The sequence below is a fragment of the Clostridium sp. AM27-28 genome, assembly GCF_003480955.1.
Classification (GTDB): domain Bacteria; phylum Bacillota; class Clostridia; order Lachnospirales; family Lachnospiraceae; genus Otoolea; species Otoolea fessa.
This window is the reverse complement of record NZ_QUJT01000006.1, coordinates 117,922-175,592: the sequence shown is the minus strand read 5'-3', so window position 1 is coordinate 175,592 and position 57,671 is coordinate 117,922. Positions and strand designations below refer to the sequence as shown.

Sequence of the window (57,671 nt, the reverse complement as noted above, 5' to 3'; positions counted from 1 at the left end):
GCTTTTAAAACTTGAATTAAAATCTGAGCATTTCGCTCATCAGTGCAACTAGACATACTATTCCTCCACATTTTACTGATTCAGTTAAATCATCTAATGGGAGATAAATCATGGCTAATCTATTAAATCGACCCCTTGATTATCCTTTTTACAGTTCCAATCACAGTCCTGACCAATTTGATTTTAGACGTCCCTTTAGATGCTTTATAAAGTTTTTCGATGCCTCATAGTCAGTCACTTCCGCATCCTTTAGTGAAAAGCCTTCCTCCTGCAAAATCTCATCTACCGCTTCTGAGATAGAAATATCCGGATCATCGTAAATCCCGCCATCCAGTTCCAAATAGTTTTTATCAAAAAATGTATAATCGTATCCTACCATAGATTCTGCTACTCAAGAACTTATTCAGGGTATTCTAAGATTGCAAAACAACAGAATTATTATTAAAAAAACCCAAATAGATGAGTTTCTTAACAGAACTGATATTGATCCGGCCTTTAAAGTCAATCTACAAAATCATTTAAATATTGCAAAAGACCACTACTCAATTGATAAATCAGCATTAACTACTGATTTAGACTTTTCTGTTTATGCAGAATCCATCGCTAAATTATGTAATGTATCCGAATTAGAACGGACATACCACATTCGTCATAATGATGATCGAATGTTATCAAGCATTCTGAAAAATCCACATTCTTAGCTTATAAAAAAGGAGCCAGGAACATTCACTTCTCTTTGTAAATGTTTCTGACTCCTATTAGTCCTTCGCTTAATACCAATTTATTAAACGGTCACAATATTCTTTTTTACTTCGTATACAGTTAAAGTTCCGTCCTTCTTGCGTCTCACTTCTGCATTATTCCCCCGGTCTGTGATTGTACTGATTACATCCAGTAAGTATAATGCTCTCTCTGTCTGTCCCACTAAATCTGTTCTCTTTTGTTCGCCAATCTTTTTCAAATCTGCTCTCATCTCCAGTCCTCCAAGCAATATAATATCACTCAAACGGATAAGGGAAAGAAAACCGCTGATGAGTTTCTGATAAGCCATCCCGAAACAGTACTTGACTGTTGCTTACCATATAGATTCTATCCAAAGGATCAGTGCTGACCTCCTTTTTCCTTCTGACATTTATGATTATACTATCAGAACATACGTTCGTCAATCCCTGATTTTATTTTTCATAAAAAAATTGATTATCATGCTTCCGATCATACACCCAAGTCCATTATGAATCATATCATCCCATTCGAATAATCCACGCATAAATACCAACTGACTGGTTTCTATTACTGCCGATACCAGAACTCCAAACAATAATGCTCGACACCATTTCACTTTATGATTTGCAATTATTGGTAACAATGCTCCGGCAGGAAGCAGCAATATACAGTTCAATAAATTTTCTTTTAGCAATTCCCAGTCTTTGTATTTAAAAATTGCCTTCCATGACCAGAACGGTACCAATTCATACTGGCGAACAGTACTTGTCCTAGTAAATACCGTAGATCCAAACACAATTCCAAGAAATATTACCATCATCACAACAGCCATTGCCTGCATTGTATTAATCTTTTTTCTACATACACATCCTGCTACCACAATAACTGTCAAAAGCAGCAATACGCTGAATGCCAATATCTCATATTTTGACCACTTTTTATTATACGTTGTCCATATCTGGTAAATATCCATTCTATTCCCTTTCAGTTTTGATCAGATCAAACCGTAAAAATATCGGGTACAGATAACTCGCTCCAAAAACCTTTAATTTCTTCGGTCCGTTTACATTTCTCTTCATCTCCATCGTTTCTTTCAGAGCAATATTTACACTGCTTCTGGTTATTGATTTCTTTTTCCGGTCAATCAGGATTTCATTTCCATTGACCGTATAATGAAATCTTAATCCCTTTACAGTCGTAAAAGAATAGCCTGAAAACAATTTTAACGTCTCCCATAAATGATTTTCCAGTAATTCATATGATTTACCGATGCAGCAATGCAGTTTTTCAACAGCCTGTTTTCTTTTCCGGTACAATCTACACCTCTCTGCATACAGGCTTAATTCATCCGCATTGTATATCATTTTTGTATACGGCAAATAGGAATGAACCGAAGATCTGCTCAAACCAGTCTCCTGCATAATCTCTGAAATATTTTTTCCATTTTCTCTTAATGAAATAACCTGCTCACTAAGCTCAGTATGATACACACCCGCCGTAATTAATATTTTACGTGTCTTCATTAAGGTAATGCTGAACTGCTCTGATATTTGCCGTAATGAATTTGCTGATCCATCGCCTGCTCCAGACATATATGCTTCAGCAATACAGTTCGTAAACTGTTCCATTATCTTTTCCGAATTATATTCTGGTTTCCTTTTTGGTCTTCCCATTTCTGTTCACTTTGCTCCGTCGATACTTTTTATAATTATTCTTCTCTCGTTCATATTCATCCCAGGCATCTACCGCCTCTATGCCAGCCATCCATAATATCAAAGTGTCAGCTCGAAAAGCCAGCCCTAATTGCTTTATTATAATTGCTTCTGGTAACAGAGATAGTATAAAAATCATCAATAGCATCATTGCTTTAAAAAATTTTATAAAATCTCTACGCATACGTTTCCTCAAAAAAGAATATATCAGAACATAAAATATGATTACTCCTGCTTTAATCCAGACCTTCATTCGTTCTCCTTTTTCGTGTCAATCCAATCATTCGATAACCAAACGAGGGGTACAGAGTAATCTCCCCTCGCCCTCGTTTCTCCCCATGAGAAAGGGAGATAGACTATTATATTACCGTTACTACAAAATATGTAAAAAACCAGTACCAATTTTTGATTTCTTATATATTTTCTGTCATGATTCATTAGTAATATCAATTTCAATCGAATTTCCCCAACGATCCCTTGCCTTTATCAACAATGTGCCACTAATAAATGAAAATTCCTGAAATTTATTAGAATATTCTAAATAATAGTCTCTCTCAAATTGTGCATCCCCTTCTATATATACATGTGCATCATTTGTACTTATCTCTGGAATTATATTTAATATTCTATTATATTGGTTCTTTCCACAGGAAGAAATTAATACACGTGCTCTATGCATATATTTGTTTTCTTCTCTGTAATACATATAATCGCAAATTGCTTCCTGTGAATCTGCCTGATCTGCAAGGCTCTTGAATCTTGCCATATTCCTTATTCCTCCCATTAATCTTCCAATGCAGCACACTCTAGGCATTTACCATTAAAATCATTGTAAACTGATAGTGGTTTCCCGCATTCCGAGCATGTCGTATATGCTTCCGGATCTGGTTCCGGTTCGTATTGATAATCTTTATACACTACTTCTGAAAGATCACCTTCTTCTATTTCCGCACTTGCATAATCGTCATCTTCTTCATAGTCAATCAATAAATCAGCCTCTCGGCATACAAGCACACTAATTTCACCTTTCACCTCATGATAAAATGGTTCAGATAATATTACAGCTTTTGTATCTTCATCTCTGCCCCAATAATCATGAGAATACCCTGACAAGCATACCGAATAATTTAACCTGTAATATATTGTGTTTCCATCCCTTGATTCAATTTCATATCCTAAAAACTCACAATCTTCTAAATCCCAAGATTCAATTCCTTCAGTTCCTACATATGTTACCGTGTCATTCACGTACTGAGTACCTGAGAAAATAAGAGCATCTAAAATATCATCAAAGACTTTTTCCTGAATATGCGATATGTAACTCTTATCCGTAAGATTCATTGCCAGCCCAATCGCATCAGCTTTTTCTATATTATAACTATTTGCAACTGCTGTGTAAAAATCTGATGATATAAATGGTATCAATTTTAGCGATTCCAGCTGAGTTCCCTGATTCTGATTTGCCCTAATTTTTATTTCCTTTTCAAACTCTGTAATCAACTCGCCTCGAAACAGATACTGTCCCTTCTCATCAATCGTCCACCAGTCTTCTTTCACGTCATCCGTTACAAGGACAATATTTTTTCTACTTTTTCTTGCATACTGAATGACTTCTTTCCACCAGATTAAATCACTATATTTTCTAATCCCGTCTTTTTTCTTTGCGTCCTTATATCCTGGAGGATTTTCTTTTTTATAACGTTTTTCGCCATCATCACATATACCATAGATTTCAGAGAGTTCCAGTGGAGCCATAATCTGTTGATTATTTTGTAATTCATCTAAAAAATCTTCAGGTAAATCAGAATTCCATGTATCATTTATCAGAGTAAGAACACTATGCTCATCAAAATAATCATCCAATAAAGAGGTTGCCTTATCATAACAAGCTCCAACAGAATTAAGTAATTCGTCAATTTCTGGAAAATTTCTTTTTTCCAATACAGCAATCGCATTCAAGACTTTCTTTTTATGATTCTCTATCATGGTTAGATTATCACTTATAGAATTTTTTATAGAAAGCTGTCTGTCTTTATACAGCTTTCTATTATGCCTTGAAAATTCTAATGCTACAACATATGGTATTCGAATAAAACTCTTTATTTTTTCTAAACATTTCAATGCAAAATCAGCATAGTCCGGAGAAAGTCGATATAATCCAAGCAATACATTCGTATCAACAACAATCAAATAGTCCTGTTCTATTAATTCATTTATCTTAACAAGTGGATTACTTTTCATATACCAACTCAACCTCCATCCAATTCATTTGCATTTTTTAGTCTCGACCATATAAGTCTCTTGTATAAACTTTATCTTTCACATCATCCAAACAACTGTCATATCTATTTGCAATAATTGCCTGACTCTGTTCCTTAAATTTCTCCAAATCATTTACAACCTTGCTACCAAAGAAAGTACTTCCATCTTCCAGTGTTGGTTCATAAATGATAACAGAAGCTCCTTTCGCTTTGATTCGTTTCATAACTCCCTGTATTGAGGACTGACGGAAATTATCTGAATTAGATTTCATAGTAAGACGATATACGCCAATCACAACTTCTTTCTCCAGAGTAGCATCATAAGTATTCTCATCCTCATATGCATAATACCCAGCTTTCTGAAGAACTCGATCTGCAATAAAGTCTTTTCTGGTTCTGTTAGATTCAACGATTGCAGACATCATGTTCTGCGGAACATCTTCATAGTTTGCCAAAAGCTGCTTTGTATCCTTCGGCAAGCAATATCCACCATAGCCAAATGACGGATTATTATAATGGGAACCAATTCTGGGATCAAGGCACACACCATTAATGATCTGCTGTGTATTAAGTCCTTTCATCTCTGCATAAGTATCCAGCTCATTAAAGTAAGAAACTCTGAGTGCCAGATATGTATTAGCAAATAATTTTACTGCCTCTGCTTCTGTGAATCCCATAATCAGAGTATCAATATTCTCTTTAATAGCCCCTTCCTGCAGTAATCCAACAAATGTATTCGCTGCCTTTACGAGTCTGGCATTTTCAATATCTGTTCCTACAATAATTCTTGATGGATACAGATTGTCATACAACGCCTTTGACTCACGTAAAAATTCCGGGCTAAAGATAATATTATCACAGTGGAATTTTTCTCTGATACTTGCGGTATAACCTACTGGAATTGTTGATTTAATAACCATAATTGCGTCCGGATTATATTCAATAACCAGCTTAATGACCGCTTCAACTGCTGATGTATCAAAGAAATTTTTCTTGCTGTCATAGTTCGTTGGCGCTGCAATCACAACAAAATCTGCATCCTTATATGCTAATTCGGCATCTAATGTGGCTGTAAGATTCAGTTCTTTTTCCTTTAAGTATTTCTCAATATACTCATCCTGAATTGGACTGATTCTTTTATTAATTTTCTCAACTTTCTCTGGAATAATATCTACTGCCATTACCTCATGATTTTGAGATAAAAGTGTGGCAATAGATAATCCCACATATCCTGTTCCTGCTACTGCTATTTTCATACTTTTCCTTCTTTCTATTTGTTTTCTGATTTTCTATATTTCTTCATTAAAACATATCCCTCAAATAAATCTAGGTCTTCCTTTGTAGTTATCTTAATGTTGGTCTGATCTCCATATGCCTGATAAATAGTGTCTCCCAATGCATACATAAGTGAAGTAGTATGTGGCTCAATCGTCTGCAATAATGATTGTTGTTCCGCTCTATTATAAATATCTAGCAAATAATCATACTTAAAACCATACGGGCATGCAATTTGTATGTATTTATCTCTATCTACCCATGTTTTGCTTTCACCATTTTCATCATTGCTGCCTAAGAGTTGGTAGCATGGAGTTGCTGTGACAGCAGAACCTTTTTCTTTCATTTTTTTTATTACATCTGTCACGATTTTTTCACTTGTAAACGGTGCTGCACCATATTGAATTAATACATAATCATCTTTTTGGATTTCATTTTTTAAATTATTCAAACCATTTATACATGACTCTTGAAATGTTTCTCCACCTTCTGTAATCCACTTTACTTTTTTATAGTTATATTTTTTTATAATGTCATTTATCAGATATTCTTTCCATTCCTTATGACATACAATTTCGATTGCATCTACATCAGAATGATTTTCAAAAATCTCTATCGTATAGGCTAATACAGGTTTTCCTAATACTTCTACAAATTGCTTTGGTCGTCCAGCTCCAACCCGTGAGCCTACACCACCTGCCAAAATAATTGCTGTAACCATACTAATTTATTGTTTCCTTTCCATCAAAACTTCTATTTTTCATAACTCTCCAGTGCTCTGTCAATAAACCGTACCACATTTCTATAACTAGGTAGGAAGAAAAATGAATCATCGTCTCCCACACTTCCCTTATATAATCCCCAACAAAACCAGTAGAAACCTGAAATTGGAATAAACGCATAATAAAAACGTCTCTCATCTTTCGTAAGTTTATGTCCTAAATAATATTCCAAATATCTTTCTATCTGTTCTTCTGTCCAATCATAACGACACAAAATACAACCTATATCATTTGCTGCATAATTCAGACCTGCATACTCCCAGTCAATTAAATAAATCTTCTCATCTTTATCATATAAATAATTTGGTGCATATGTGTCATTGTGACACAATACCAAATTATATCCTAGCCGTTCTGCATCAGACTTAATATAATCATATAAACGATCTATTTTTCCAATAATCTCCGTAAATTCCTTTTCAAGATGACCTTTTGTTGCAGATGCTATCTTCATGAGTTTTTTACCCTCTTTAACATTATCAAATACCTTGACACTATTATCAGGTGCTACCTCATGTAGCTTACGCAAATAAACCATAGCTATTTTTAACTGCTCATCTGACTTTTCAAAGTCGCAATTACGTGCGTTTTCCACAAAATGAGATATTTTCCAACCAGATATATCCATTTTTATAAACGATTTATCAATCCCTATATTCTTTGCTGCTGTCTGTGCAAAATATTCAGTTTGGCGATTAATTAAATTACCCGCAGTCCCACCGGGATGGCGATATACATATTTTTCTTTTCCAACAGAGAATGAAAACGAAACATTCGTAAGTCCTGCATTTATTACATCAATATCTTTTATCTCATTAGGCTCACATTTCAAAGTATCACAAATATTAGCAATAATTTCCGAATCAACATTGAGAAGAAATTCTGAATCAAATGCTCTCAGATCATCAATATTTTCAAATTCCAAAATTGCATTTTCCGAATACTCTTTCATAAAAAATGTCAGATCTTTTATATGTTTCTGATAGAATTCTTCCCAAAACATGGATGCAATTCCAAAATCATTAATTTCATCTTCCATATACTCTCTGAATTTTTCCGAAAAGTTCTGATTCATGTATGCTTGTCCTACCATTGCATATGAATCACATCCTCCAACAGACATGTCCGTTATAACCTTTGCATCAGATACACTTGCAGAAAATTCGCAAAATTTTCCTTTCTGAAATACGCAGGCACGATAAGATAGATTTTCCTGATTAGGATCAAGAAATGGATTCCTTACAAAATAGTGATCCGCACAACAAATAAACGTATTTTTTAAATGCTCTCTTGCAACGTATAATGTATATAAATTTCCTTTTTTTCCAAACTCATTATTTACAATTAATTTAACTCCATACTTTTGTTCCAGATAAAAGAACTTTTCTTTCATATATCCTACGACAATATAAATTTCATCTATTCCAGCTTCGATTAATTGTTCAATTTGTCGTTCAATAAGGATTTGACCTTTAACACAAAATAGACCTTTGGGTTTTTCATAAGTAAATGGTGCAAATCGCGATGATTTTCCAGCTGCCAATATTATTGCATTTTTTTTCATCCTACTCAGCTCCTCGTCTTTTTATTTATTTTTTTGACTTCAACTTTGATAACATCTGTGTCAATTGATAATAACCATGTGTCTGCACCTGATATTTTAATGTAGGTATAAATTCTTCTTTAAAAGTTCCTGTTTTCCAAATTTTGTTTTTTTCTTTTCTAAAATACCTACGTACCTCTTCAAGTTCTTCCCAATATGGATAGAAATATAATTCTCTTAAAGGTGTTTTTACATGACGATCTACATCATAAATTGTATCGCTAATAAGATTACAATTTTCTTCCGGGTCAGTTCTTAAATCATATAATTCCTCTTTTTTTGAATGCTTATTATATATATATTTGTAATCTTTTGTTATAATAGCAAGTTTTCTATTTGGCTGTGCATAGAATGTACTATCACTATATACAACGTCTCTCTCAGGAATTTTACGTTCAAAAATAATCGTAGATATATCAATATTGGATACTAAATTATCTATTATTCTTTTTTCATCTATTCTTGGCGCAATCAACGGTATATTAACTGCCGTCTCGTATACGTCATGACCGTAACTAATTTTTCCTTTCATACCATTCATATTTCCATGATCTGCTGCAATAAAAATATTAGTATCTTTAAATTTATTTCTTGCAATCCCTACTATATGATCAAATGCATCTATGTCAGTTCCATAACCAGTTCTGCCATTGATTACATGTGGTATATGCATCCAAAGAAATATTGGTTTTTCTGCCTCTTTTTTTATTTTTTTTATTTCATTTTCGATTGTTTTGTAAACATATTCCGTCTTACTGTCATCTCGTTTTAATGAATCTCCATGTAGATAGTGAGCACCTACTCCTTGACGTATTTCTTTTAAATTATGAATTTTCGTATTTTCACCATAACAATAATAACGTTCTTCCATCTTAAATACAGAATGCCATGCTTCATCCCATATAATATGACACTCATATCCTTTAGCTTCAGCCTTTGTCCACAAAGTTTCTCCTTGATAATGTATTCCAGATAATACATAGCGACTCAGTTCACTTTCATGTGCATATAATCCAGTAAACATACACATATTAGACATAACTGTCGAGGGAGCTCCTGTATAATACTTTCTAAACACAGAGCCATTTTCTACAAGTTTATCAATATTCGGAGTATGTCCACTCCAATATTGATTTCCGTAACAAGGTAAATAATCTTTACAAAAAGCATCTTTTGTAATAAAAATAATACTCTCTCTTTCTTGCATAATTAATCCTTCTTTTTATTTTTTTCTATTTTCTTATTGAATAAAGCTTTGAATATAATTATTATAATATCCTTATCGAACACAAAAAGGACCAAAATACATATTAAAATATTAATTAAATCAAACGCTATTTTTTTTTGATAACTACATATTGCCATTATAGATAGCATCACAATACCCAGGATCATTTTTTTTATTTCAAATCGTATTTTTTGAAATTTTTGAACATCATACATTCTATAGATGACTAATACTAAATAGCTTATCATAGTTGATATTGATCCCGCCCAAATTCCAATTTTTTTTACAAACAAAATATCAATTAATAAATTTATTACAGCTGCAATTGTCGTAGTTATTCCTACACTTTTAGTTTTCATATGTGCTATATAAATCCCGCCAATTGTAGCTGCAAAGCTTGAAAAAAGCATGCCTATATATAATACAGGTAATTGATAATAAGCAGATTCATAATCTCCTCGAATAAGAATTTTCCATACAATCGGCGTAGTCATTATCAATCCAGACATTAACCCAACAAATATGTTATATACATTTGTACACATAACAGAATAGTATCTGTCTTTATCATCATCTTTTGAAGCAATTGAAGCATTTTCTTGCCATGCAAGTGTAAAAGTTCCTTGTAATGAATCGAAAATCGTAGGCAATTTAGTTGCTACAGCATATATTGCATTAGCTTCTACTCCTAACGCTGCAGTTATAACCACTTTATCAGATACCCTCAATACCCAATTTGATAAATTATTGGGAACCATTGGCCATGAATACTTTAATAGCTCTTTTAAAGTGTTTATATCGAAATATTTAATGTTATAAAACTTAATTATCTCTCCCTTGATTAATAGAAAAATAAAACTAGCAAAGGCAGAAATTGACATAGATAACATAACACCCAGCAATCCAAAATTCTTTGTCCCAAGTACTCCAAGCAATATAATAATCATACTGATATCCAAAATGGCTTTTATTATAGTGCTAAAAGAATAATATAGATTTTTCCCCATGCCTCGCATTACTTGTTGAGCCGCAATCATCAATATATCCGATACAAAGTAGAAACATACTAATATACCTATATGGCCCAATTTTTTTCCTGACAAGACATAATAAAGTAAGCATGTAATTACGGAAGTTACCACCACAAATGTAAAAATACTACTAATTATTTTTTTACATTTTAAATTATCATCTTTTTGATCTATCAAAAATCTAAATGCAGCTGAACTAATTTGCAACGTTGTTGCCGGAAGTAATAAAGCTACCAGCGTAATTACTAAATCATAACTTCCATACTCTGCTTTAGTTAATTTTGCTGTTAATATTGGAGTGATAAATACAGTAATAAATTTAGGAACAAACGTTCCTAGCGATAGTATTGCTGTATTTTTTATTAAATTTTTTTCTCTACTCATCTAATTATTCGCCTTCTTTTTTCCTTTTCCTAGTGCAACTAAAACAAATACTGTAATCCAAAATTTTCCTTCTCTTATATAAGTTCCTGACATAAAAAATCTGGATAAACAAGAGAAAATAATAAAAATACACACATCTCGTTTTAATCCTTTACACGTCAATCCTCTTATAATCAACCAGAGTAAATACGCTAATATACATCCACCAATAATCCAGCCCCAAGACATCAAAATTTCGAGTACAATATTATGTGGATAAACAGCTCCCGCACAATACGGTCTATCTCCAAAAAATCCAGTTACATCCATCCCCATCGTATTAAGTCGTTCAAAACAACTTTGCCATATAACTTGTCTAGTATCAGTATTAAATAATTTTCCTTTTAGAAAACTACGAACCAAATAAGAATTTTCGAAATACGGCAGTTTAGATACCAAATATAAAATATCATCTAAATAGAAAACACCAATCATGCCACCAATAACAAGCACACCGCATATAAGCAATTTTTTTTGTATTGATATATCTTTTCTCAATAATTCTAATACTCCAACAAATAGCACTGCATATAATATACCGGATCTAGCCCCAAATGCCGCCATTTCAATTATTCCCGCCACAAACATAATCATCGGTATGAATGATGACGTTTTTTCTTCTTCAATATTTTTTCCTTTCGCTTGATAGTAATATGCTGCACATACAGCCGGTAACAACGAATACGAATAATCCATATATCCTAAATATTTATCATAAGGTAAAAACAACAGCATCATGCCACCAGATATAATTGCCCATTTTGCATATTTGTATAAGTACGAAAAAAAGCTATCCCAATTCACAACATTTTTGAAGCTAAACAACCCATATGGAATAAAAAAAATATATACAATTATCATTCCTTGCGAAAGCATTTCGCTTCTTGTACTCGAAAAAAATACATAATTCAATAAAAAAACAAGATAAAATCCTATCAAATAGAAAAAATCAATTTTTCTTATTCCACATTTTAAAATCAAAGATATAAGAACATATATATATATACAAGCAGTAACCACAGATGTCATTCCAATCCCTATTGTATTAAGTAATACATTAAGTACATCTATATAAGCGGGCATTATTATTACAAAAGCTAAAAATTTTATACGTGTATTTTCCTTATTGTATATAGTCTGATATTCCATCTTAATTACTCCTTAAAATTTCTTTATCAAAAATAATCCTCCTCTTTTTTCCACAAATACTTTTAAATGAATTATAAATAATACTTGTATATATTTCTTTTTTCTTAATTTATTTAGGAGTATATTTTGATACTTTCCTAGACACCTAGGAACTTCTATTGATAAAATTTGGCTATATTCCACCACATTTTTTATATATTCAACTCTTTCATAATGTTTCATTTTGAATCTATGAGATAATGACAATTCTATAGCTTTTATAGTATTTGAAATGTATCCTTGATTTAACTTATCAAAGACAATTTTATTATCTGTATTCCAAGTAAATACAGTCTTTTCCTGTATTTTTCTTAATCCAACAACTGATTCTATATAATTGATCGGATATTTATCCCATTCTTTTCTCAAGTCATTCACATAATGAATATATACATTTTCTTCTATGAAATGAACATTATTTACATGGCATAAATACATGAATATGAATGCGGTGTCTTGGTGTCGCCGTAACTCAGGAAATTCTATCTGATTTTCTCGAATAATTTTTAAATCATATAATTTATTCCACGGAGCCCCATTTATTCCAAATTCTTCATTTTCGCCAATATATTTATTGTAATTGCTCCTCATTTGGATACCTGATACTTCTCTATCCTTATAGCTCCTTTCTGTAACCTTTTTTCCATTTCCATCCAGCGATGTAAAACCAGCAACAACAAAATCGTTTATTCCATTGCTCATAGCTTGCACCATTGCTGAAACTGCATTTTCTTCATATAAGTCATCAGCATCCGGAAAACATATATATCTTCCCTTAGCATTTTTTATTCCATAATTTCTGGCCGGACCAGCCCCATGATTCTCAGTATGAAAGACACGTACCCTCTTATCTACTTCTTCAAATTTTTTACACACTTGTAGACTATTATCTGTTGATCCATCATCAACAAGAAGAATCTCTATATTTTTGTAACTTTGCTTTATCAATGATTCAACGCATATTTTAATACTTGTTCCCATATTATATACAGGAACAACTATGCTAACCAATTCTTCCATTATATTAATTTCCTCACTAAATTTTCTAATTTACTTTTCAACATAATGCGCTGGAACTCCAACAATCGTTCTATTTACTTCAAGAAAGTCTTTATTAACAACTGCATTGGCTCCAATCTGAGTTCCATCTGCGACTTGGATTTTTCCAAAAATTTTTGCGCCAGGTCCTATATAAACATTATTTCCTATTTTAGGTGATCCAGTTCCAATATTTGTACACACATGCAATCTGCAATTCTCCCCTATTTTCGCTTCATGATTTACTACTATTGTACCAATATGTGATATGCTCAAGCCCTTTTCAAAGCAATTTAGCCCAATTGAAAATCCACACAATAAACCTAATATATTCCACAATGCTTTATAATATTTACCTGCTATTTTATGAAATGCCCCCCCCGATACGTTGTTATAATATTCACTTTTTCGTAAATAAATTTCATATCGCCATACAATATCTCTTAGTTTAGGTTTCTTATATCTATATCCTAAATGAATTCGATCTGCCTCTAGATACTCCCTTAAATCTGCTTTAGATTGAATCATAATATTTTCTCCTAACATCTACAACTTTCTAAACTTATCTTTTACAAATCTGAATAATTTTCACAATAGTTTTCTGTAAAGCTAATCTACATGCCTTCGGGCTACTCAATACCGCTTTACAATATCCTAATCCCTGACGTTTTTCGCCATTCTTCAGACATACATAGCCCAATTCGTACTTATGCATTGCATAAATACATTTTCTTTCTTTTTCGCTTAACGAAGCCATTACAGGCTTTATAGATCTAAAAAAAGCTTTTTTATATTGTATTAACTTATGAGCATCTGGTCTGTTTTGCGTGTCTGAAACATCCACACAATGCAAATATTGATTTACTTCTTTTAATTTATATTTTGATGTAAAGTCTACTAAAAGTTGCAAATCTTGATGTCTCAACAAGTTTTCATCGAAATATCTAGTTGTATCAAAATAGTCATGTCTTATAAGCAATGTGCCGGTTGCAACATCTGACATAAGATTTAATATATCTTTATAAATATATCCGTCTCTATATTTCTTTGTTTTTCCTATAACATTTCCATTCTGATCATACAATGTAAACTTACATGACACCGCTCCCCAACTATCATCAAGAGACTTTAGTTCTTTTACCTGTTCTTCCAGTTTATTCAGTTCCCACCAGTCATCATCATCCAAAAAAGCAATATACTGTCCTCTTGCCTGGCGAATACCTACATTTCTTGCAACTGCGCCATTAATATGTTTATCCTGAAGAATCAGATGGAATCTTTCATCATTCGAATATTTCTCTACTCTTTTTTTCAACAATTCCGTATATTCATCAAATGGCTCATTATCATTTACTAGTAACAATTCTAAATTTTTATATGTCTGATTCAATACACTGTCTATTGCTCTGAGTAATTTTTCTGAGCGCTTGTAAGTCGGCATAATAACACTGACAAGACCTTCTACATACTTCATGATACTTTTTTCCTCGCAAATGTTCTAAATACCCAACCTCTTAGCTTGTTAGGCATCAATTTTTGAATAATCAACCTCTTAGTTACATTTTTTATATATGTCGAATGATTAATCATCTTATTCTTCAGCATATAATCCTGAAGTCCTTTTTCACTCTCAAAATACTTTGAACCTCCTCGTCGTTGATACATTTCTTCACCGACCCGAACATTCACAAGCACGCTTCCTGTATTTGCGAATACTGCTCCATTTAACCACATTCTTATCCATAGATAATAATCTTCATTCCAAAACCAATCTTGGTATCCGCCAGCACTTTCCACTGCTTTCTTTTTATACATGACTGAAACATGATTCATAGCACAACGTGTTTTCATATATTCTCTTATAGATTCGTTAGATAATGGAACAGATCTTTTCCCAACAATATTATTTTCTTCTCCGATAAATTCTGTTATATCTCCTCCCACAATATCTATCTCAGGATTTATTTCAAAATATTTTAATTGTTCTTCAAATCGTGTAGAAACAGACACATCATCGCTGTCCATTCGAGCAATTAGTTCATGAGTTGCATTTTCAACTGCGATTTTTAACGCATTTCCCAAGCCACCATTTTGTTCTAATCGTATAACATTAAATACTTCATACTTTTTTTCATATTTATTAATAACATTATTTATCTCGTTACTTACCGGGCCATCCACAACTAATACAATTTCATTTGGTTTAATCGTTTGCTCGTCAGTAATACTACTAAGTGCTCTATCAAAAAAATCGGGATTATCACTTTTATATACTGACATAGCCACGGAAAAAGGTACATGATGATTTCTATCTACTTTAACATCTTCTTTAACATCACTTTCCTGATTTAAAATTTTCTTTGCTTTCATTTGTTTATTATTGTAATCTTCTTGACTCACCTTTCCATTATTCAATAAATAGTCACCAAAGTCTTCTGCTGTTGCCATATCTCCATCTGTAATTCCCTCCTGCTTAATAAAAGCAGTTTTTACAGTTTTTAAGATAATACGTAAATCTTCTAACAATGACACATTTTCTATGTACTTCAAATCCCAGTCCAATTTATCTTCCCACTTAATTGCATTTCTTCCATTCACCTGCGCCAATCCACTCAACCCTGGTTTTGCAGTGTGACGCATACGTTGTTCCTTTGTCATAAACGTAAGATCTCTGACCAGTTGTGGACGCGGACCACAAACCGAAAGTGTCCCATTTAAAATATTAAAAGTCTCTGGAAGTTCATCAAGACTTGTACTTCTAAGCCACTTGCCAAATGAGGTTAACCGCACCTCATCTGGCAAAAGCTCTCCATTTTCGTCTCTTTCGTCTGTCATAGTACGAAATTTATACATTTTAAAAATAGTTTCTTTGCCATCTTCTCCAATCAGACCTGGACGGTCCTGAGTAAACAATACCGGACTTCCAAGTTTGAATCTGACAAGAATTGCAACACCTATATATAATGGACTAAAACATATAATCGCTGCTGATGCACAAACAATATCTATTGCTCTTTTAACGTATTTCTCATAAAATCCCATTTCACGTGTCGGAATTGCTTCTATGCTTTCAGCTTTATAAGAGGTTTTTTCCGCTTTTTTCTTCATAATCCAAGTCACTACCGCTGTTCCAGCAACAATAGATGATGCTATAATTCCAACTACTTTTTTCTTTGACACTATAATCTCTCCCACAATATATTTCTACTCAAAACAAGCTCTAATCACTTCAATAATTCTATCCTGCTGCTCCGCAGTCATTTTATTATCACTTGGCAGACATAATCCTCTTGCAAAAATATCCATTCCTACATCAGCTGCACCACCAGCAATATACGCATTTGATCTTGCACGTCCATTACCATCTCTGACAACAAATGGATTTAAACGATAAATTGGCTGCATATGCATTGGTTTCCAAATCGGTCTGCCCTCTGCATTAATAGATGCAATTGCCTCCAGAATTTCAGTCGGACACGTTTTTCCGGCTTCTTTGACATAGCAGACATCCTGCTCTCCACGAACCTGTTTGCACATTGCATCTTCATCAACAATCAAGCAGGAAAGCCAGTAGTTTGGTTCTGAATTTTCCAGATCCATTGGGTTCATGGATACTGGCAAATCCTTTAATCCCTCTTTGTATCTTTCGTAGATTGCTTTTTTCTGTGCAATATGTTCATCCAGATAAGGAAACTGTCCACGAACAACACCAGCAACCACATTACTCATCCGATAGTTGTATCCCAGTTCTTCATGCTGATACCATGCAGCATTTTCTCTCGCCTGAGTTGACCACTTACGAACCTTATTTGCTGCTTCTTCATCATCTGTCAGGAAGCATCCACCAGCACTACCAGTAATAATCTTGTTTCCATTAAAGGAAATCGTATTATACTTTCCAAATGTGCCAGTCTGTACTCCCTTATATGTAGCTCCCATAGATTCTGCAGCATCTTCTACCAGAATTGCATTATGTTTCTTGATAACGGCATTTAATTCGTCTACTTTTCCTGGTGTTCCATAAAGGTGAGCAACTACTACTACCTTCGTATCCGGATAAATTTCAAATGCTTTTTCAAGTGCCACCGGGTCCATATTCCATGTGTCATATTCCGTGTCAATGAATACCGGTTCACCGCCCTCGTAAACAACAGGATTTACAGTGGCATCAAAAGTCATATCTGAACAAAAAACTTTCTTTCCTTCCAATGCACCATGTCCAACTTTTGGCATACCATATGCTTCAATACCAGCTAATTTCATAGCAAGATGCAATGATGCTGTTCCGGCAGATAATGCAACTGCATGTTTGCATCCAATATATTCACATGCCATTCTTTCAACTTCGTTGATATTTTTTCCAACTGTGGACATCCAGTTTGTTTCATACGCTTCTTTCACATATTCAATTTCCGGACCATGCATAGTCGGACTGCTCAACCAAACCTTTGATTCAAATTTTTCAAAATTATTGTTCTCTTTAAACATATGTAATTACCTCTTTTATATCGCTCCATGTTGTGGTTATTCTTTATGCAATCTCTTCGTTTACCTCTTCTGGTGTCTTAAATGTTGGTACAACACTTCGGAGAGCTTCTTTTGCAATCAAATCATCACCTGTATCACAGGCATCTCTAAGAACTTTGATTTTTTTATAAATCTCTTCTTTATTTAAAGCTGTATCTCTTTCAATAAAAATCATACTATTATCCGTTTTATCCAGTTCCTCTGTCTTAACCAAAAGCTCCTCATACAGCTTCTCGCCCGGTCTTAATCCCGTTTCAATAATTTCAATTCCCTGTACACCAGACAGACGAATCATATTCTCTGCCAGATCCATAATCTTTACTGGCTGTCCCATGTCAAGAACAAACAGCTCTCCATTATTGGCAATCGCACCACTCTGAAGAACAAGCTGTGATGCTTCTGGAATTGTCATAAAATATCTGATGATTCGTTTATCTGTAACTGTAACCGGTCCCCCATTAGCAATCTGGCGTTTAAATAATGGAATAACCGATCCGGCACTGCCAAGTACATTTCCAAAACGAGTCGCACTGTATCTTACTTTTCCATGAGTACTTGCGCTTTGAACGATCATCTCGCACATTCTCTTAGTTGCACCCATTACGTTTGTCGGATTAACCGCTTTATCCGTGGATACCATCATAAAGCGTTCCGCACCATACTCCTCACAAAGCTCCACCAGATTCTGTGTGCCAAATACATTGTTGTAAATGGCTTCTACACAGTTATGCTCCATCAATGGGACATGCTTGTGAGCGGCTGCATTGATAATGATCTGTGGATGATATTTTTCAAATACTCTTTCAAGAGCTTTTCTATGAGTGATGGAACAAATTTCAATCTGCAAATCCAGCTTATTTCCATATGCGATCTTCAATTCCTGCTGAACATCATATGCACCATTTTCATAAATATCTAAGATAATGATCTTCTTCGGATTCATCTTGGCCAACTGTCTGCACAGTTCTGACCCAATAGAACCGCCACCACCTGTGATCAGTACGACTTTATCTTTGTAATATGCATTGGTACGCTCATCCGAAACAACTAAAGGTTTTCTAAATAAAAGCTCCTCAATATCAAATTCTCGAAGATGACGTTTTCCTCCTGCCGCATACATAGTCGGATAATCATATACTTTTAATTTGTATCCCGCATTCTTGTAATACTCATAAAGAGTTTTCTTCTTTGCTGCATCCATTGATGGGATTGCAAAAATGATTTCCTGTACTTCAAATTCGCCTAACTTCTTAAAAGTTGCTTCCGTTTCAGACCAAACCGGAATGCCATGTATATCTCGTCCAACTTTTTCCTTATTAATATCAATAAAACATCTTGGTACATACGCTGCTTCTGAATTGTTCAAAAGTTCTTCTGCCAAACTCACACCAACTCGTCCAGCACCAATAATTGCAACTTTGATCTTCTGCACTTCTTTTTCATTTCCAGCTTCAATACCAGAAAATACATGCAATAATATAGAAAGAATTTTTCCTCTTGTTGTCTCCTGGTTTCCACATTTGTATGCATAGCGATACATCATGCGAAGCGCCAATGCTCCTAATAAATTCAAGCTAACCAATGAAAGTAATCTTGCAAATGTAATTTTTTGAACTGGAAGTAGGAGTTCCAGACATAGATACGCCACAAAAGCGATAGAGTCAGTAAACAGCAAGCGGATATAACACTGAATCCCACCATATCTCCATACTTGCCCGTAAATTTTACCTATTAGACGTGCTGTGAAAATACACAAAACAGAAAGACCTACTTGTTGAAAGATCCCAACAGTTGATAATTTATCCATTCCTCCATATAACACCAGGAGTATAACTGCTACTAATGCATATACAATCAAATCATACCCGACAAGCGTCCAGCGTATGTTTGGCGTGTTATTTTGTTTTGCCTGTTTCATATCCATCTTTGTTTCATTTGTACTATTCATCGTGTACCCCCCCCCACGAAAATCAGGGCGGTTTCATCCTTCCTATAATTATTGAACCTTATCATTCCTTTGTTAATGACGTAAACAGAACACTTCCTTGTTCTGTGCTTGTGTTCATTGCAACCATACTTGTTGATTTCACAATTGTTCCTGATTTTAATGTGCAACTATCTCCAATAAAACAATATGGTTCTACCACCACATTGGCACCAATGACCGTTGCCTGCCCAATAGTACTTCCACAGCCGACAACAGCCCTTGGCTCAACAATACAGCCAGGCATTAAATTAGCTGATGGGGAAATAGTAGAATCCATATGAAATAAAACTGGAATATTGTAAAGTGCCTCCAACTTTTTATTCCACTCAAGTCTTTCTGTTCCATCGTCACATGCAGCTATTGCACAGTTATATTCCGGATAAAAACTTTCCACATCCTCCAGTTTTCCAATAGCTCCTTCTCTGTCATTATCTACAAAGGAGATTTCCTCAAAGCAACCCATTGACTCTGCTATCTCTTTTACATAATCTCCATATCTTTTAGAGGCTACAATTAATAATTTTCTTCCCATTTTCAACACGCACCTCATAATTATTTGTTTTTATTAGGTAAGTTCTTTAACACGACGACTAGCCTGTGAATGTTCTTTTTAAAGAGCATCCGCAGGCTAGGTCAAACCTCCTTATCATAATTTTTCAGCTTACAGTGTGGGTCAAAATAAGCATCCAAGAAACCATTCTTTTATATTTGTTCCCCCGCTCAATCGACACAACACAAAGAAAAATTATCATAACAAAATTCGACTAAGCCAGCGAAACCCCTGTAAAATCAATGTTTTTCTTGGTTGTTCCTATTATACCGCTATCTCCTTTCAGCACATTGAAAAACTGCGGAAATTCATCTAAACTGGTACGGCGGATGAAATCGCCGATTCCGGTCTTGTGGCTTCCATCCGGCAGGATCTTGTTTCCGATAACACGCGGATCGAAATCAAGTTTGAACATCTTTCCATCACCAAGTCGGTTATCTTTCATCAGCTCTGCTTTTCGTGCCTCGGCATCCATGTACATGCTTCTGAATTTATACATCTTGAACCGTTTTCCGTTTTTACCAACACGCTCCTGGGCGAAGAAGATCGGTCCCGGGGACGCCAGGTAGATTGCTGTGCCGACAAACGGAAGCAATAGTACTGTAATTATGCAGCCGACCAGACCGCCCATGATATCCATTGCGCGCTTTAAGAAAAGCTGAAAGGAGGACGCATAGTTGATGCTGGTTGTCAGCACCGTGTACGGTCCTATCTTTTCGACAAACTGTTTTTTCCCCGGCTCACTCATTACCTTTGCCAGACCCAGATGCACCGTCACGCCGGTTTCCATCAGCTGACTTAAAAGCTTTCCCGGATACGGCACCTCGTCTGAGGTGACCACCAGGACTTCATCGATCCAGTCCTGACAGACATAGTGCGGAATACCCGCTTCCTCTGCCACGACCGGAACTCCATCTATTTTCTCTCCGACGGAATATTTTCCACCTCCGATGAGAGAAATACCTGCAACTATATATTGTGCATAGTTATTTTCTTTAATTGTTTTGACGACGCGCTCGACGACATCTTCACTCGCTGCAATCAGAAGGGCGCTTTTTCCCTCGTCGCTCGTCTTTTTCTTCTGTAGGTGCCATTTCCAGAGCTCCCGGACTGCATATGCCACAACGCTGTAGCATACCGGCATCAGAAGCAATACCAGCCTCGAATAGTTCTGCCCTTCCTGTAAAAGGAACAGATATAAAAGTGCAATTCCTTCTATAAAGACTGCCTGCTTTACCGTCATGGTAAATTCCCGGAAATGTCCTCTCCGTATCACGCCTTTCATCGTTTCCCGGCATATGAGCAGCATCAGATCTGCCAGTCCCAGAAACATAGCCACATTCCGATATAAGATCGGTGTGTATATATCCCATCCATACCCACTGCACGCATATGCAAGCATCAGTGCTACCTGCAGGCAGAGTATATCCAGGATGATGAAATCAACGTGTTTCATCCAGCCGCCCGAATTTCTTTTGTACATACTTCTTCCCCCTTGTCAATTTTTGCCCTATTCTCCGGATGAAACCTATATTCCAGATAAATCCCTTATCCGTTTCCGGCAAAATCGACGATATTTTGTTTTCGGGTATATTCCGCCAGTTCGTTTTCGTTCTGATAATCTAACGAATTTGGCTTTTTTATTTGACATTGACGGATCATGACCATCTATCTATATTGGTCTTGTAATGGTCTGGCCCACTCAAAGTTAGAAATTTAGAAATTATTTTTATTGTTTAGGGAAGCAGCAGGCTTTCCCAAACAGGTTCCTGCCGCTTTCCGCCTATCTACAGATTAGTTCTTATGAACCAGTGTAAATATGGCATTGCCCGGCATCGTAACGTTGATTGTGTTGGTCGCATAATCAACACTGTTTACAGCTGCCAGTTCCCATGCATGGGTTGTCTCATTGTAGAAATACAGCTGGATGTTCTGAGCATTGCCCAGGGCTGCAACTGAAATATTGACAATCACTGCTTCTTTCGTTACAGCGCCGTTTGCATCAGTTGCCTGCAGCTGCTGTGCCGGCATCAGCGGAGAGTATCCAACCAGAGCCGGATCACCGGTTACACGGTACAGTGGGGTACCTGCATTGATCTCAAACACTTTCTCAGCAACTGCCCAGCTGTTGCCGTCTTTGATCTGCTGATCGGATGCAAATCCAACTGCATTGTTGCTTCCAGAAGTTCCCTGGGAAACAGTGATTCCGTTGGAACCATTCTGTCCGTTGTTCTTGATACCTGTGGTGGTCTTGTTTGTGATGGTTCCTGCATTCACATTCAGACCTGCAGACTTGGAAGACGCGCTTGAGCTATGTCCTCCTCCGTGACTAACCGTCGCGTTTGTGTTCGGGCTTCCGGCAGCCATGGCCAGAGTGCCCGGCACTGCCATGATAGCGGCTGCTACCAGAAGTGCTGCGTACTTCTTTTTCATTGTACTTCCCTTTCCTTTCCGGCTTTTTAAGCCTGCGCCTTTTAAGCTTTTTCTTTATAAAAAAGATTGATAACAATCTCTTTTAACTCATCCATATCCGGATAAAATTCTTCGAATTTACCCTGATAAATTTCTCCCGACAGCTCGATAAAATCGCCGTCCTCCATGGTTTTCGGGCTGTTTAACATTGCAAGTCCCATGTCCATGTACTGGTCTTTTGCCATATTGGTGATCGCCTTTTCCTGGATGCCATCTACCAGGCGCGTAATCGTTGTTTTATCCGCTGTCTGGCTTTCTTTGGCTCTCTGAATAAAGGATTTCAGATATCCTTTCTGACGGTGCAGGCGCACTGTAGCAGAACCATCTTCGTTGATATCTCGGAACCGGACGTATTTCTCCGTCAGGTCACCGAGCAGAGTGACGGTTTCTCCCATCTTGAAATCGTCAGGATATTTCTCTGCGACCATCTCATCTTCAACCGTGATGGGTACGCCGCCGACCGCGTCGTTAAAATAGGGGATGGAGTCCATATTGACGGCAAAGTATCCGTCTATCTGAAGTCCAAATAGCAGCTTAGAAAGCGCTCCCACTGTCAGCTCACAGCTTTTTTCGCGTCCGTCCCCGAACGCATAGGCAAGTGTCAGCTGCTTCGTCTCGGTTCCGATTGGGTTTCCAAAATAATCAAAAACCTCGATCTCTGTCATCGTATTTCTCGGAATTAACACAATCTGTGCCACATCCTTGGCAGCGTCCTGCGCCACTAAAAAGAGTGCATCGGCGTCTCCGCCTTTTCCGGCGACGTTCTGGGCTTCCATCTCCCCCTTGGTATCAACACCTATGCAGAGAATCGCCCGCATCGCCGTGTTGCGGCGGTATTTTTTGCCATTCCAGGTCAAAATTCCATTTGCAAGGTCTTCTTCCTCCTGACTTTTTGCCTGATCACGGGCTTCAATCGCACGAATTGCCGCTTCTCTTTCTTGATATTTCTGATAAACATGAATGCCGCCCGCTACACAGGCGATTCCTGCCACCGCCCAGGCGATCCACCGGATCATTTTCTGCTTTCTCATTTGACTGGCTCGTTTTCATAATATTTTGTATATTTCGAATATTTACCATAGTATCTGTGATAGTAGCCGCTGCCTGCCATGTCCACACGGTTCAGCACCGCGCCGAGAATCCGGCAGCCGGTCCGCTCCAGCTGGCTTTTGGCTTTCTGCACCAGACGGTAGCTAAGCGCACCGCTCTCGACTACCAGGATCGCTCCGTCGCAGCGCTGTGCTATGATCGCACCGTCAATGACACTTCCGAGCGGCGGCGTATCGATGATGATCGTGTCGTACTCATTTCTCGCCCACGCGATCAGCTTACTAAATGCATCCTCGCTCAGAAGCTCTGCCGGGTTCGGTGCCATCGGACCGGAGAAAATGATATCCAGGTTCGGCAGGTTCGTGTGATACAGAACCTCCCCTAAAAGCCGCTGCCCGGTCAGGTACTGTGTCAGTCCGTAAATCTGCTGTCCGACCCCGAAACGGGATACCAGCACGGATTTACGGATATCCGCATCGATAAATAACACGCGTCCCTCGGTCTGTGCCATCGAGATCGCAAGCTGGGAGGAGGTCTCACTCTTTCCTTCATCCGGCATTGTACTGGTCAGCATGATGACCTTGAGCCCATTTCCGGAAAACTGGATGTTGGTACGGAGTGTCTTCATTGCTTCCTCATACTGATAATCTCTTTTCTCATCCTGTATGATCTGGATGAATCCGTTCTGAATTGCCATGGTCTCCTACCTTTCCTTCTTATCTTTTCCGGCAAATGGATTGATGATATCCCAGATACCAGAGGTACGTTTTACCTTCTTCTCGCCCCGTCCGTGGATCTTGCTCTCTGGAATCGTTGCCAGTACCGGCAGTTCCAGATATTTCTCCACATCATCTTCCGAACGGATGGTATCATTCAGGGTAACCGTCAGTGTAATGTATCCGCACACGATCACTGCGGCAATCAGTGCGCCGATTAGCGCGTTTTTCGTATTGCTCGGGCTGGTTTTCTGGTTTGCCACCTCACCGCTCTCGATGAGTTTCGGCGGCGTCATTTCCATGATCTCGCCGACATAGTCGGATGCCACCTTTGCGGTCATATCGACAATTTTTTTTGCCATCTCCGCATCCGGATCCAGTGCAGAAATGTTTAAAATACGAGTATCCGACGGGTTCTCCACCTTAATTTTTCTGACCAGTTTTTTATAATCCATATCAAGATGAAGCTTATCAACCACCTCTTCCATAACGGAACGACCGGTGATGATCGTCTTGTAATCCTGTGTCAGCTGCGTGCCGATCTGCAGATCGGCTAACGAGGTCAGCGTTGTCTCTTTCGTCAGTACATAAATCTTCGCCGTTGAGCTGTACTGCGGTGTGAGCAGAAAATAGCTGTATGCTCCGCCGATTCCGGCTCCGAGCACCGCCACTGCAATGATGACCCAGAGTTTCCGGAGTAATGCATAAAAGATTTCACCCAGATCAATTACTTCCTCGTCTTCCCATTCTTGTCCTTGATTTTTTCTCTTTTCCATACCTTCCTTTTCCCTTTTCGTATTGTTTTTATCTGTCAGACATTGTTACAATGTTACGGTTCACGCATACGTGCCCGGTAACGGAATCTGTCAATGTTCTGTAACCGCGTGATTTCGAAAAACATTTGCATTTTTTCGCAAACATCTATTCTTTTACAATTTCTCATCCAGTATGATCTTTTCCGGATTTTCGATCGACAGCTGTCTGGCAAGCTCACTGCCTCCCTTTTTCCGGATCCATGCGATGGCTTTCGCACTGTTGGGAACCCGGTGGCGGTTGCCATGCATGTCGGTTCCCAGGAAACTGATGTAACCGGCTAGAAGTGTCCGGCGGCACCACCTCCGGTCCAGGCGCTCCCTTATTTTCCAGAAATGGCTCAGTTTCGTGAGGCTTCCGTAGTTCATCTGGAGATACGCGCCTTCCTTCATTAGCTCTTCCAGGCGTCCTTTTTCCCGCAGACACTGGTACCGCTCGATATGTGCCAGCACAGGCAGATAGCCCGCCATCGTCAGCTCCCGGACAGCGCGCTCAATCTGGCTCCAGGAGGATGTCGGCAGAAACTCGGTCAGCACGTACCGGCTGCCCGCCAGTGTCAGAAGCTTTCCTTCCCGGAGCATCTCGACCATGCCTTCGAAGTATTGGATTTCCTGCCCCCGGTAGAGTTCAAGATCGGGCATCGCCTTCTGGACACGAGCCGCCAACTTCTCCATAAGCTCTTGTATCTGCTGCGGTTTTGTCCGCCAGTGATACGCTACATAGTGTGGGGTGGCTATCACCTTCCGGACGCCCTGCTTATAAGATCTCCGAAGCATCCGGTAACTGAGTGCCATTTTCTCTGCCCCATCATCTATCCCCGGGAGCACGTGCGTATGGATATCCACCACACCCAGCTCTATCTTGTCCGGTCTTCTCTGCGTTTTGCGCGCCATTGCACTTCTCTCCTTAGTCAGTCATTTTTCTATCTGAATACACGCGAAATAGACAGCTTACACCATCGTTTTTTGCTGTCCACCTACTTCGTCCTGTTCTGATATTGCTCTAAAAATGTGTCATAATACTTTTTCTCTGCTTCCAATCTGGCTTTTACTGCATCCTCATAGTCCACAAATGTCCCAAGGTTATAAACTTTTCCCTGGAACCCGATGCTGGCACGCCATTTTTCATTTTCTCTCCGGTATACACCTCGGTGTCCACTGGTGTTGTTCACTGCCTCTTTCCGGCTCGCGATCCGCTCCAGACAGGTATTTTCTGCAAAATGGATGGATTTGCGCATATTTACTTTTCTCTGTGCCTGCCTAAGGCAGCCACAGCTTCTGGTTTTTCCCAAGCGCAGGTTTTCTTTCTGACAGACACAAAGCTTGCCACAGTCACATTGGCAGAACCACAGGTCTCCCTGGGCTGCCAGTTTGCCTCCCTCTGCAGAAGCCCCGCCTTCTTTTACCACCTCTAAAAGAGGAGAATATTTCTCCCACGGACCAAGAACCTGTAGGCGTCCATAGCGCTTGCCTGTCAGATCCAGCCAGCCGTGTACCTGTTTTCTTTTTCGATAGCAGCCGCAACTTTTGGTGTGTCCTGTCTTCAGATGCGTCCCGGCTACAGAACATATAGTTCCGCAGTCGCATTGACAAAGCCAGTAGGAATGTATGCTTTTCCTCGTATCATCTCTTTTTAAAACCAGAAGATGATCGAACTTCATCCCAACGAGGTTTTCACGTCCCATATACTCCCCCTGTAGCACATAATATGTATTATGTGGTGCGCGGTCTCCTCCTGTTTTTATAATCAACATAATGCTACCATCTAAAGACAAAAAAATCAATCCCTTAGAAGCATATCAGCATAATTTTATAAACTTATGAGTTGCAGGGATTTTGAAAAATTCAGTAAAATCCAGCATTTTTGAAAAAGAAATACCTCTGCTTATTTCTGTATTCCCCTTATGTGCCACATAATACATATTATGTCGTCCTGTTTTTCTGACAATATAAAACAAAATCCCAGAAAAACGGAGGCTTCTATCATGCCTTGTATTTTTGTGCAATAATGATTCATTACACATTTATAGCACATTTATATTTTACACAGTTGATTTTGTGTGGTTTTCTTTGTTTTTATCTTGTTCAACCTTCTGACTGCTACAGGATCAAAAAAGGATGCATTTCCTGTGACCAGATCCTTCAACCATGTTTTTCCATATTCGGTCGGAATATCCACATAAACGGGCATTCCATCCGTATTATAAATACATGTTTTTGCTTTTTGAAATGTCTTTGTTCCAGTTAAGATTTCTGCCGTTCTTATTTTTATCCCCAATACTTTCTATTTTAACTTTATCATATATGCATCTATTCCAAAACCACTTCGACGCAAACGGTCAAACTTCGACCTAATTGATATCTGGGGATCAAAAAAATGCCGCCTTACGCGACATTTTTCTGAATCTGAATCTTATATTTGATTTATAATCACACCTCCAGCTTCCGCTTCTTTGCCAGCTTCTTCATCTCCTCCGCATTCTGCCGCACGGTCTCGGTGATCTCTGCGCCGCCCAGAAGTCTCGCAAGCTCGTCCACCATCGCCTCGCGGTCTAAGGCGCGGATGGAGGTTGCCGTCCGTCCATCGGACGCGGATTTGCGGATCTCGAAGTGCTGGTCCGCCATCGCCGCGATCTGCGGCAGGTGCGTGATGCAGATGACCTGACGGCATTTGGAGAGGATCCGCAGCTTCTCCGATACCATCTGTGCAGTCCGCCCGCTGATACCGGTGTCAATCTCATCAAAAATCAACGTTGGAACCTGATCGGTCTCCGCCAGCACCGTCTTGATTGCCAGCATGATACGCGACAGCTCACCGCCGGACGCCACCATACCGAGCGGCCGAACCGGTTCGCCCGGATTCGTGGAAATCAGGAATTCCGGCTCGTCGATACCGCCCGCCGTGAAATGATCCAGCCGCCTAAACTCCATCTCAAACTGCACATCAAGGAAATTCAGTTCCCGAAGCCCGTCTGCGATCTTCTCCACCAGCTCCCCGGCAAACTGCTTACGCGCTGCTGACAATGCCTCGGAATGTTCTTTCAGTACTGCTTCCGCCTGTTCCAGTTCTTTTTCCGCCTGTTCCCGAAGTTCATCGTAATTCTCCAGTTCCTGCAGTCGCGCTTTCTTTTCTTCCAACGCCTGAAGTACCTCCGGGATCGTCTTCCCATACTTGGTTTCCAGGCTCCGGATCAGGTCAAGCCGCTCCTGTGTCTCCCGAAATGCCGCTTCGTCAAAGGTCATATCGTCCATATATCCGGCGATCTCCCTGGAAAGATCCGAAAGAAGGGAATCTACATCGCACAGCTCGTCACGGATCCCCTTCAATCCCTCGTCAAATGCCATCGCACCATCGATCTCACGGAACGCCCGCGACACCGCATCGCCGGACACCGCGCCATATGCCTGTGAAAGACTCTCAGCGATCCGTCTGGCATTGGAAAACCGCTTAAAATCGGCTGCCACCTTTTCCTCTTCGCCATCCTTTAACGCGGCATTTTCAATCTCTTCGATCTCAAACCGGCAGAAATCCATCTCCCGCAGTCTCGTCTCCTGATCGGATGCAAATGCGGCACATTTCTGTTTTAACTGCATATACAAGCGATAGGCAGCTTCCGTATTCTGTTTGAATGGGAGAAGTTTCTCCCCGCCATACGCATCGAGGATTTCCAGATGTTTTGACGCATTCACCAGCGACTGGTGTTCATGCTGTCCGTGCAGATCGATCAGAAGACCCGTGATCTCCCGCAGCCTTGCAGCCGTTACCGTCTCGTCGTTGATGCGACTGATGCTCCGGGTCGGTGTGATTTTCTTAGAAATGATTAAAATTCCCTCTTCATCAGGGTAAACATCGTGTTCCTTCAGCTGCTCGCGCTTTCTCTCATCATCGATGGAAAAAACCAGTTCAATGTAGGCGCTGTCGCAGCCCCGGCGGATCATCTCTTTCGGTGCTTTTCCGCCCAGCGCGATCTGGACCGAACCGATGATGATCGATTTTCCGGCTCCCGTCTCACCGGTCAGAATGTTGAGTCCGTCCCCGAACTCCACCTCCGCCGAATCGATCAGAGCCAGATTTTTCACTCGTAAATGATAAAGCATCCGCTTTCCGTTCCTCCTTATCAGCGGTTCCCGCAAAAAATGCGTGAACCCACCTTCCCTCATCCCGCAATCAGCTTGCGGATCTTGTCCATCAGCACGATCGTATCGTCCACCGTACGGACTGCACACATGACCGTATCGTCCCCGGCGATGCAGCCGACAATCTCTGAAAAATGGATGGCGTCGAGCGCTGCCGCGACTGCCATCGCCATGCCTGACACCGTCTTGATGACAAGGATGTTCTGCGCCATATCCATGGAAACGAAGCTATCGTGCAGAATACGGGTATATTTATCATTGAACGCCGTCTGAGGATGGAAAACCGCATATTTCTGTCCGCCGTTTTCTGTCTGGATCTTAGACAGCTTTAACTCCCGGATATCCCTGGAAACCGTTGCCTGCGTGACATTGTATCCCTCTTTATTCAGATATTCCGCCAGCTCTTCCTGCGTTTCAATCTCATATTTTCCAATCAATTCCACAATCTTGCTGTGACGTTCCATTTTCATGGCTCTGACTCCTTTTATATCTGTTTCATTTTGTTCCGTATATTTTCCAAAAATGGCACCTGTTTGAGCTGTATCAATGTCGTCTCGATCTCTGATTTTGCTATCTCGATTGTATCACCCGGCTCAATATCAACCACCGTATCGCCGTCAAAGCTCAGCGAAACCTTCGTCCGCCCGGTCGTCTGAATCCGCAGACTCAAATGGCTATCCGGCGGCAGAACGATGCTGCGCGAATTGAGTGAATGCGGGCAGAGAGGCGTCAATACCAGCAGTTCCGCCTCCGGCGCCACGATCGGACCGCCCGCTGACAGGTTGTATGCCGTCGAACCGGTCGGGGTCGCAACCACCATGCCGTCCGCCGAATATTCGTTAAACAGCTGTCCATTGACAGCCAGCTCAAACCGGAACGCATCAATTCCCATACGGTTCAGGACAATATCATTCAGGGCGATATCCTCCATAACAACCTTCCCGCCAGAAATCACGCACCCCTTGATCATCATCCGACTTTCCAGACGGTAGTGATCTTCCATCAGATCCCGCATGGCAGGCAGAATGTCCTCCTCATGCCCAATCTGCGTCAGATACCCCAGATGCCCCATATTGATGCCAAACAGTGGAATCTTCCGTCCCGCCAGATCACGCGCCGCCTGAATCAACGTTCCATCACCGCCCAGACAGATCACACAGTCTGTGTCCTCCGGCACGGTCCGACGATCCGTATAGCGATACGCCGGTATCACCCCAACATCCCGTCGAAGCCCGTCGTGACGGTCCAGGCGAATGCAGCGGCAGCCCTGCTCTGCAAAAAAGCTGCAAATCAGATCGGCGGCCTCCTCTACGCGCGGCTTTTCGCGGTTTACAATCAGATAGAAATTTCTCATGTTTTGTCTAACTCCATGTGAGCTTCCTCAACAACCTGTTCCGGTGAAACCGGACACTCTTTTTCCGCTTTTGCAAGTGCTTCCTCACCAGTCACAGTTTCCTCCGATGCCTGCTCCGGTTTATGCAGATACAGGAGATACTCGATATTTCCCTCCGGTCCCTTGATCGGGGAAAATTCCAGATTCCGGATCTCAAAACCGATCTCTGCCGCATATGCCATCACCATCTGAATGACCTCCAGATGCGTGCTCTTCTCGCGGACAACGCCCTTCTTTCCGACTTTCTCACGTCCCGCCTCGAACTGCGGCTTGATCAATGCAACCACCTCGCCGCCCGGGCTTAAAATCTCCTTGACCGGACCTAAAACCTTCGTCAGGGAAATAAAGGAAACGTCGATCGAAGAGAAATCTACCGGCTCGCCGATATCCTCCGGTGTCACATAACGGATGTTTGTCTTCTCCATGCAGACCACACGCGGATCATTGCGAAGTTTCCACGCCAGCTGTCCATGTCCTACATCGACCGAAAACACCTTGACCGCGCCATTCTGCAGCATACAGTCGGTAAATCCGCCTGTGGACGCGCCGACATCCATACAGACCTTTTGATCCAGCGTCACTCCGAAATGCGTCATCGCCTTCTCCAGTTTCAGACCTCCGCGGCTCACATATTTTAAGGTAGATCCACGTACCTCGATCTTCGCATTTTCATCGAAGGTCGTACCCGCCTTGTCTTCTTTCTGATCTTCTACATATACAATCCCGGACATGATGATCGCTTTCGCCTTCTCACGGGATTCTGCCAGACCTCTCTTGACGAGAAGTACATCTAACCGTTCTTTCATTCTATGTTCTTCCTTCCGCTGCTGCCACTCTTTTGTTTCCCATCATGCTTCCGCGTCAGTCTGCAGCACACCTTCACGTTTCAGCTGCGCCAGAATCGAATCACTGTCAATTCCCAGCTCATTCCGGAGCACCGACACATTTCCGTGTTCGACGTAGGCATCCGGCAGCGCTATATTAACTACCTTGATCTGCGGATAATGCTTCTGTACATAATCCGTCACCCGCTCGCCGTAACCGCCGCGCAGGACATTTTCCTCCAGTGTCACGATCGTATGATGCGTTCCAGCCAGATGGTCGATCACGTCGGTATCCATCGGTTTCACAAACCGCCCGTTGACCAGCGTACACGGCTGCCCGGCACTCTTTAATTTCTCCCGGATATGCTCTGCCGTGCTGACCATGCTTCCGACTGCCAGAAGCGCCGTCCCTCTCTCCTCATACAACATCTCGCTGACGCCATACTCGACCGGTGCCAGAAATTCTTTCAAGCCCCGGTACGCCTCGCCCCTCGGATAACGGATCGCAATCGGTCCATCGTAGGAGATGGCAAACTGCAGCATCTTTTCCAGTTCCCAGCGGTTCTTCGGCGCCATCACACTCATATTCGGCACAGAGGAGAGAAATGTCAGATCAAAAATACCCTGATGCGTCTCCCCATCGCTTCCGACCAGTCCCGCGCGATCCACGCAGAACACAACCGGAAGATTCTGGATACAGACATCGTGAATGACCTGATCATATGCCCTCTGTAAAAAGGACGAATACACCGCCACCACCGGTTTCAGACCGGCTGCCGCCATACCTGCCGCCGAGGTAACCGCGTGTTCCTCCGCGATTCCCACATCGAAAAAGCGGTCCGGATATTCTTTCGAGAACCGTTTGAGCCCCGTTCCATCCGGCATCGCCGCTGTCACCGCCACGATCTTCGGATTTTCCGCTGCCAGACGGCAGATTTCTCTGGAAAATACATCTGTATAGCCCGGATGTTCCTTTTTCCGGAGCGGTTTTCCCGTTTCAATATCAAATGGTTCAACTCCGTGAAATGCCGACGGATTCTTCTCCGCCGGACGGTATCCCTTGCCCTTTTTCGTAATCACATGGATCAGTACCGCGCGGTTGATCTTTTTCGCCTCGCTGAAAATACGGATCAACCCCTTAATATCATGTCCATCCACCGGTCCCAAATACGTGATTCCCATATTTTCAAACCACATGCCCGGAATCAGAAGCTGCTTGATGCTGTTCTTTGTCCGGAGCAGCGTGCCGACCAGATCCGAACCGATCATCGGGATACGCGATAACGTGCCCGCCACATTCTTCTTCAACAGATTGTAGCCCTCATCTGCACGAAGATTATTCAGATACCGCGACATACCGCCGACATTTTCCGAAATGGACATATTATTATCATTTAAAACAATAATAAAATTCGTCTTGAGCCGTCCCGCATTGTTGAGCGCCTCATACGCCATACCGCCGGTCAGCGCGCCGTCCCCGATGACGGAAACGATCGAATAATCCTCGCCCAGCAGATCGCGCCCCTGTGCCATACCAAGCCCCGCCGAAATCGAAGTCGAGCTGTGTCCCGTGTCGAACGCATCAAACGGGCTTTCCTTCCGCTTCGGGAAACCGCTCAAGCCCCCATACTGGCGCAGCCCATCAAAATTATCCTTCCGCCCGCTTAAAATCTTGTGCGTATAGGACTGGTGCCCTACATCCCAAATAATCTTATCCTTCGGAAGATTCAGCGCGCAGAACATTGCAATCGTCAGTTCCACCACGCCTAAATTGGACGCCAAATGACCGCCTGTCCGGCTTGTCGTCTCGATCAGAAACTCGCGGATTTCCGCCGCCAGCTCCTTGCGTTCTTCCTCGCTCAACCGTTTTACATCCTCCGGTCCTTTTATCGTATCTAATACCATTCTTTCATCCCCCAAACCGTTTTCCACATCCGCTGTCGTCCCCGGTCTTCGATTGGATTTTTTATTTTTCACGGCTGACCAGCATCTCGATCAGCTCTTCGAGGAATTCATTCTTTCCAGGCAGGGAATAGAGAATATCAACCGCCGTCTCCGAAAGCTGTTTGACATCATGCTTCGATTTCTCGATTCCCTCCAATGTCACATAAGTGGTTTTATTGTTTTTCTCATCGCTCAGAACCGGTTTTCCAAGCACCTCCTGGCTGCTGGTAACGTCGAGAATATCATCCTGGATCTGGAACGCCAGACCGATCGCCGCCGCCATACGCTCTACTGTCCCGCACTCAGCTTCGCTCGCGCCCGCCATCACGGCTCCGATCACCATCGAAGCCTCCAAAAGTGCTCCCGTCTTTAAACGGTAGATAAAATCCAGCTTATCCTTCGGAATCGGCTGATTCGTCAGTTCCACATCCACCGTCTGACCGCCGATCATGCCGTAAATACCCGTTTTTTCGGATAAAATCTGGATACAACGTCCCACCTTTGCCGCATCCGGCGTCATCGCAAATGTCTTTGCCGCCGTCTCGATCGCGTAGATCAGAAGGGCATCTCCCGCCAGAACTGCCATATCATACCCATATGCAACCCAGGTCGTCTTTTTTCCACGGCGGTACTCGTCATTGTCCATACATGGAAGATCGTCATGAATCAGGGAAGATGTATGAATCATCTCGATCGCCGCCATCAGCGGCTCAATCTCTTTTCCCTGACCGCCAAACAGACGGTATACCTCACGCATCAGAATCGGACGAAGGCGTTTGCCGCCTGCCTTCACGCTGTAATTCATCGCTTCAAAGATCGTTTTCTGATGCCCTTCCTCTGCCGGAAGATAAGAATATACAATCTCTTCCGCTTCCTTGACTGCCTGTGCCAGCCGTTCCTTTGCATTTTCCATCTCTGTCACGCCTCCGTCTCCTCGCCGTTTACGACCATAATCTGTTTTTCAACCTTATCTATCTTTTCACTGCAAGCGCGGACCAGACGCATTCCCGCCTCATACGACGCAAACGATTCTTCCAGCGTGCTGCGGCTGTCCTCCAGCGTCCGCATAATGCCATCCAGACGGTCAAACATTTCCTCGATCGAAAGTTCTTCCTTATTTTCTGCCATCGATCCTGCCTCCTGTTTTATTTAATAGGTTCCTTTCCTGAAATAAAACGTGTTCTCAAATCTTTCTGTTATGATTCACACGCAACACAATGAACCACTTTTTTACCCAGGCAGGTTTTCCTGATAAACCTCCCGGATCTCCGCCTCCACGCGTCCATCTGGCAGACGGACGGTCAGCGTATCCCCAGCTTGCAATCCTGTCACTGTCTCCACACGTTTTCCATCTGCATCCGTCACGAACCCATATCCGCCGCTTATCTTTTTTAACGGGGAGAGACCATCCATCCGGCTGCACACCAGTTCCAGACGATGGCGCAGATCGGACACCTTTTTCTCCATCTGGCGCGCCATCTTAACTCTCGCATCTTCCAGATACTGCCGTCTCTCATTTAACTGGCTCTGCGGACTGTGAAGCTGCAGGCGCAGACGAAACTGCTCCAGGCGATAGGCATACTGCTCCGCCTTCTGCTCCATCCGCTTCGTCATCTGCTGTGCCGCCGCAATGCACTGCTGCTCAAACAGGTGGTAATCAAAAACCGCCAGTTCTGCCGCCGCCGAAGGAGTCGGGGCACGCAGATCCGCCACATAGTCCGCGATCGTAACGTCTGTCTCATGCCCGACCGCCGAGATTACCGGCGTCCGGCACGCAAAAATCGCCCGCGCCACACTCTCCTCATTGAACGCCCACAGATCCTCAATCGAACCGCCTCCGCGCCCGACGATCAGCACATCCAGATGCAGCGCATCCAGGGTCTGGATCGCCCGCACGATACTCGGCGCTGCCCCTGCTCCCTGCACCAGTGTCGGGCAGAGGACAAGCTGCACGTAAGGGTTCCGCCGTCCCGAGATATTGATAATATCCCGGATTGCTGCGCCGGTGCTAGCCGTCACGATACCGACCGTTTTTGCATACTTTGGGATCGGCGTTTTATATTCCGGGGAAAACATCCCCATTTCTTCTAATTCATTTCTCAGTTTTTCAAAGCGCCGGAATAAATCGCCCGTGCCGTCCAGCGTGATCTCGCTGGCATAGAGCTGGTATCTTCCATCCCGCTCATACACTTCGATACTGCCCTTGACGACCACCTGCTGTCCTTCTTCCAGACGGAACGTAAGTCCCTTCCGCCTACTGGCAAACATAACTGCCTGCATCGCTCCCAGACCGTCTTTCAAGGTAAAATAAATATGACCGGACGTATGATATTTGCAGTTAGAAACCTCGCCCTTGACCGAAATCCGGTTCAGGGCAAAGTCCTGTGCGAACATATTTTTAATGTATGCATTAACCTGCGAAACCGAATATACGCCAGCCATCGCTTATACCAGCTTCGCTAAAATGCCGTTGATAAATGCCGGTGAATCATCGCCGCCGAACTTCTTCGCCAGCTCGACCGCCTCATTGATCGCTACCTTCTCCGGTACATCGTCATCGTGCTTGATCTCGTATAATGCCAGGCGCAGGATCGTCAGTTCCACCTTGCCCATACGGCGGGTAGTCCATCCCTGTGCAACCCCATCGATTGCCTTGTCAAGCTCCGGAAGCACATCCAGAATCTTCTCAACCTTGCTCTTTACGTATCCGCCGTCAAAGGTGTCTAACATCGGATTATGGATGATATCGCCGATTCCGCTCGGAACATCGTCCTCCTCTTTCGGCTCTGTAAAATATACATCCACCTGCTCCTGCATCTCATCCGTCGGGTAAAAATCCGCACAGAAAAGCAGCTTAAAGCAATGTTCTCTCAGTTCTCTTCTGGTCATACTAATCCTCCTGTTACCTGTTTCTATCCGTCTGATACGCCCGATTTGCTGCCTCGGTATCGCAAATATCCCTTTCGTAATCCGCTGCAATCGTTTTCTGAATATCCACAGTCTTTCCTGCATAATTGTTATATTTCTACTATTCTAATGTATCATTATACCGTATCCCCGGTTTTTTCACAAGAGTTTGAGAAAAAGAATCCGCCAAAGTTACTGTTCACGGGTAGGCACTTTTGGAACCGAAAGTGCCGTAAGAAAACGTGGTGACAACAGGAATTTGCCGTATTTAAATGCGAAGCCACGGCAAATTCCGTTACTGGGCACGTATGCGTGAACAGTAACCCGCCAAAAAAGCGGCATCCCTGCTGAAGCAGAAACGCCGCTTTTATATCGTTTACAATCTTATCGATTGCTTATGCTATCCAATTTTTATTCATCCACGCTGTAGTTCGGAGCCTCTTTTGTGATGTGGATATCATGCGGATGGCTCTCTTTTAAGGATGCTGCGGAAATCTTGATGAAACGTCCGGTCTCCTGAAGAGTCGGAATATCCGATGCGCCGCAGTAACCCATACCAGCACGCAGACCGCCGAGCATCTGGAATACGGTATCTTCTACCATTCCCTTGTATGCAACACGTCCTTCTACACCCTCCGGAACGAGTTTCTTCGCATCGCTCTGGAAGTAACGATCCTTGCTGCCGTTCTCCATCGCTGCGATGGAACCCATGCCGCGGTATACTTTGTATTTTCTTCCCTGGTACAGCTCAAAAGTTCCCGGGCTCTCATCGCATCCTGCAAACATGGAACCCATCATGCAGACGCTGCCGCCTGCTGCGATCGCCTTCGTCAGATCGCCAGAATACTTGATACCGCCGTCTGCGATGATCGGAATGCCGTACTCTTTGGCAACTGCGTAGCAGTCCATAACAGCGGTGATCTGCGGAACGCCGATACCTGCTACGACACGGGTCGTACAGATGGAACCCGGTCCGATACCAACCTTGACCGCGTCAACGCCTGCCTCGATGAGAGCTTTTGTCGCCTCTCCGGTCGCTACGTTACCTGCTATTACCTGCAGATCCGGATATGCTTCCTTGATCATTCTGACACAGTGAAGAACATTTTCAGAATGTCCATGTGCAGAGTCGAGAACAACTACGTCTACTTTTGCTTTCACCAGGGCTTCCACACGATCCAGCACGTTTGCAGTGATACCTACTGCCGCACCGCAGAGCAGACGTCCCTGTGCATCCTTTGCAGAGAACGGATACTTGATCTGTTTCTCAATATCCTTGATAGTAATAAGACCCTTGAGGTTAAAATCCTTGTCCACGATCGGAAGCTTCTCGACACGTGCCTTGGCAAGAATCTTCTTTGCCTCCGTCAGGGTGATGCCCTCCGGAGCGGTAACCAGATGCTCAGAAGTCATGCACTCTTTAATCTTCTTGGAGAAATCTTCCTCGAACTTGAGGTCACGGTTTGTGATAATACCAACCAGTTTTCTTCCCTCTGTGATCGGAACACCGGAAATCCGGAACTTGCCCATCAGCTCATCCGCATCCTTTAATGTATGCTCTGGGGATAAATAAAACGGGTCAGTGATTACACCATTCTCAGAACGTTTTACTTTATCGACCTCCTCAGCCTGCGCCTCGATCGACATGTTCTTGTGAATAATACCAATTCCACCCTGTCTTGCCATTGCAATCGCCATGCGGTGCTCTGTAACCGTATCCATGCCGGCACTCATCAGGGGGATGTTCAGCTGAATCTTCTTGGTCAGATGTGTCGTCAGGTTTACCTGATTCGGAATAACCTCAGAATAGGACGGCACAAGCAGGACATCATCAAATGTAATGCCATCGCCAATAATCTTACCCATTATATTACCCTCACTTTCGTAAATTTTAAACACCGGACATTGAAAACTGTCTGATGTTAATAATTGATTTTAGCAAGTTTTTTGAAATATGTCAACCGGAGAATAAAGGGGTTGACGATAGAATTTACTTACGCTATTTAATTAGTGTGTCTTATAAATAATGTCAATCAGATAAGTATTAATAATGCAGTCATCCTTAGCCTCATTTCCCTGCCAATTTTTTCACCCAAAAAGAAGGACTGCCACACCTTCGCATAGCAGTCCTTCTCTCCCCTGGCAGCTGCCTGTCAGAGATTCTTTCTATAAATTACCATTTTTATTTTCTACATTCGATACTGCATCTCTGATGTAACATCTTCCGTCATTTTCCGGCTCTCTTACTTACATCATGCCGCCCATGCCAGCGCCTGCTGCCGGACCTGCCGGTGCATCTTCTTTGATGTTGGCAACTGCGGACTCGGTTGTAAGCAGGGTAGATGCAACGCTGGTTGCGTTCTGCAGGGCACTTCTGGTTACCTTTGCCGGATCCAGGATGCCTGCTTCTACCATATCTACGTATTCCTCATTGTAAGCATCGTAACCTACGCCTACCGGGGACTCTTTTACCTTGTTGATGATAACAGAGCCTTCCAGACCTGCGTTTGCTGCGATGTGGAACAGAGGAGCTTCCAGAGCTTTCAGGACGATACGGCCGCCGGTCTTCTCGTCGCCTTCCAGTCCGTCTACTACCTTCTGAACTTCTGCTGCTGCGTGAACATATGCAGATCCGCCGCCTGCGATGATGCCTTCCTCAACAGCTGCCTTTGCTGCGGACAGGGCATCTTCCATACGCATCTTAGCTTCCTTCATCTCAGCCTCGGTCGCTGCACCAACACGGATAACAGCTACGCCGCCAGCCATCTTAGCCAGTCTCTCCTGCAGTTTCTCACGATCAAAATCAGAAGTGGTTTCCTCAATCTGAGCCTTAATCTGAGCCACACGGTCTGCGATGGCTTTCTTATCGCCGCAGCCATCTACGATGATGGTGTTCTCTTTCTGAACCTTAACGGATTTCGCACGACCAAGCTGATCCATGGTGGTATCCTTTAATTCAAGTCCCAGTTCCTCGGAAATAACAGTACCGCCGGTCAGGATTGCGATATCCTTTAACATTTCTTTTCTTCTATCGCCGTAACCCGGAGCCTTCACACCAACAACGGTGAAAGTACCTCTCAGCTTATTGACAATCAGGGTGGTCAGCGCCTCGCCCTCAATGTCCTCAGCGATGATGAGCAGCTTGGAACCAGACTGTACCAGCTGTTCCAGCAGCGGCAGAATCTCCTGAATGTTGGAGATCTTCTTATCGGTAATTAAGATGTACGGATCGTCCAGAACGGCTTCCATCTTCTCCATATCAGTTGCCATGTATGCAGATACATAGCCACGGTCAAACTGCATGCCTTCTACCAGATCAAGCTCAGTCTTCATAGTCTTGGACTCTTCAATGGTAATAACGCCGTCTTTGGAAACCTTCTCCATCGCGTCTGCTACCATCTGACCTACTTCCTCATCAGCGGAAGAGATAGCAGCGACTCTTGCGATATCTGCCTGGCTCTTAACGTCCTTCTTCATGCCTTTGATTGCCTCTACGGCTGCATCTGTGGCCTTCTTCATACCCTTTCTCATGATGATCGGGTTAGCACCTGCTGCCAGGTTCTTCATACCTTCGTTGATCATCGCCTGGGCCAGAACGGTTGCGGTTGTAGTACCATCACCAGCTGCATCGTTGGTCTTGGTTGCTACTTCCTTCACCAGCTGTGCGCCCATGTTCTCAAACGGGTCTGCCAGCTCGATCTCCTTCGCAATGGTCACACCATCGTTGGTAATGAGCGGAGCGCCGAAGGATTTATCCAGAACTACGTTTCTGCCTTTCGGTCCTAATGTAACTCTTACGGTATCTGCTAACTGATTTACGCCCGCTTCCAGAGCTTTTCTGGCTTCTACGCCATATTTAATTTCCTTTGCCATGGTTATCAACCTCCATAATTTTCTTGAATAAACGTTCCGATCAGCATCTGTCTTCCAGACATCCTGCCCATCGATTAACCGATAACAGCCAGAATATCATTCTGTTTTACAATGACATATTTCTCATTGTCCAGCTCAACTTCTGTGCCTGAGTATTTCGAATAGATAACTTTATCGCCAACCTTTACCTGCATCGTGATTTCTTTTCCATCTACCACTCCGCCAGGACCAACCGCGATTACCTCTGCCTGCTGCGGTTTCTCTTTTGCCTGACCCGGAAGAACGATACCTGATTTGGTCGTCTCCTCTGCAACTAACTGCTTTAATACAACTCTGTCAAATAATGGTGTTAACTTCATTATTGGCTCCTCCTTATCCATCCAAATTTATTCCATCTGATTGCTTTTCTTTCGTAATCAGATATGTATCTTCTTCTTACGAAGTATGTTATAACACGTTCTGTTAGCACCGTCAAGTGTTGAGTGCTAAAATTTTAGTAAATTTTACGGGGAGAACTGAAATATTCCATTTCTCCCCGTTCTATTAATTGCTCTCCTCAAATGCCTTAATCGCCGCAACCGTTTTCTCATAACACTCTTTTACCGATGCAAAATCTGCCTCGTATCCGGTCAGTTCTCTGCCTCTCAGTTTTTCGGTCAGCGCTGCGCTTACCTCATAGAAGGCATCAAAGCCCAGGTTCAGACAGATTCCTTTCAGGGTATGTGCCGCGCGGAATGCTTTCTCCGCATCCTTTTCTTTTAATCCATCCTCCAGATCCTGAAAGCTGGAATCGCTCAGAAACTTGATGGCAAATTTTTCCACCAGCGCCACACCTCCAAAGCGTTTCTGAACTCCTTCAAAATCCCCGCCCATTTCTTTGTAGCATTCCTGAATTGTCATGACAGCCTCCTGTTATTTCTCTTCCTCAGTTTTCATACGGCTCAGCTCCTCGCCCGCAGTTCCATACTCTTTTTCAATCGCCTGCGTCACCGCGCCGAAAAACTTCTTCTGTGAATTGTCATAATGTTCAAATTTCTTATTTTTTCGCTCCGGATCACTCATCTCACTCCGGTATGCTGCCTCCTGCAGCTCCTTTTTAATAGGATCCTGAATCTCACACAGGCACTCAAGCAGGAGCGGGTTAAATGTACCACACTCTCCGTTGCAGATCATCTGCACCGCCTCCTCATGAGAATAAGCCTTTTTATAGACGCGCTCACTTGTCAGCGCATCATACACATCCGCCAGCGCCACCACCTGCGCTGAGATCGGGATCTCCTCCCCTTTTAGACCATCTGGATATCCTTTTCCATCATAGCGCTCATGGTGCCAACGGCAGATCTGGTACGCCACTTTCATCAGCGGCTCATCCTCATACATCTGAAGATTCGCAAGCATGTCCGCACCGATCACTGTATGTTTTTCCATGATCTTACGCTCCTCCGGCGTCAGACGACCCGGTTTATTCAAAATCTTCTCGTCAATTCCGATCTTTCCGATGTCATGCAGGGATGATGCCGTGCTGATCAGCATCCGGTTCGACCAGGACAAGGGATATTTGTCCGTCTTCTTGACGAGCTGTTCCAGAATCATCGTCGTCAATATATTAATATTGAGTACGTGCATACCGCTCTCGCCATTTCGAAATTCCACGATCTCGCTCAGAACACTGATCAGCATCCGGCTATTCTTCTCTTTCTCAAAAACCTGGTTCGTCACCATTGCCACCAGGCGGCGCTGTTTCGCATACAATTTGATCGTATTTAAGACACGCCGGTGTACAACCTCCATATCGAACGGGCGCTTGATATAATCAGAAACTCCCCACTCATACGCCTGCTTGATGACCTCGCCCGAATCTTCGCCCGAAATCATGATAACCGGGATATCCCCGATCAGGTTGTTGCGGTTCATGTATTCCAGAACCCCGAAGCCGTTCATCCCCGGCATGACGATATCGAGAAGAATCAGGGAAATCTTCGTCTCATAACGGTTCAGCATGTCGAGACATGCTGAACCATTTTCTGCCTCCAGAATCTCGAATTCGCCTTTCAGCATTTCTGAGAGAATCATACGGTTCATCTCCGAATCGTCCACGATCAAAATGCGGTAACGACTCGCATTGCGCCGCCCGGCTGCCACGATCTCCTCCGGTGTCCACTGTCCATCTTTCTCAGTCACAATCATGTTCTTGGAGGTCTTCGCCTGATACATAAATTCGTCCGCCCGGCACATCGCCTTCCCGACTGTCTCCCCGTTCGTCAGCGTACCGCCGATGCTGACTGACAATTTCAGTTGCGGATATCCTTCAACACTCATGTTGCAGATCAGATCCTGTATCCGATGCAGCTTCTCAACAAATGCCTCCAGACTGATGCCCGGCATCACAAGCAGGAATTCATCCCCGCCATAACGCACCAAGCGGTCCGTCTTACGGATACAGCTTATAATCGCCGCCGACACCGTCACCAGCACTTTATCGCCCGCCACATGCCCATATATATCATTGTAGGTCTTAAAATCATCCAGATCGAGCATCGCGATACCGGCATCCATCCGCTGCTCTTTTAACTGATCTTCAAAATATCTCCGGCTGTAGCTCCTCGTCAGTGCATCCGCATACAGCTCGCGCCTGTAGTGTGCAAATTTCTTAACGAGTGCTTCTCTTCCCTCTGCGTCAAGAAGTGTCTCATCATCCAGACAGGAAATCATCTCCACCACACAGGGAACTCCATCCACCTCCAGATACTTCGCGATGACCTGATACATCTTCAGACCGATAAATTCAAGCTTCATGCACTGTCCCTTCATCGCAAGCGCGCGCTGTGCCGCACAATTCTCACAATTCTTTCCTTTTTCCCAGAACGAATAGCATTTGCAGTCCTCGGATCGGAGTTCCCCGTTCCTCACGTCCATCTTATGGAGTAGATCTTTATCTAAAATACGTACAACCGTAAATATCCTTTCCATCTGTGCAATCATTTGTTCCAATTCCTGCGCCGTCATCTTTGTATTCAAATTCATCATTTTATTTTTATCACCACCTAGCAAATATATAATTTTATTCTACATGATTTCCGGTATGACAACAAGCATTTTTCTCATGCTTCCTGTACATAATTACCGCCCCTGTGTTACTGTTCACGCATACGTACCCCGTAACACGTGATTCACACACTTCCCGTTGTTCACAAAAGATTCCCTTTATTTTTTAGGCGTTTCGTATTACAATAAGGATATCGAATCGTATAGAGAGGAGTATCAACCATGGCAAAAAAACATTTTGGTAAATTACTGACACTGGCAGCTATCGTCGGCGCTGCAGCAGCTGGTGTTTCTTACGTCTTACAGTATAAATCATTCCACAAGGAACTGGATGAGGATTTCCACGACTTTGAAGATGATTTCGATGATTTTGACGATGCCGGCGATAAAGAAGCTTCCAAGGCTTCTGATACAGCTGCCTCCGAACGCAGCTATGTTTCCTTAAATCCGGAGAAAAAGGAAGCTCCGGCTGAGACTCCAGAGGAAACTTCTGAACATTCTGAGGAAAGCGAAAAAGCTCCGGCTGATGCAGATGTCTCTTCCGAAGAACCAGTCAAAACAGAAACCGTCCGCGCAGATGCTCCGGTTTCCGAGGACGGCGAATCTTCTTCCGAGAAAGAAGATTCCGACGCAGCCCCGGATGACAGCACAACCGTGACGGTTGAGGAAATCACAGAATAACACAGGAGGATTCTTTGCATGATACAAAGTCTTCTCCGCGCGATGGAACTTCTGGAACTTTTAAAAGAAGCCAACCACAAATATTCCATCGCAGAACTTTCCGAATCAACCGGGCTTCCGCCCAGCACAATCCACCGGATTTTGCAGACATTTTGTGAAAAAAAATACGTGATCCGCGATGAACACGCGCACACCTACCAGCTTGGTCCCGCCCTCATCTCTCTCGGTCGGGCGGCGGCTGACAATGTGCGGATTCAGGATGCGGCGCTTCCGATTCTCAAGAACCTCTCCTACTGTACCCGTGAGGATTCCTATCTGATCATCCAGGTTGGCGACAAGGGACTGGTACTTGACAAAACGGACGGTCCGAACCACCTCAAGGTCGTCGAAGAATTTGGCTATGAGATGGATCTGCACTGCGGTGCGATCCGCAAAGCGCTTCTGGCTTTCCAGAGCGACGAATACATCCGCCGCTATCTGGACACACGCTTAACCCGTCCTGAGGCATTTCCAAAGGCGGATCCCGCAGAATTGGCAGAAGAACTCCGCACCATCCGTGAGAAGGGCATTGCCGTTTCCCACGGCGAATACGTCCCGGATGCAGTCGGGATCGGTGCTCCCATTTACGGTATTGACGGACGCATTTCCGCTTCGGTCGGAATCATCGCACCGTATTCCCGTATTGAAGATGACACACATCTTCTGCACCTGCAGGATCAGGTCCGCCACAGTGCGGCAGAATTATCCTATTATATGGGACATACATTTAAGCAGGAGAAATAAAGGAGATTTCACTTTATGATTAATAAACGCTTATTTTTAGCAGGCTTAACAACCGGTCTTCTCTCCCTCTCCGTCGCTTTCCCGGCGATGGCAGGAAGCTGGAAAAATGGAGCTGGTGACAATGCTGCCCGCTGGTGGTACGACAACGGTGACAACACCTGGGCGGCAAATGGCTGGCGCTGGATCGACGGCAACCAGGACGGCGTCAGCGAATGCTACTATTTCGACGCCGAAGGCTGGCTTCTAACCTCCACCACGACACCGGACGGCTACACTGTAAACGCAGACGGCGCCTGGACGGTAAACGGCATCGCTCAGAGCCGCCAGACCGCGGCTTCCAATGAATTCGATAACGAAAGCTGGGACGATTTCCAGAACAGCTCCTCCAAAAAGACGAAAAAAACAGCCACCAGCTCCAGCAGGACGCCAGATTCCGGAAGCTCTGACTCCAGCACCGGCTCATCCGAAGATTCTTCCAGCGATGATAGCAGCAATTCCAACGGAAGCTCCGGCAGCCACAGCAATTCCGGAAGCTCCGGTCCGTCCAAAGAAACCTCTTCTACTTCCGGAGACAAAAAGCCGGATGCTCCAAAGAAGAACTCCAAACAGGAACCAGGCAGCGGCTACCGCCAGGGGTCTGTGACGGATGAGCAAATTGCAAATAATAGTTCTTCTGACTCCACTAAGGAATAAATAAATGTATGCCGCAAGGCGCACCAAACAAACGCCCCCGCAAGAAAATCTCCTGCGGGGGCGTTTCTATCTCATCATTCAGTTTCCCAAACGAATCTTCTATTATTTCTGAAGTGCAAGAACGTCAGCGAATGCCTGAATAGCAGTGCTTGCCTGACCGAAGTCTCTCATCTGCTGGTCGATACCCAGTTTGATGTGCGGAACGCCTGCATCGTTCAGAGCTTTCTTCAGGTATGGATACTCCATCTCCTCCGGATCACAGAACTGCTGCATAAACAGTACCAGACCCTGAGCGCCGCTCTCTTTAACCATGTTAGCTACGAACTCACCACGACGGTTCTTGTCAGATTCCGGATCGTACAGAAGTACTTCGTAATCGATGTTAGCGAACTGTTTAGCCAGTGCTCTAACCGGATCCAGCTCGTCTTCCGGAGCGTCTACACGGAAGGAACGTGTCTCATGTGCTACATCATCTGCAGCGATAGCGATGTTGTTCTCTTCGAAGATAGAAAGCAGCTTCGGATTATCACAGATAATACCGGAGGTAACAACCTTGGTTCCCTTCCAGTCACAGACAGGAAGTTTAGCCAGCTCTGCGTTCAGCTCGTTCAGCTTTGCAGTGTATTCCGGCTTCTCCATGAAGTAGAATGCCTTCAGAACTGCGGAACGTTTGGTTGGTGTGATAACATCACAGTGCTCGTTAGCCAGTTTTACGAACTCACGGCGAGCTGCACGGCTCTTGTTGTATACAACGATAGCATCCTGGATGTCAGAATCAGTAATCTTTCTTCCAGCGATCTCTTCCAGATCAGCTTTTACATGGTTGTACTGATCGATACAGAACTGAAGACCAAACTCTTCGAAACGGTTCTGCGGATGAGCTAAGAAGATAACTTTCATCTTGTCGCCCATAGCTACACGGAAGTTCTGGCTCATCGGACGAAGAGTATCACAGATAGTAGGTGTGATAATACCGTCTAACTGATCCATAGTTCCATCCAGCAGCATCTCCAGAGCTAACTGAGCGATGGTGCAGTAGAAAGTAGCGCAGTACTCTTTTGCACGGCTGATGGTCTTAGTGTTGGAACCCCACATACCCATCGGAACGATACCAGCGGCATATACAAGCTCTTCCGGAGCGTAGTAAGGAAGAACACCAACTACTTTTTTGCCCTGAGCTTTATATTCAGCAAGCTGCTGCTTCGGAGTTGCAGCTTTTACCTTAAATTCTTCTAATAATGCGTTAACACTCATGGTTATTTAGCCTCCTTTGCCTGCTTATTTGCTTCCATTGCCTCAACCAGACCCTCTACACGAGTCTCGTACTGAGCAGCATTGAAGTTACGCGGGTCAGCCTGATCGCCGTCGAAACCAGCACACGGGATACCCAGGTCAGCAGTAAAGCGACGCTGCATCTCAGCCATGTAACCACTCCACGGTTTACAGCTTCTGTTGTAGTGAACCAGAACGCCATCTACCTTGTTATCACGGCAGATGCCTTCACGCCAGTCAACACCCTGCTCGATGCAGACAGAGTTCGGAGCTTTGTAGTAAGCACGAGCCATCTCATCGATGTTGTTGTAAACGAAACCAAATGCCGGAGCATATACAACGGCAGTAACGTTTACACCGTGGGTCTTCAGCGGTTTGAACAGAGCCGGCAGTTTCGGCCAGCACGGAATACCCTCGAACATAACACGGTATTTCTCCGGGAACGGAGTTGTGGTCTCACCCTTCTTAACTGTCTCTTCCAGGTCTTTTGCAAGTAATTCAAAAGCATCACCAGCAGCTACAGTAGCACGTGCAGTTACAACGTCTGCCATGTGGTTGAACAGGTCAAATCCACTGTATGGAGCCGGTTTGTACTGCAGGAAATCACAGACTTTCAGCCAAGCCTTAGCGGTACGGTTAGCGTTTGCACAAGCCTGCTCGAACTTCTTCTCGTCGAACTTCTTGCCTGTCAGCTCTTCCAGCTGTTTGATCGCTTTGTCGAACTGAGCGCGAACGTATTTAACATTCTCGTCATGAACTTCTACTGTATTGTTGTACGGGATATCGATCATGATCAGCGGAATGTTGCACATACGAGCGATGTTCTCATACCATTTTGTCATACAGTTACAGATGTTGTTGCAGCAAAGAACGAAATCCGGCTGCGGAATACGCATCTGACGAATCGGAGAAATAGCCTCAAGACGTTTCTCTTTTTCCGGACCATCCGGGAGTTTTTCAATCTCAAGCAGGTTGTCCAGCTGCAGATACGGAGTCTGAGTCTTCGGATCCTTCTTCGGTTTTCCGTCTTCACCCATCACTACGTTGCCGTCAGCATCTTTTAATGGTTTACCTGTGCTCGGATCGATGATGTATTCACCAGTCTCCGGATCATACTTACGGGATACACGTACACCAGCTGCATATGCAAGGCTGATACGAGCGTAACCGCAGATATCGTTGTCATATCCAAGATCCTCAGCTGCCTGGCACATCAGCTCACCGTAACGGTTAGCTGCGATACCAGCTGCCTGGTTCTCCGGATACATAACGTGTAAATCAAATGCTGCTGCAAGCTCACACGGGAATTTGGAAGAAGACCATCCAACTAACTCGCCTCTTGCTTTGGCCTCACGCGCCTCTTTGTGTACGTCATCTACGACTTTACGAAGCGCAAGAACACCAGGACTAACTTGTTTTGCCATAATAATTATCCTCCATTCTTAAAAATTAACTTAGTTACTTCTGACGGCTGGCTACCTGATATGCCATCAGGGCTGCGCCAAGCGCGCCGTTATACTGTGTCAGCGGGGATGTACAAATCTTTACGCCAAGCTCAGCCTCAAGCGCATCTACTACGCCCTGGTTCTGAGCCACACCGCCTGTCATAACGACATCCGGCACTACACCGATTCGGTGGGCAAGACCCGTGACACGATGAGCCACTGAACGATGAATACCGGCAATGATATCACATTTATCCGTTCCCATCGACAACTGGCTTATAACCTCACTCTCTGCAAAAACCGTACAGGTGGAACTGATTCCTACCTGCTTCTTGGACATAGCGCCAAGACGGCCTAGATCACTTACCTCAACTTCGAGAACGCGAGCCATAACATCCAGAAATCTTCCGGTTCCGGCTGCACACTTATCGTTCATCTGGAAGTTTGTCATGACACCGTCCTCAACGCGAAGAACCTTCACGTCCTGACCGCCGATGTCAATTACGGTATGAACCTTCGGGAAAAGGAAATAAGCGCCCTTTGCATGACATGACAGCTCACTCATCTGCTTATCGGCAATTCCGTCCATCAGAGATGTACGTCCATAACCGGTAGCCAGTGTGAATGCCATATCTTCTTTCTTGAGGCCTGCATCTTCCAGAACTGCCTCGATGGCACGGCTTGGACCGCTGGTACCTGCTCCAACGTCAATCAGAGACTTACCTACGATCTCCTTGCCATCCTTCAGGATGATACATTTGGAAGCTGTAGAGCCTACGTCGATACCTAAAGTGAAAATTTCGCTCATGATGTATCTTTTTCCTTTCAATACTGACTTTCTATGCCTGATTTTTGTTTCAACGATGTTTTGGCAGATCCGTGCTATCACATCGTCTCCACCCATCATAATACCACAAAATCAACTAAAAGTCGCTGTAAAATCTTGAAAATGTTATAAAATAATTCTTAACAAAACTATTACTTATTACTTATCTGCCTGAGTATACCAATAAATCGAGCAAAGGTTCCAGTTCCTTTGCCCGATTTATCTGCAAGCATCCGGCAAAACGGTTCATTTCCAGTCATACAGACAAGCCGCTTCGCCAGAGCCTCACACTATTCACACTATCAATTTGTTACTTATCACTATTTACACTATCACTGTCAGCCGCGTACTTACGCGCCTTCTCTTTTTAAAATGTTATCTTAGCGGCACCTATCACAATGCCGTTTTAATTTGATAATTATTTACCGTAGTTGATGAACTCACGAGTAGATCTCGGAGCCAGCATCTGATGCATCGGGCAGATAGCCTGAGCATTCTGATAATAAGCCTCGGTAAATGCCTGGATGTACGGACGAAGATCGGTCAGATCTACGATCTCATCAACCATACCCTGTTTTGTACAATATTTCGGACGAGATTTGTCTGTGTACATCTGGATCATAGCGTTCATCTTGTCGATGATCGGCTGAAGCGGCTCGCCAGCTTTTTTAGCTTTAACAAGCTTTCTGGAGTACATAGCGTTTGCAGCGGTCTCACCCGGCATTACGTAGTACTCGCAAGCACCTGTACCGATAGAGAATACGTTGGTGTTGTTGCCCTGCGGACCACCCAGAACGTAGTGAGCAGCAGCACTTGCCTTACGAAGAGTAACCTCCAGAGACGGAAGCTTAGCATTCTCGATAGAGTAGATCAGGGACTGACCTAAACCAAGCAGCTCTGCCTTCTCAGCGTCATCGCCTACATCGATACCTGTGGTATCCTGCAGCCAGATAACCGGTGTCTTATCACGAGCACACAGAGTAACGAACTCGTTCATCTTAATCAGACCCTGACGGTACAGCTTACCACCGATACCTACAGAACCCTGTTTGTACTCCGGATAGTTCATGAGTAAGCCCTGTACGTTAGCGATAACACCAACCAGAAGGCCGTTAACTTTTGCAAGACCAGCAACGATCTCCGGACCGTAGCCTTTCTTGTACTCGAAGAACTCACTGTTATCAAACAGACGGCCGATTACATCGTAGATGTCGTACGGACGTTTCTGGTTCATCGGGATGATGCTGTACAGATCCTCAGCCGGAAGCTGCGGAGCCTTCGGGCTGTCAACACGGAAGAACTCCAGGTTGAAGCACGGAAGGTAGTTGATGTACTTCTTGATTCCCTCGATAACGCCTAAATCATCCTCGTAAACTTCACGGAAGAATCCGGTCTCATCATAGTGGATCGGCACGGAACCCGGAGCCGGAACGTGATGTTTGCTGTTCTCGATCTGAGCGTTAACGATCTGCTCTGCTGCTTCCTCATCGATGTAACCCTTCGGGTTCATACCGGAAAGGATACCAGCGCCACCAACTGCCATGTTCGCATCTTTATGAGCGATCAGGATAGTCGGGGAAATGCTGTGGTAACCACCACCTGCCGGGTTGGTTCCGTAGATACCTACGATAACCGGAACACCAAGCTGGTTTAACTCAGCGTTGCGGAAGAACGGTGTACCACCACCACGACGGTTCGGGTATACTTTGTCCTGATTCGGGAACTCAACGCCTGAGCAGTTTAACAGGTATACTAACGGCAGATGCAGCATCTTAGCGGTATCTGCAGCACGGAGCAGGTTATCTGCCTGTCCCGGAACCCAAGCACCAGCCATCTTCTTGTTATCAGAAGCGATGATGTAAACCCATTTGCCATTTACACGGCCAAGACCATTCAGAACGTTAGTTGTCTGGAAACGGTTGTCTTCCGGATTGTAAAGGCTGTTTAACGGGCACCATGTACCTGGATCGATCAGGGCGTTGATACGCTGTGTAGCAGAAAGCTGTCCACGTGCGTTTAACTTCTCTTCGGTTGTGATACCAGCATCAAGAGCCTGCTTAATGGACTCATGGATGTCGTTCTCAACAGCCTTCAGTTCCTGCTCGTTTTCCGGATTCGGATTAACCAGAGCTTTACCAACAGTAGGCATATTCTGGAAATATCCTGGCATTGAATACATATTCATGTCTTCTTTTCTCCTTATAAAATAAAAAATAAAAATGGTTATAAATGAATTGCTTGCGGGACAGTTCGTCTCCTGTCCCGCCTGCAATCAGTAACTAATTAATCGACAGAAATGATATCTGTCTTGATTCCCTATGGAAGGCTAATTACTTAGTCTCCTTCGGAACTTTGATGAATGCCTGACCTGGGTCGATCTCTTCACGAATAACGCGGATGATCTCCGGATCCGGACCTTCCATCAGCTGAGCTCTGGAGGTATCGATCTCGAAACCAGTGTTCTCCTGAACCATTTCCGGAGAGGAGAATGGATAGTAGTAAGCCAGGTACATTCTCTTGGTCTCTTCGTCGAATTTCATGATACCAAGATCGGTAACTACCATCTGCGGTCCACGGTTGCCCGGAAGACCTGCTCTCTCACGTCCGCCAGGGCCGTCCATCCAGCCACAGCTTGTGATGTAGTCAACATGCTCCATGAATCTTCTCTTCTGATGCTGCATCATGATGATGGTGTTGCAGAAGGTAGCGATTCCGTTTGCACCGCCAGAACCGGTGAAACGTGTGGTAGGTTTAACATAATCACCCTTACCAAAGATACAGGTAGAGTTAACGTTTCCGTACGGGTCGATCTGAGCGCCACCGATGAATGCGATCATACGATCAGCATCATGTAACCACTCATTAGCCTCGAAACCTACGAAACGAACGTTTGGCCACTGTACTGCACAGTGAGCCATGAAACGGTTGTCACCTACAGAACGCGGAACCTCGATCGGAGAACAATCCATAAGACCACTCTCTACGATCGGATGGCAGCTCGGGCAAACAACACGTTTTGCCAGGGATGCACCGATTAACGGAAGACCGGTACCAACGATAACGATCTGATTTTCTTTAATATTTTTTGCGATGGCGTAAGCCTGCATTTCCTGCTTTGTATACTTTGTATAATCAGCCATTTTAGATTTTCCCTCCCTCAATTAATGTCTGGTAGAATAGCCAAGATGCGGCTCATTCTTAAGGTTCATGAGGCGAGCGCCGCCCAGTACGTTGAGCAGATCATCCTGATCCTTGCATCCATATACATACTTCTGAAGGTAATCCTTGAAGGTCTCCGGAATCTTGGTGCCGTCAGCAGCATCTTTTGCAGCCTGTGCAGCAACTTCTGCAGCTTTTGCAAGCTTCTCATCTTCCGGCTTAGCAGCAGCAGCCTTAGCAGCTTTGTCTGCAGCCTTCTGAAGCTGTGCCTTAGCATCCTCAGCGTCAAGGTACTTGGAAGCCTTGTCGTACTCTTTCAAGCCCTTATCATCATCATCATAATAGCCGTAGCACTGTGCCGGCCAAGCACCGTACGGTGCACGAACAACGGCGTCTACACACTCACCAAAGATTCTTGTCTTGGTTGGGTCACGACGGATATACTCATCACTTACGATCTCCTCGCAGGTAACGATACAACGTTTTGCAGCTACAGCGATATCTACGTCATGGAACTCATCACCATCGATGATACAGGTTCCATCCGGAGATGCCTGCTGAACATGGATGATAGCGCAGTCAAGCTTCGGAACCGGAACAGCCAGCAGCTTCTCGCCTGGCTCAAGCGGGTTCTCGATCTCTACGCATTTCAGGTTGTCAACACCTTCCATGGTTCTTCTCTTCTCTTCGCTGATACCCCAGAACTTAACAAGTCCGGAGCCCTGCATCATACGTACCGGCAGGTACGGAAGACCCAGAGATGCAGCATGAAGCTGAAGCATCAGAACGTCCTGAGAATAATCCTCATATGTAAGCTCACCCTTCTCGATAGCTGCACGGAAACGACGAGCTACGTTGGTGTAACCAGAGTTTGCAGTATAGCAGTTGATGTAGGCTCTCACACGGCCCTCACCGATTAACGCATCCCAGTCACCACCTGCCGGGCCAGACCAGCCTACAAAACCAGTTTTACCCTGACGAAGGATCTCGTAAACTGCTGCATACGGTTTACGGTTTGTTGTAAATCCGCCGAGACAAAGTACATCGTTGTCACATACATACTTTTCTACGGCATCGTGTAAAGACATTACTTTATTAGCCACAATAAAGCCTCCTTTAAAAAAATTTTCTATAACTACCTATATAAATAAGTAAAAACGGGATCCGGTACTTCCGGCGCTGCGGTCTTTCGCAGGCCAGATGCAGCCAGATCCCGGCTGCAACAGCCAAAAATCAATATTCGATTAACCGAAAATCAGCATGAAGAAACCTGCTGCTACGGCAGAACCGATAACACCTGCTACGTTTGGTCCCATAGCGTGCATCAGAAGGAAGTTGGTCGGATTCTCTTTTGCACCAACTGTCTGAGAAACGCGGGCAGCCATCGGTACAGCAGATACACCAGCGGAACCGATTAACGGGTTGATCTTGCCGCCGGTTACAGCGCACAGCACCTTACCAAGGAGAACACCTCCGATGGTAGCGAATGCGAATGCAAGAAGACCCATGCAAACGATAGCGATGGTCTGAACACGCAGGAAGATCTCGCCGTTTGCGGTCGCACCTACGGTAGTACCAAGCATGATAGTTACGATGTTGCACAGTGCGTTCTGAGCTGTATCAGAAAGACGCTCTGTAACACCAGATTCACGAAGCAGGTTACCAAGCATCAGCATACCAAGCAGCGGAGCTACGGACGGAAGAAGCAGGGAGCAGAACAGTACTACGAATACCGGGAATACGATCTTCTCAACCTTGCTTACCTTACGGAGCTGCTTCATAACGATGGAACGCTCTTTCTTAGTGGTAAGAAGCTTCATGATCGGCGGCTGAATCAGCGGAATCAGCGCCATGTAGGAGTAAGCGGCAACGGCGATCGGAGCAACCAGATCCGGTGCCAGGTTGTTAGCTACATAGATAGCGGTCGGACCGTCTGCACCACCGATGATACCGATAGCAGCTGCCTCACCTACTGTAAACAGACCAGTTGCGTTAGCCAGCATGAATGCAATGTAGATACCGAACTGAGCAGCTGCACCAAGCAGAAGGCTCACCGGGTTTGCAATCAGCGGACCAAAGTCTGTCATGGCACCTACTGCCATGAAGATCAGACACGGGAACAAACTGGACTTAACACCGCCGTAGATGATACGCAGAACACCTGCGGTATACCACGGCTCGCTTTCCTTCATCAGGTCAGCCAACGGCAGGTTTGCCAGGAACATACCAAATGCAATCGGAAGCAGAAGAAGCGGCTCGAACTGCTTTTTAATTGCCAGGTATAATAATACAAAAGCAATGAGAATCATTACACAGCTTCTCCAGGTCAATGCTGCGAAACCCGACTGTGCAAGAAGCTCTTTTAATATTTCAAAAAAGTTCATTACCTAACCTCCTAGTTCAGAGCAACCAGAGCAGCTCCTGTATCAACAGAATCGCCAGCCTTAACAAGGATCTTGCTGACTGTACCGTCTGCCGGAGCAACGATCTCAGTCTCCATTTTCATGGCTTCCATAATAACTACTACTTCGCCAAATTTAACCGCCTGTCCTTCAGATACCTTGATGTTCAGGATTTTACCTGGCATTGGAGCTTCTACGGTAGTTGCGCCCGCCGGAGCTGCTGCCTTCGGAGCCGGAGCTGCTGCCGGTGCCGGAGCTGGAGCCGGTGCTGCTGCAACTGGAGCCGGAGCCGGTGCTGCCGGTCTCTGTACCGGTGCGGATGCCGGAAGAACCGGAGCTGCCGGAGCTGCTACACCATTACGATCCAGAGATTTGTAAGCTTCTAATTTTTCTACTTCAACTTCGTATTTCTTTCCATTGATCGTAGCAACATATTTCATAATTCTTTACGTCCTTTCGAATGTTTATCATTACTGTTCACACATGTGTGCCCAGTAATGGGATTTTGCCGATGCTTTGTATTCCAAATCGGCAAAATCTGTTGCCTGAACTGTATCATACAGAATTTTCAGTTCCGAAAATTCCTTTTTGTAAACAGTTGCTATTTATCATAGTATCGTCTATTAGTTCAGGGTAACCAGTGCTGCACCTGTGTCAACGGCGTCGCCTGCTTTGACAAGAATCTGTGCTACTGTACCGTCTGCCGGAGCAACGATTTCAGTTTCCATCTTCATAGCTTCCATCACGATGACGGTCTCACCAAACTTAACTGCCTGTCCTGCAGATACTTTGATGTTCAGGATTTTACCTGGCATCGGAGCCTCTACGGTAGTTGCACCTGCTGCCGGTGCTGCCGCCGGAGCTGCTGGTGCAGGAGCCGGTGCTGCTGGTGCAGGCGCCGGTGCTGGAGCTGCCGGTGCTGCCGGTGCTGCCGGTGCTGCTGCCGGAGCCTCGCCGTAACGCGGCATTGGCTCGTATGCATCGATTCTTTCAAGTTCTACTTCGTACTGTTTTCCATTGAGGGTAGCCGTATACTTCATAACTGCTCTAACCTTCCTTTCGATTTCCTTTCATTCCTGTTTCTCATTACTTAACTTCTGTCACGCTCAAGATCTTAAACTTGTCTGTCGGCAATCCGAGGTCATCCCCGATCGTTGCCATCAGCACGGCAAGTAATTCCTTATCAGCTTCATCCGACACAGCCGGTGCTGCTTTCTGTGCTGCGGCCGGGGCCTTAGCACCATCAGAAACAACGGAGCGGAGAATCTTGGAAATTACCATAATTGCCAGAGCCAGACAGATCAGAGCCAGGAAAACTACCGAAAGACCCAGCAGAGAAACGATAACTGACTGCCCGAAAGGCATAGTTGGTTCAGTCCACATTGTGCATTGCACCTCCTTATTTATTTTAGGTTCTGCTTTCTTTGTGAAAAATTATACTTATAAAATTCCACCAGTAAGATTCCGTATTGTGGAATGCATTCCATTTTTGAAAGCAATTTATAAGGGGCTTTTCCCCTTAACTGTAACAAGTGAAGCCACAGATTGACATGATCAGCTCACTTTACTTAAATTATAACAGTAACCCCCCTGATTGTCAACCAAGCCTTTCATAAATTATGCACAAAAAGCAGGGTGTTTTATTAGCAAAAACAACCTGCTTTTTATAGGTTATTACTACATTTTTCTACATTTTTCTTAATAACCCCCGGAAGAATCGCCAAGACCTCTCAAGCATTTTGCTCATATTCTAAAATGTATTCTGAAAGTCCCGTTCTCTCCTTTTTCCATCAGAACAAAGCCGCTTTTTTCTGTATTTTTTTATACATTTTCAAGAGTTGTTCTCGATTTATTTCGGAAGCTTGAAAGAGCTCTTCAGCGAAACAATCCGGTTGAAAACCGGTTTGCCCGGCTCGCTGTCGCGGCAGTCCACGCAGAAGTATCCATTGCGGACGAACTGAAAGCTCTCAAATGCTTTTGCCTCTTTCAGACCCGGCTCTAAGTAACACTCTTTCAGAACGCGCAGGGAATTCGGATTTAAGTTCAGCGTTCCATCTGCATTGAGTTTGCCCTTTTCCTCGTCTACCAGGTTCTCATAGAGACGTACTTCTGCTTTCAGTGCAGTCTGTGCTGCTACCCAGTGAATCGTACCTTTTACCTTTCTTGCATTGAAGCCGGAACCACTCTTCGTCTCTGGATCGTAGGTACAGTGAACAACCGTTACATTACCGTCTGCATCTTTCTCGAATCCGGTGCAGGTAACAAAGTACGCGTTCATCAGGCGGACCTCATTGCCCGGGAAGAGACGGAAGTATTTCTTCGGTGGTTCTTCCATAAAGTCCTCGCGTTCGATGTAAAGTTCTCTGCCAAATGGAATCTTTCTGGAACCAAGTTCCTCGTTCTCCATATTGTTTGGTGCATCCAGCTCCTCGATCTGTCCTTCCGGATAGTTGTCGATAACAAGCTTGACCGGGTCAAGAATTGCCATCACACGGGACTTCTTTAATTTCAGATCCTCGCGCAGGCAGTACTCTAGCATTGCACTGTCGATGGAATTATCTGCTTTGGAGACACCTGCCAGCTCTACAAAGCGGCGGATGGATTCCGGCGTGTAACCTCTGCGGCGCAGCGCTGCGATGGTTACCAGACGCGGGTCATCCCAGCCATCTACAATCTTATCTTCTACCAGTTTCTTGATATAACGTTTTCCGGTAATGACGTTGGTCAGATACATCTTCGCAAACTCAATCTGGCGCGGCGGGTTCTCAAACTCGCACTCTCTTACGACCCAGTCATAGAGCGGTCTGTGATCCTCAAATTCCAGCGTACAAATCGAATGCGTGATGTGCTCAATCGCATCCTCAATCGGATGAGCGAAATCGTACATCGGGTAAATGCACCATTTGTCC

The 57,671-nt window shown here is 43.7% G+C and carries 56 protein-coding genes (2 of these 56 only partly in view); 3 read left to right on the top strand and 53 right to left on the bottom strand.

Features of this window, described 5'->3' with window-relative positions:
* The 42 genes from DW720_RS08615 to DW720_RS08410 all read right to left on the bottom strand — a co-directional run.
* Positions 1-56: the 5' portion of a thiamine pyrophosphate-binding protein gene (locus tag DW720_RS08615; RefSeq protein WP_182436536.1), read on the bottom strand. It extends 1,312 nt beyond the left edge of the window; the window shows 56 of its 1,368 coding nt (coding positions 1-56); the start codon lies at positions 54-56; its stop codon lies beyond the left edge, outside the window.
* Positions 57-160: 104 nt separating this feature from the next.
* Positions 161-379, bottom strand: coding sequence for an LPD16 domain-containing protein (locus DW720_RS08610; RefSeq protein WP_118749528.1), 219 nt, complete (start codon positions 377-379; stop codon positions 161-163).
* Positions 380-784: 405 nt separating this feature from the next.
* Positions 785-973, bottom strand: a complete 189-nt coding sequence (locus DW720_RS08605) for a hypothetical protein (protein WP_118749527.1) — start codon at positions 971-973, stop codon at positions 785-787.
* A gap of 189 nt (positions 974-1,162) precedes the next feature.
* Positions 1,163-1,696, bottom strand: a complete 534-nt coding sequence (locus DW720_RS08600) for a VanZ family protein (RefSeq protein WP_101884380.1) — start codon at positions 1,694-1,696, stop codon at positions 1,163-1,165.
* Position 1,697: 1 nt separating this feature from the next.
* Positions 1,698-2,351 (bottom strand): helix-turn-helix domain-containing protein, encoded by a 654-nt coding sequence (locus tag DW720_RS15955; protein WP_242953416.1) that lies wholly within the window; start codon positions 2,349-2,351, stop codon positions 1,698-1,700.
* Positions 2,352-2,364: 13 nt separating this feature from the next.
* Positions 2,365-2,688 carry a hypothetical protein gene (locus DW720_RS08590; RefSeq protein ID WP_101884379.1) on the bottom strand — a complete coding sequence of 108 codons (324 nt, stop codon included), beginning with the start codon at positions 2,686-2,688 and terminating at the stop codon, positions 2,365-2,367.
* Between the two features lie 174 nt (positions 2,689-2,862).
* Positions 2,863-3,201, bottom strand: a complete 339-nt coding sequence (locus DW720_RS08585) for a hypothetical protein (protein WP_118749526.1) — start codon at positions 3,199-3,201, stop codon at positions 2,863-2,865.
* Between the two features lie 17 nt (positions 3,202-3,218).
* Entirely contained in the window at positions 3,219-4,676 is a 1,458-nt protein-coding gene (locus DW720_RS08580) for a PIN-like domain-containing protein (protein WP_118749525.1), read from the bottom strand.
* 37 nt (positions 4,677-4,713) lie between these two features.
* Complete coding sequence (locus DW720_RS08575; protein ID WP_101884319.1) at positions 4,714-5,952, bottom strand: nucleotide sugar dehydrogenase; 1,239 nt, start codon at positions 5,950-5,952, stop codon at positions 4,714-4,716.
* Positions 5,953-5,966: 14 nt separating this feature from the next.
* Positions 5,967-6,692 (bottom strand): IspD/TarI family cytidylyltransferase, encoded by a 726-nt coding sequence (locus tag DW720_RS08570; RefSeq protein ID WP_101884320.1) that lies wholly within the window; start codon positions 6,690-6,692, stop codon positions 5,967-5,969.
* 32 nt (positions 6,693-6,724) lie between these two features.
* The gene (locus tag DW720_RS08565) at positions 6,725-8,317 is read right to left on the bottom strand and encodes an NTP transferase domain-containing protein (RefSeq protein WP_118743819.1); all 1,593 of its coding nucleotides are present in this window, start codon (positions 8,315-8,317) and stop codon (positions 6,725-6,727) included.
* Between the two features lie 25 nt (positions 8,318-8,342).
* Positions 8,343-9,563 carry a sulfatase-like hydrolase/transferase gene (locus DW720_RS08560; protein ID WP_118749524.1) on the bottom strand — a complete coding sequence of 407 codons (1,221 nt, stop codon included), beginning with the start codon at positions 9,561-9,563 and terminating at the stop codon, positions 8,343-8,345.
* Positions 9,564-9,565: 2 nt separating this feature from the next.
* A complete protein-coding gene (locus DW720_RS08555) occupies positions 9,566-10,999 on the bottom strand; it encodes an oligosaccharide flippase family protein (protein ID WP_101884323.1) in 1,434 nt (477 codons plus the stop codon).
* Complete coding sequence (locus DW720_RS08550; RefSeq protein ID WP_117995125.1) at positions 11,000-12,187, bottom strand: hypothetical protein; 1,188 nt, start codon at positions 12,185-12,187, stop codon at positions 11,000-11,002. It abuts the gene before it with no gap.
* Positions 12,188-12,199: 12 nt separating this feature from the next.
* Positions 12,200-13,246: a glycosyltransferase family 2 protein gene (locus DW720_RS08545; RefSeq protein WP_118743818.1), complete on the bottom strand. Its 1,047-nt coding sequence runs from the start codon at positions 13,244-13,246 to the stop codon at positions 12,200-12,202.
* A gap of 30 nt (positions 13,247-13,276) precedes the next feature.
* Complete coding sequence (locus tag DW720_RS08540) at positions 13,277-13,792, bottom strand: serine acetyltransferase (protein WP_101884326.1); 516 nt, start codon at positions 13,790-13,792, stop codon at positions 13,277-13,279.
* Positions 13,793-13,826: 34 nt separating this feature from the next.
* Positions 13,827-14,738 (bottom strand): glycosyltransferase family 2 protein, encoded by a 912-nt coding sequence (locus tag DW720_RS08535; protein ID WP_101884327.1) that lies wholly within the window; start codon positions 14,736-14,738, stop codon positions 13,827-13,829.
* Positions 14,735-16,444 carry a sugar transferase gene (locus DW720_RS16145; RefSeq protein ID WP_118749523.1) on the bottom strand — a complete coding sequence of 570 codons (1,710 nt, stop codon included), beginning with the start codon at positions 16,442-16,444 and terminating at the stop codon, positions 14,735-14,737. The genes DW720_RS08535 and DW720_RS16145 overlap by 4 nt, the downstream gene beginning before the upstream one ends.
* Before the next feature lie 24 nt (positions 16,445-16,468).
* On the bottom strand, positions 16,469-17,752 hold the full coding sequence (locus DW720_RS08525; protein WP_118743817.1) for a DegT/DnrJ/EryC1/StrS family aminotransferase: 1,284 nt from the start codon (positions 17,750-17,752) through the stop codon (positions 16,469-16,471).
* Positions 17,753-17,795: 43 nt separating this feature from the next.
* Entirely contained in the window at positions 17,796-19,739 is a 1,944-nt protein-coding gene (locus DW720_RS08520; RefSeq protein WP_118749522.1) for a nucleoside-diphosphate sugar epimerase/dehydratase, read from the bottom strand.
* A gap of 61 nt (positions 19,740-19,800) precedes the next feature.
* Positions 19,801-20,310, bottom strand: a complete 510-nt coding sequence (locus tag DW720_RS08515; RefSeq protein ID WP_158576599.1) for a hypothetical protein — start codon at positions 20,308-20,310, stop codon at positions 19,801-19,803.
* Positions 20,311-20,542: 232 nt separating this feature from the next.
* Entirely contained in the window at positions 20,543-21,811 is a 1,269-nt protein-coding gene (locus DW720_RS08510) for a sugar transferase (RefSeq protein ID WP_118749520.1), read from the bottom strand.
* A gap of 311 nt (positions 21,812-22,122) precedes the next feature.
* On the bottom strand, positions 22,123-22,761 hold the full coding sequence (locus DW720_RS08505; RefSeq protein ID WP_118293812.1) for a hypothetical protein: 639 nt from the start codon (positions 22,759-22,761) through the stop codon (positions 22,123-22,125).
* A 41-nt stretch (positions 22,762-22,802) separates the two neighbouring features.
* The gene (locus DW720_RS08500; RefSeq protein ID WP_118293813.1) at positions 22,803-23,831 is read right to left on the bottom strand and encodes an LCP family protein; all 1,029 of its coding nucleotides are present in this window, start codon (positions 23,829-23,831) and stop codon (positions 22,803-22,805) included.
* Positions 23,828-24,547 carry a CpsD/CapB family tyrosine-protein kinase gene (locus tag DW720_RS08495; protein WP_118293814.1) on the bottom strand — a complete coding sequence of 240 codons (720 nt, stop codon included), beginning with the start codon at positions 24,545-24,547 and terminating at the stop codon, positions 23,828-23,830. Before DW720_RS08495 ends, DW720_RS08500 begins: the two co-directional genes overlap by 4 nt.
* Before the next feature lie 6 nt (positions 24,548-24,553).
* Entirely contained in the window at positions 24,554-25,342 is a 789-nt protein-coding gene (locus tag DW720_RS08490; protein ID WP_118293815.1) for a Wzz/FepE/Etk N-terminal domain-containing protein, read from the bottom strand.
* Between the two features lie 153 nt (positions 25,343-25,495).
* Entirely contained in the window at positions 25,496-26,272 is a 777-nt protein-coding gene (locus DW720_RS08485) for a CpsB/CapC family capsule biosynthesis tyrosine phosphatase (RefSeq protein ID WP_118293816.1), read from the bottom strand.
* A gap of 83 nt (positions 26,273-26,355) precedes the next feature.
* The gene (locus DW720_RS08480) at positions 26,356-27,063 is read right to left on the bottom strand and encodes a hypothetical protein (protein WP_118749519.1); all 708 of its coding nucleotides are present in this window, start codon (positions 27,061-27,063) and stop codon (positions 26,356-26,358) included.
* A gap of 745 nt (positions 27,064-27,808) precedes the next feature.
* Positions 27,809-29,476 (bottom strand): DNA repair protein RecN, encoded by a 1,668-nt coding sequence (recN, locus tag DW720_RS08475; RefSeq protein WP_118749518.1) that lies wholly within the window; start codon positions 29,474-29,476, stop codon positions 27,809-27,811.
* 59 nt (positions 29,477-29,535) lie between these two features.
* Positions 29,536-29,985: an arginine repressor gene (gene argR, locus DW720_RS08470; protein WP_022359930.1), complete on the bottom strand. Its 450-nt coding sequence runs from the start codon at positions 29,983-29,985 to the stop codon at positions 29,536-29,538.
* A 14-nt stretch (positions 29,986-29,999) separates the two neighbouring features.
* Entirely contained in the window at positions 30,000-30,869 is an 870-nt protein-coding gene (locus DW720_RS08465) for an NAD(+)/NADH kinase (protein WP_117796395.1), read from the bottom strand.
* Positions 30,866-31,714 carry a TlyA family RNA methyltransferase gene (locus DW720_RS08460; RefSeq protein WP_118293818.1) on the bottom strand — a complete coding sequence of 283 codons (849 nt, stop codon included), beginning with the start codon at positions 31,712-31,714 and terminating at the stop codon, positions 30,866-30,868. The genes DW720_RS08465 and DW720_RS08460 overlap by 4 nt, the downstream gene beginning before the upstream one ends.
* A gap of 42 nt (positions 31,715-31,756) precedes the next feature.
* The gene (gene dxs / locus DW720_RS08455) at positions 31,757-33,637 is read right to left on the bottom strand and encodes a 1-deoxy-D-xylulose-5-phosphate synthase (RefSeq protein ID WP_118293819.1); all 1,881 of its coding nucleotides are present in this window, start codon (positions 33,635-33,637) and stop codon (positions 31,757-31,759) included.
* A gap of 61 nt (positions 33,638-33,698) precedes the next feature.
* Positions 33,699-34,589, bottom strand: coding sequence for a polyprenyl synthetase family protein (locus DW720_RS08450; RefSeq protein ID WP_118749544.1), 891 nt, complete (start codon positions 34,587-34,589; stop codon positions 33,699-33,701).
* A gap of 5 nt (positions 34,590-34,594) precedes the next feature.
* Complete coding sequence (gene xseB, locus DW720_RS08445; RefSeq protein ID WP_022359935.1) at positions 34,595-34,804, bottom strand: exodeoxyribonuclease VII small subunit; 210 nt, start codon at positions 34,802-34,804, stop codon at positions 34,595-34,597.
* A 102-nt stretch (positions 34,805-34,906) separates the two neighbouring features.
* Complete coding sequence (xseA, locus tag DW720_RS08440) at positions 34,907-36,118, bottom strand: exodeoxyribonuclease VII large subunit (protein ID WP_118749517.1); 1,212 nt, start codon at positions 36,116-36,118, stop codon at positions 34,907-34,909.
* 3 nt (positions 36,119-36,121) lie between these two features.
* Entirely contained in the window at positions 36,122-36,565 is a 444-nt protein-coding gene (nusB, locus tag DW720_RS08435) for a transcription antitermination factor NusB (protein WP_107000295.1), read from the bottom strand.
* 429 nt (positions 36,566-36,994) lie between these two features.
* On the bottom strand, positions 36,995-38,449 hold the full coding sequence (gene guaB, locus DW720_RS08430; RefSeq protein ID WP_022359938.1) for an IMP dehydrogenase: 1,455 nt from the start codon (positions 38,447-38,449) through the stop codon (positions 36,995-36,997).
* Positions 38,450-38,830: 381 nt separating this feature from the next.
* Positions 38,831-40,456, bottom strand: a complete 1,626-nt coding sequence (gene groL / locus DW720_RS08425; RefSeq protein WP_022359939.1) for a chaperonin GroEL — start codon at positions 40,454-40,456, stop codon at positions 38,831-38,833.
* Between the two features lie 74 nt (positions 40,457-40,530).
* Complete coding sequence (locus DW720_RS08420; RefSeq protein WP_022359940.1) at positions 40,531-40,815, bottom strand: co-chaperone GroES; 285 nt, start codon at positions 40,813-40,815, stop codon at positions 40,531-40,533.
* A gap of 184 nt (positions 40,816-40,999) precedes the next feature.
* Positions 41,000-41,356, bottom strand: coding sequence for an Hpt domain-containing protein (locus DW720_RS08415; protein ID WP_107000297.1), 357 nt, complete (start codon positions 41,354-41,356; stop codon positions 41,000-41,002).
* 12 nt (positions 41,357-41,368) lie between these two features.
* Positions 41,369-43,483 (bottom strand): diguanylate cyclase, encoded by a 2,115-nt coding sequence (locus tag DW720_RS08410; RefSeq protein ID WP_333523619.1) that lies wholly within the window; start codon positions 43,481-43,483, stop codon positions 41,369-41,371.
* 240 nt (positions 43,484-43,723) lie between these two features.
* Here DW720_RS08410 and DW720_RS08405 point away from each other — a divergent pair, with 240 nt between their 5' ends.
* From DW720_RS08405 to DW720_RS08395, 3 genes are read left to right on the top strand one after another with little or no spacing between them, the layout of a single operon-like run.
* Positions 43,724-44,182 (top strand): hypothetical protein, encoded by a 459-nt coding sequence (locus DW720_RS08405; protein ID WP_107000298.1) that lies wholly within the window; start codon positions 43,724-43,726, stop codon positions 44,180-44,182.
* 18 nt (positions 44,183-44,200) lie between these two features.
* Positions 44,201-44,965: an IclR family transcriptional regulator gene (locus DW720_RS08400; RefSeq protein ID WP_107000299.1), complete on the top strand. Its 765-nt coding sequence runs from the start codon at positions 44,201-44,203 to the stop codon at positions 44,963-44,965.
* Positions 44,966-44,980: 15 nt separating this feature from the next.
* On the top strand, positions 44,981-45,658 hold the full coding sequence (locus tag DW720_RS08395) for a choline-binding protein (protein ID WP_118467961.1): 678 nt from the start codon (positions 44,981-44,983) through the stop codon (positions 45,656-45,658).
* A gap of 102 nt (positions 45,659-45,760) precedes the next feature.
* On the opposite strand, the gene hgdB is transcribed toward DW720_RS08395, so the two are convergent.
* From hgdB to DW720_RS08340, 11 genes are all read right to left on the bottom strand, one after another.
* The gene (gene hgdB, locus DW720_RS08390) at positions 45,761-46,912 is read right to left on the bottom strand and encodes a (R)-2-hydroxyglutaryl-CoA dehydratase subunit beta (protein WP_107000301.1); all 1,152 of its coding nucleotides are present in this window, start codon (positions 46,910-46,912) and stop codon (positions 45,761-45,763) included.
* A 2-nt stretch (positions 46,913-46,914) separates the two neighbouring features.
* Positions 46,915-48,354, bottom strand: a complete 1,440-nt coding sequence (gene hgdA, locus DW720_RS08385; RefSeq protein ID WP_107000302.1) for a (R)-2-hydroxyglutaryl-CoA dehydratase subunit alpha — start codon at positions 48,352-48,354, stop codon at positions 46,915-46,917.
* A 34-nt stretch (positions 48,355-48,388) separates the two neighbouring features.
* Complete coding sequence (hgdC, locus tag DW720_RS08380) at positions 48,389-49,183, bottom strand: (R)-2-hydroxyglutaryl-CoA dehydratase activase HgdC (protein ID WP_107000303.1); 795 nt, start codon at positions 49,181-49,183, stop codon at positions 48,389-48,391.
* A 436-nt stretch (positions 49,184-49,619) separates the two neighbouring features.
* The gene (locus DW720_RS08375; RefSeq protein WP_107000304.1) at positions 49,620-51,386 is read right to left on the bottom strand and encodes a carboxyl transferase domain-containing protein; all 1,767 of its coding nucleotides are present in this window, start codon (positions 51,384-51,386) and stop codon (positions 49,620-49,622) included.
* A gap of 145 nt (positions 51,387-51,531) precedes the next feature.
* Complete coding sequence (gctB, locus tag DW720_RS08370; protein ID WP_107000305.1) at positions 51,532-52,341, bottom strand: glutaconate CoA-transferase subunit B; 810 nt, start codon at positions 52,339-52,341, stop codon at positions 51,532-51,534.
* 21 nt (positions 52,342-52,362) lie between these two features.
* Positions 52,363-53,463 (bottom strand): CoA-transferase, encoded by a 1,101-nt coding sequence (locus tag DW720_RS08365; RefSeq protein WP_022359951.1) that lies wholly within the window; start codon positions 53,461-53,463, stop codon positions 52,363-52,365.
* A gap of 141 nt (positions 53,464-53,604) precedes the next feature.
* Positions 53,605-54,744, bottom strand: a complete 1,140-nt coding sequence (locus tag DW720_RS08360) for a sodium ion-translocating decarboxylase subunit beta (RefSeq protein WP_117796388.1) — start codon at positions 54,742-54,744, stop codon at positions 53,605-53,607.
* Positions 54,745-54,755: 11 nt separating this feature from the next.
* Positions 54,756-55,202, bottom strand: a complete 447-nt coding sequence (locus tag DW720_RS08355) for a biotin/lipoyl-containing protein (RefSeq protein ID WP_117796387.1) — start codon at positions 55,200-55,202, stop codon at positions 54,756-54,758.
* Positions 55,203-55,385: 183 nt separating this feature from the next.
* Positions 55,386-55,802: an acetyl-CoA carboxylase biotin carboxyl carrier protein subunit gene (locus DW720_RS08350; protein WP_118749516.1), complete on the bottom strand. Its 417-nt coding sequence runs from the start codon at positions 55,800-55,802 to the stop codon at positions 55,386-55,388.
* Positions 55,803-55,848: 46 nt separating this feature from the next.
* Positions 55,849-56,145 (bottom strand): OadG family protein, encoded by a 297-nt coding sequence (locus tag DW720_RS08345; RefSeq protein WP_022359955.1) that lies wholly within the window; start codon positions 56,143-56,145, stop codon positions 55,849-55,851.
* A 466-nt stretch (positions 56,146-56,611) separates the two neighbouring features.
* A protein-coding gene (locus tag DW720_RS08340; protein ID WP_118467955.1) for a glutamine--tRNA ligase/YqeY domain fusion protein crosses the window boundary here: on the bottom strand, positions 56,612-57,671 show its 3' portion. The gene runs 641 nt beyond the window's last position; the window shows 1,060 of its 1,701 coding nt (coding positions 642-1,701); its start codon lies beyond the right edge, outside the window; the stop codon is at positions 56,612-56,614.

What these genes read in the sequence shown, in the direction of transcription:
- DW720_RS08610 (WP_118749528.1), bottom strand. Translation starts at nt 379, where the DNA reads ATGGTAGGATACGATTATACATTTTTTGATAAAAACTATTTGGAACTG.
- DW720_RS08605 (WP_118749527.1), bottom strand. Translation starts at nt 973, where the DNA reads ATGAGAGCAGATTTGAAAAAGATTGGCGAACAAAAGAGAACAGATTTA.
- DW720_RS08600 (WP_101884380.1), bottom strand. Translation starts at nt 1,696, where the DNA reads ATGGATATTTACCAGATATGGACAACGTATAATAAAAAGTGGTCAAAA.
- DW720_RS15955 (WP_242953416.1), bottom strand. Translation starts at nt 2,351, where the DNA reads ATGGAACAGTTTACGAACTGTATTGCTGAAGCATATATGTCTGGAGCA.
- DW720_RS08590 (WP_101884379.1), bottom strand. Translation starts at nt 2,688, where the DNA reads ATGAAGGTCTGGATTAAAGCAGGAGTAATCATATTTTATGTTCTGATA.
- DW720_RS08585 (WP_118749526.1), bottom strand. Translation starts at nt 3,201, where the DNA reads ATGGCAAGATTCAAGAGCCTTGCAGATCAGGCAGATTCACAGGAAGCA.
- DW720_RS08580 (WP_118749525.1), bottom strand. Translation starts at nt 4,676, where the DNA reads ATGAAAAGTAATCCACTTGTTAAGATAAATGAATTAATAGAACAGGAC.
- DW720_RS08575 (WP_101884319.1), bottom strand. Translation starts at nt 5,952, where the DNA reads ATGAAAATAGCAGTAGCAGGAACAGGATATGTGGGATTATCTATTGCC.
- DW720_RS08570 (WP_101884320.1), bottom strand. Translation starts at nt 6,692, where the DNA reads ATGGTTACAGCAATTATTTTGGCAGGTGGTGTAGGCTCACGGGTTGGA.
- DW720_RS08565 (WP_118743819.1), bottom strand. Translation starts at nt 8,317, where the DNA reads ATGAAAAAAAATGCAATAATATTGGCAGCTGGAAAATCATCGCGATTT.
- DW720_RS08560 (WP_118749524.1), bottom strand. Translation starts at nt 9,563, where the DNA reads ATGCAAGAAAGAGAGAGTATTATTTTTATTACAAAAGATGCTTTTTGT.
- DW720_RS08555 (WP_101884323.1), bottom strand. Translation starts at nt 10,999, where the DNA reads ATGAGTAGAGAAAAAAATTTAATAAAAAATACAGCAATACTATCGCTA.
- DW720_RS08550 (WP_117995125.1), bottom strand. Translation starts at nt 12,187, where the DNA reads ATGGAATATCAGACTATATACAATAAGGAAAATACACGTATAAAATTT.
- DW720_RS08545 (WP_118743818.1), bottom strand. Translation starts at nt 13,246, where the DNA reads ATGGAAGAATTGGTTAGCATAGTTGTTCCTGTATATAATATGGGAACA.
- DW720_RS08540 (WP_101884326.1), bottom strand. Translation starts at nt 13,792, where the DNA reads ATGATTCAATCTAAAGCAGATTTAAGGGAGTATCTAGAGGCAGATCGA.
- DW720_RS08535 (WP_101884327.1), bottom strand. Translation starts at nt 14,738, where the DNA reads ATGAAGTATGTAGAAGGTCTTGTCAGTGTTATTATGCCGACTTACAAG.
- DW720_RS08525 (WP_118743817.1), bottom strand. Translation starts at nt 17,752, where the DNA reads ATGTTTAAAGAGAACAATAATTTTGAAAAATTTGAATCAAAGGTTTGG.
- DW720_RS08520 (WP_118749522.1), bottom strand. Translation starts at nt 19,739, where the DNA reads ATGAATAGTACAAATGAAACAAAGATGGATATGAAACAGGCAAAACAA.
- DW720_RS08515 (WP_158576599.1), bottom strand. Translation starts at nt 20,310, where the DNA reads ATGGGAAGAAAATTATTAATTGTAGCCTCTAAAAGATATGGAGATTAT.
- DW720_RS08510 (WP_118749520.1), bottom strand. Translation starts at nt 21,811, where the DNA reads ATGTACAAAAGAAATTCGGGCGGCTGGATGAAACACGTTGATTTCATC.
- DW720_RS08505 (WP_118293812.1), bottom strand. Translation starts at nt 22,761, where the DNA reads ATGAAAAAGAAGTACGCAGCACTTCTGGTAGCAGCCGCTATCATGGCA.
- DW720_RS08500 (WP_118293813.1), bottom strand. Translation starts at nt 23,831, where the DNA reads ATGAGAAAGCAGAAAATGATCCGGTGGATCGCCTGGGCGGTGGCAGGA.
- DW720_RS08495 (WP_118293814.1), bottom strand. Translation starts at nt 24,547, where the DNA reads ATGGCAATTCAGAACGGATTCATCCAGATCATACAGGATGAGAAAAGA.
- DW720_RS08490 (WP_118293815.1), bottom strand. Translation starts at nt 25,342, where the DNA reads ATGGAAAAGAGAAAAAATCAAGGACAAGAATGGGAAGACGAGGAAGTA.
- DW720_RS08485 (WP_118293816.1), bottom strand. Translation starts at nt 26,272, where the DNA reads ATGGCGCGCAAAACGCAGAGAAGACCGGACAAGATAGAGCTGGGTGTG.
- DW720_RS08480 (WP_118749519.1), bottom strand. Translation starts at nt 27,063, where the DNA reads ATGGGACGTGAAAACCTCGTTGGGATGAAGTTCGATCATCTTCTGGTT.
- recN (WP_118749518.1), bottom strand. Translation starts at nt 29,476, where the DNA reads ATGCTTTATCATTTACGAGTGAAAAATCTGGCTCTGATCGATTCGGCG.
- argR (WP_022359930.1), bottom strand. Translation starts at nt 29,985, where the DNA reads ATGAAAATGGAACGTCACAGCAAGATTGTGGAATTGATTGGAAAATAT.
- DW720_RS08465 (WP_117796395.1), bottom strand. Translation starts at nt 30,869, where the DNA reads ATGAGAAATTTCTATCTGATTGTAAACCGCGAAAAGCCGCGCGTAGAG.
- DW720_RS08460 (WP_118293818.1), bottom strand. Translation starts at nt 31,714, where the DNA reads ATGAAAGAACGGTTAGATGTACTTCTCGTCAAGAGAGGTCTGGCAGAA.
- dxs (WP_118293819.1), bottom strand. Translation starts at nt 33,637, where the DNA reads ATGGTATTAGATACGATAAAAGGACCGGAGGATGTAAAACGGTTGAGC.
- DW720_RS08450 (WP_118749544.1), bottom strand. Translation starts at nt 34,589, where the DNA reads ATGGAAAATGCAAAGGAACGGCTGGCACAGGCAGTCAAGGAAGCGGAA.
- xseB (WP_022359935.1), bottom strand. Translation starts at nt 34,804, where the DNA reads ATGGCAGAAAATAAGGAAGAACTTTCGATCGAGGAAATGTTTGACCGT.
- xseA (WP_118749517.1), bottom strand. Translation starts at nt 36,118, where the DNA reads ATGGCTGGCGTATATTCGGTTTCGCAGGTTAATGCATACATTAAAAAT.
- nusB (WP_107000295.1), bottom strand. Translation starts at nt 36,565, where the DNA reads ATGACCAGAAGAGAACTGAGAGAACATTGCTTTAAGCTGCTTTTCTGT.
- guaB (WP_022359938.1), bottom strand. Translation starts at nt 38,449, where the DNA reads ATGGGTAAGATTATTGGCGATGGCATTACATTTGATGATGTCCTGCTT.
- groL (WP_022359939.1), bottom strand. Translation starts at nt 40,456, where the DNA reads ATGGCAAAGGAAATTAAATATGGCGTAGAAGCCAGAAAAGCTCTGGAA.
- DW720_RS08420 (WP_022359940.1), bottom strand. Translation starts at nt 40,815, where the DNA reads ATGAAGTTAACACCATTATTTGACAGAGTTGTATTAAAGCAGTTAGTT.
- DW720_RS08415 (WP_107000297.1), bottom strand. Translation starts at nt 41,356, where the DNA reads ATGACAATTCAGGAATGCTACAAAGAAATGGGCGGGGATTTTGAAGGA.
- DW720_RS08410 (WP_333523619.1), bottom strand. Translation starts at nt 43,483, where the DNA reads ATGATGAATTTGAATACAAAGATGACGGCGCAGGAATTGGAACAAATG.
- DW720_RS08405 (WP_107000298.1), top strand. Translation starts at nt 43,724, where the DNA reads ATGGCAAAAAAACATTTTGGTAAATTACTGACACTGGCAGCTATCGTC.
- DW720_RS08400 (WP_107000299.1), top strand. Translation starts at nt 44,201, where the DNA reads ATGATACAAAGTCTTCTCCGCGCGATGGAACTTCTGGAACTTTTAAAA.
- DW720_RS08395 (WP_118467961.1), top strand. Translation starts at nt 44,981, where the DNA reads ATGATTAATAAACGCTTATTTTTAGCAGGCTTAACAACCGGTCTTCTC.
- hgdB (WP_107000301.1), bottom strand. Translation starts at nt 46,912, where the DNA reads ATGAGTGTTAACGCATTATTAGAAGAATTTAAGGTAAAAGCTGCAACT.
- hgdA (WP_107000302.1), bottom strand. Translation starts at nt 48,354, where the DNA reads ATGGCAAAACAAGTTAGTCCTGGTGTTCTTGCGCTTCGTAAAGTCGTA.
- hgdC (WP_107000303.1), bottom strand. Translation starts at nt 49,183, where the DNA reads ATGAGCGAAATTTTCACTTTAGGTATCGACGTAGGCTCTACAGCTTCC.
- DW720_RS08375 (WP_107000304.1), bottom strand. Translation starts at nt 51,386, where the DNA reads ATGAATATGTATTCAATGCCAGGATATTTCCAGAATATGCCTACTGTT.
- gctB (WP_107000305.1), bottom strand. Translation starts at nt 52,341, where the DNA reads ATGGCTGATTATACAAAGTATACAAAGCAGGAAATGCAGGCTTACGCC.
- DW720_RS08360 (WP_117796388.1), bottom strand. Translation starts at nt 54,744, where the DNA reads ATGAACTTTTTTGAAATATTAAAAGAGCTTCTTGCACAGTCGGGTTTC.
- DW720_RS08355 (WP_117796387.1), bottom strand. Translation starts at nt 55,202, where the DNA reads ATGAAATATGTTGCTACGATCAATGGAAAGAAATACGAAGTTGAAGTA.
- DW720_RS08350 (WP_118749516.1), bottom strand. Translation starts at nt 55,802, where the DNA reads ATGAAGTATACGGCTACCCTCAATGGAAAACAGTACGAAGTAGAACTT.
- DW720_RS08345 (WP_022359955.1), bottom strand. Translation starts at nt 56,145, where the DNA reads ATGTGGACTGAACCAACTATGCCTTTCGGGCAGTCAGTTATCGTTTCT.